This is a genomic window from Microbacterium sp. F1-18 (genome assembly GCF_052921305.1).
This window is the reverse complement of sequence record NZ_JBREVD010000002.1, coordinates 1-57,671: the sequence shown is the minus strand read 5'-3', so window position 1 is coordinate 57,671 and position 57,671 is coordinate 1. Positions and strand designations below refer to the sequence as shown.

41 protein-coding genes (1 of these 41 running past the window's edge) are annotated in these 57,671 nt (G+C 70.7%); 21 read left to right on the top strand and 20 right to left on the bottom strand.

Annotated features, from left to right (window positions below; genetic code table 11):
- Both ACU6RU_RS04460 and ACU6RU_RS04455 read right to left on the bottom strand, forming a co-directional pair.
- Positions 1-380 carry the beginning of a 4-(cytidine 5'-diphospho)-2-C-methyl-D-erythritol kinase gene (locus tag ACU6RU_RS04460; RefSeq protein WP_446726016.1) on the bottom strand. 562 nt of this gene lie to the left of the window's left edge, so only the first 380 of its 942 coding nucleotides appear in the window; the start codon lies at positions 378-380; its stop codon lies beyond the left edge, outside the window.
- Entirely contained in the window at positions 377-1,447 is a 1,071-nt protein-coding gene (locus ACU6RU_RS04455) for an aldo/keto reductase (protein ID WP_446726015.1), read from the bottom strand. Before ACU6RU_RS04455 ends, ACU6RU_RS04460 begins: the two co-directional genes overlap by 4 nt.
- 132 nt (positions 1,448-1,579) lie before the next feature.
- On the opposite strand from ACU6RU_RS04455, the gene ACU6RU_RS04450 reads away from it, so the two are divergent.
- The gene (locus ACU6RU_RS04450) at positions 1,580-3,169 is read left to right on the top strand and encodes a stealth conserved region 3 domain-containing protein (protein ID WP_446726306.1); all 1,590 of its coding nucleotides are present in this window, start codon (positions 1,580-1,582) and stop codon (positions 3,167-3,169) included.
- Here the strand turns inward: ACU6RU_RS04450 and ACU6RU_RS04445 are convergent.
- From ACU6RU_RS04445 to hemE, 10 genes are all read right to left on the bottom strand, one after another.
- On the bottom strand, positions 3,114-4,034 hold the full coding sequence (locus tag ACU6RU_RS04445) for a phosphodiesterase (protein ID WP_289329693.1): 921 nt from the start codon (positions 4,032-4,034) through the stop codon (positions 3,114-3,116). The two genes, ACU6RU_RS04450 and ACU6RU_RS04445, sit on opposite strands and share 56 nt — an antisense overlap.
- A 100-nt stretch (positions 4,035-4,134) precedes the next feature.
- Positions 4,135-4,980: a 16S rRNA (adenine(1518)-N(6)/adenine(1519)-N(6))-dimethyltransferase RsmA gene (gene rsmA, locus ACU6RU_RS04440; protein WP_120262400.1), complete on the bottom strand. Its 846-nt coding sequence runs from the start codon at positions 4,978-4,980 to the stop codon at positions 4,135-4,137.
- 57 nt (positions 4,981-5,037) lie between these two features.
- On the bottom strand, positions 5,038-6,357 hold the full coding sequence (gene hemL / locus ACU6RU_RS04435; protein WP_120262399.1) for a glutamate-1-semialdehyde 2,1-aminomutase: 1,320 nt from the start codon (positions 6,355-6,357) through the stop codon (positions 5,038-5,040).
- Positions 6,354-7,349, bottom strand: coding sequence for a porphobilinogen synthase (gene hemB, locus ACU6RU_RS04430; protein ID WP_289329694.1), 996 nt, complete (start codon positions 7,347-7,349; stop codon positions 6,354-6,356). The genes hemL and hemB overlap by 4 nt, the downstream gene beginning before the upstream one ends.
- Positions 7,346-8,116, bottom strand: coding sequence for a uroporphyrinogen-III synthase (locus ACU6RU_RS04425; RefSeq protein WP_446726014.1), 771 nt, complete (start codon positions 8,114-8,116; stop codon positions 7,346-7,348). Before ACU6RU_RS04425 ends, hemB begins: the two co-directional genes overlap by 4 nt.
- The gene (hemC, locus tag ACU6RU_RS04420; protein WP_289329695.1) at positions 8,113-9,093 is read right to left on the bottom strand and encodes a hydroxymethylbilane synthase; all 981 of its coding nucleotides are present in this window, start codon (positions 9,091-9,093) and stop codon (positions 8,113-8,115) included. Before hemC ends, ACU6RU_RS04425 begins: the two co-directional genes overlap by 4 nt.
- Positions 9,090-10,304, bottom strand: a complete 1,215-nt coding sequence (locus ACU6RU_RS04415; protein ID WP_289329696.1) for a ferrochelatase — start codon at positions 10,302-10,304, stop codon at positions 9,090-9,092. Before ACU6RU_RS04415 ends, hemC begins: the two co-directional genes overlap by 4 nt.
- Entirely contained in the window at positions 10,304-10,993 is a 690-nt protein-coding gene (hemQ, locus tag ACU6RU_RS04410) for a hydrogen peroxide-dependent heme synthase (RefSeq protein ID WP_120262395.1), read from the bottom strand. The genes ACU6RU_RS04415 and hemQ overlap by 1 nt, the downstream gene beginning before the upstream one ends.
- On the bottom strand, positions 10,990-12,408 hold the full coding sequence (locus ACU6RU_RS04405; protein ID WP_446726013.1) for a protoporphyrinogen/coproporphyrinogen oxidase: 1,419 nt from the start codon (positions 12,406-12,408) through the stop codon (positions 10,990-10,992). The genes hemQ and ACU6RU_RS04405 overlap by 4 nt, the downstream gene beginning before the upstream one ends.
- Positions 12,393-13,463, bottom strand: a complete 1,071-nt coding sequence (gene hemE / locus ACU6RU_RS04400) for a uroporphyrinogen decarboxylase (protein WP_259455327.1) — start codon at positions 13,461-13,463, stop codon at positions 12,393-12,395. Before hemE ends, ACU6RU_RS04405 begins: the two co-directional genes overlap by 16 nt.
- Positions 13,464-13,579: 116 nt before the next feature.
- Here hemE and ACU6RU_RS04395 point away from each other — a divergent pair, with 116 nt between their 5' ends.
- Both ACU6RU_RS04395 and ACU6RU_RS04390 read left to right on the top strand, forming a co-directional pair.
- Positions 13,580-14,896 (top strand): glutamyl-tRNA reductase, encoded by a 1,317-nt coding sequence (locus ACU6RU_RS04395; protein WP_446726012.1) that lies wholly within the window; start codon positions 13,580-13,582, stop codon positions 14,894-14,896.
- Positions 14,893-15,870: a LacI family DNA-binding transcriptional regulator gene (locus ACU6RU_RS04390; protein WP_446726011.1), complete on the top strand. Its 978-nt coding sequence runs from the start codon at positions 14,893-14,895 to the stop codon at positions 15,868-15,870. The genes ACU6RU_RS04395 and ACU6RU_RS04390 overlap by 4 nt, the downstream gene beginning before the upstream one ends.
- Before the next feature lie 4 nt (positions 15,871-15,874).
- Here the strand turns inward: ACU6RU_RS04390 and ACU6RU_RS04385 are convergent, their stop codons facing one another.
- The 3 genes from ACU6RU_RS04385 to ACU6RU_RS04375 are packed head-to-tail and all read right to left on the bottom strand — an operon-like array spanning position 15,875 to position 19,460.
- On the bottom strand, positions 15,875-16,813 hold the full coding sequence (locus tag ACU6RU_RS04385) for a TatD family hydrolase (protein ID WP_446726010.1): 939 nt from the start codon (positions 16,811-16,813) through the stop codon (positions 15,875-15,877).
- 2 nt (positions 16,814-16,815) lie between these two features.
- Positions 16,816-18,384: a methionine--tRNA ligase gene (gene metG, locus ACU6RU_RS04380; protein WP_446726009.1), complete on the bottom strand. Its 1,569-nt coding sequence runs from the start codon at positions 18,382-18,384 to the stop codon at positions 16,816-16,818.
- A gap of 59 nt (positions 18,385-18,443) precedes the next feature.
- Complete coding sequence (locus ACU6RU_RS04375) at positions 18,444-19,460, bottom strand: LacI family DNA-binding transcriptional regulator (protein ID WP_120262390.1); 1,017 nt, start codon at positions 19,458-19,460, stop codon at positions 18,444-18,446.
- Between the two features lie 198 nt (positions 19,461-19,658).
- On the opposite strand from ACU6RU_RS04375, the gene ACU6RU_RS04370 reads away from it, so the two are divergent.
- From ACU6RU_RS04370 to ACU6RU_RS04350, 5 genes are all read left to right on the top strand, one after another.
- Positions 19,659-21,680: a beta-galactosidase gene (locus ACU6RU_RS04370; protein WP_446726008.1), complete on the top strand. Its 2,022-nt coding sequence runs from the start codon at positions 19,659-19,661 to the stop codon at positions 21,678-21,680.
- A gap of 147 nt (positions 21,681-21,827) precedes the next feature.
- Positions 21,828-23,060: a sugar ABC transporter substrate-binding protein gene (locus ACU6RU_RS04365; protein ID WP_120262388.1), complete on the top strand. Its 1,233-nt coding sequence runs from the start codon at positions 21,828-21,830 to the stop codon at positions 23,058-23,060.
- Positions 23,061-23,121: 61 nt separating this feature from the next.
- Positions 23,122-24,750, top strand: coding sequence for an ABC transporter permease subunit (locus ACU6RU_RS04360; RefSeq protein ID WP_289329703.1), 1,629 nt, complete (start codon positions 23,122-23,124; stop codon positions 24,748-24,750).
- Positions 24,750-25,643 carry a sugar ABC transporter permease gene (locus tag ACU6RU_RS04355; RefSeq protein WP_120262386.1) on the top strand — a complete coding sequence of 298 codons (894 nt, stop codon included), beginning with the start codon at positions 24,750-24,752 and terminating at the stop codon, positions 25,641-25,643. Before ACU6RU_RS04360 ends, ACU6RU_RS04355 begins: the two co-directional genes overlap by 1 nt.
- A gap of 105 nt (positions 25,644-25,748) precedes the next feature.
- Positions 25,749-28,082, top strand: a complete 2,334-nt coding sequence (locus ACU6RU_RS04350) for a glycosyl hydrolase 53 family protein (protein ID WP_446726007.1) — start codon at positions 25,749-25,751, stop codon at positions 28,080-28,082.
- A gap of 91 nt (positions 28,083-28,173) precedes the next feature.
- Here ACU6RU_RS04350 and rsmI read toward each other — a convergent pair whose 3' ends face one another.
- Positions 28,174-28,998, bottom strand: a complete 825-nt coding sequence (gene rsmI / locus ACU6RU_RS04345; RefSeq protein WP_446726006.1) for a 16S rRNA (cytidine(1402)-2'-O)-methyltransferase — start codon at positions 28,996-28,998, stop codon at positions 28,174-28,176.
- A gap of 22 nt (positions 28,999-29,020) precedes the next feature.
- Between rsmI and ACU6RU_RS04340 the strand changes: the two genes are divergently transcribed.
- The 13 genes from ACU6RU_RS04340 to ACU6RU_RS04280 all read left to right on the top strand — a co-directional run bounded on the left by ACU6RU_RS04340 (position 29,021) and on the right by ACU6RU_RS04280 (position 53,150).
- Entirely contained in the window at positions 29,021-30,616 is a 1,596-nt protein-coding gene (locus ACU6RU_RS04340; RefSeq protein ID WP_289329706.1) for a dolichyl-phosphate-mannose--protein mannosyltransferase, read from the top strand.
- 33 nt (positions 30,617-30,649) lie between these two features.
- Positions 30,650-31,714, top strand: coding sequence for an FHA domain-containing protein (locus ACU6RU_RS04335; RefSeq protein WP_289329707.1), 1,065 nt, complete (start codon positions 30,650-30,652; stop codon positions 31,712-31,714).
- A 113-nt stretch (positions 31,715-31,827) separates the two neighbouring features.
- Positions 31,828-32,973, top strand: coding sequence for a serine/threonine-protein kinase (locus ACU6RU_RS04330; protein WP_446726005.1), 1,146 nt, complete (start codon positions 31,828-31,830; stop codon positions 32,971-32,973).
- Between the two features lies 1 nt (position 32,974).
- Positions 32,975-38,911: an Ig-like domain-containing protein gene (locus ACU6RU_RS04325; RefSeq protein WP_446726004.1), complete on the top strand. Its 5,937-nt coding sequence runs from the start codon at positions 32,975-32,977 to the stop codon at positions 38,909-38,911.
- A gap of 30 nt (positions 38,912-38,941) precedes the next feature.
- Positions 38,942-39,907, top strand: coding sequence for an AAA family ATPase (locus ACU6RU_RS04320; protein WP_120262379.1), 966 nt, complete (start codon positions 38,942-38,944; stop codon positions 39,905-39,907).
- The gene (locus ACU6RU_RS04315; RefSeq protein ID WP_446726003.1) at positions 39,904-41,259 is read left to right on the top strand and encodes a DUF58 domain-containing protein; all 1,356 of its coding nucleotides are present in this window, start codon (positions 39,904-39,906) and stop codon (positions 41,257-41,259) included. Before ACU6RU_RS04320 ends, ACU6RU_RS04315 begins: the two co-directional genes overlap by 4 nt.
- A complete protein-coding gene (locus ACU6RU_RS04310) occupies positions 41,256-43,760 on the top strand; it encodes a transglutaminase domain-containing protein (protein ID WP_446726002.1) in 2,505 nt (834 codons plus the stop codon). The genes ACU6RU_RS04315 and ACU6RU_RS04310 overlap by 4 nt, the downstream gene beginning before the upstream one ends.
- A 51-nt stretch (positions 43,761-43,811) precedes the next feature.
- On the top strand, positions 43,812-45,113 hold the full coding sequence (locus ACU6RU_RS04305; RefSeq protein ID WP_446726001.1) for an FHA domain-containing protein: 1,302 nt from the start codon (positions 43,812-43,814) through the stop codon (positions 45,111-45,113).
- Positions 45,113-45,967 carry a PP2C family protein-serine/threonine phosphatase gene (locus ACU6RU_RS04300; protein ID WP_289329714.1) on the top strand — a complete coding sequence of 285 codons (855 nt, stop codon included), beginning with the start codon at positions 45,113-45,115 and terminating at the stop codon, positions 45,965-45,967. Before ACU6RU_RS04305 ends, ACU6RU_RS04300 begins: the two co-directional genes overlap by 1 nt.
- Positions 45,960-47,423, top strand: coding sequence for a protein kinase domain-containing protein (locus ACU6RU_RS04295; protein ID WP_446726000.1), 1,464 nt, complete (start codon positions 45,960-45,962; stop codon positions 47,421-47,423). The genes ACU6RU_RS04300 and ACU6RU_RS04295 overlap by 8 nt, the downstream gene beginning before the upstream one ends.
- A 62-nt stretch (positions 47,424-47,485) precedes the next feature.
- Positions 47,486-48,202, top strand: coding sequence for a hypothetical protein (locus ACU6RU_RS04290; protein WP_120264265.1), 717 nt, complete (start codon positions 47,486-47,488; stop codon positions 48,200-48,202).
- Between the two features lie 32 nt (positions 48,203-48,234).
- Positions 48,235-52,188 carry an ATP-dependent RNA helicase HrpA gene (gene hrpA, locus ACU6RU_RS04285; RefSeq protein WP_446725999.1) on the top strand — a complete coding sequence of 1,318 codons (3,954 nt, stop codon included), beginning with the start codon at positions 48,235-48,237 and terminating at the stop codon, positions 52,186-52,188.
- A 20-nt stretch (positions 52,189-52,208) separates the two neighbouring features.
- Positions 52,209-53,150, top strand: a complete 942-nt coding sequence (locus tag ACU6RU_RS04280) for a quinone oxidoreductase family protein (protein WP_446725998.1) — start codon at positions 52,209-52,211, stop codon at positions 53,148-53,150.
- 98 nt (positions 53,151-53,248) lie between these two features.
- Here the strand turns inward: ACU6RU_RS04280 and mmsB are convergent, their stop codons facing one another.
- From mmsB to ACU6RU_RS04260, 4 genes are all read right to left on the bottom strand, one after another.
- Entirely contained in the window at positions 53,249-54,481 is a 1,233-nt protein-coding gene (mmsB, locus tag ACU6RU_RS04275) for a multiple monosaccharide ABC transporter permease (RefSeq protein ID WP_446725997.1), read from the bottom strand.
- A gap of 23 nt (positions 54,482-54,504) precedes the next feature.
- Positions 54,505-56,034 carry a multiple monosaccharide ABC transporter ATP-binding protein gene (gene mmsA, locus ACU6RU_RS04270; protein ID WP_023950245.1) on the bottom strand — a complete coding sequence of 510 codons (1,530 nt, stop codon included), beginning with the start codon at positions 56,032-56,034 and terminating at the stop codon, positions 54,505-54,507.
- Between the two features lie 97 nt (positions 56,035-56,131).
- Positions 56,132-57,262 (bottom strand): multiple monosaccharide ABC transporter substrate-binding protein, encoded by a 1,131-nt coding sequence (gene chvE, locus ACU6RU_RS04265; RefSeq protein ID WP_446725996.1) that lies wholly within the window; start codon positions 57,260-57,262, stop codon positions 56,132-56,134.
- 63 nt (positions 57,263-57,325) lie between these two features.
- Positions 57,326-57,671, bottom strand: a 346-nt coding sequence (locus tag ACU6RU_RS04260; RefSeq protein WP_446725995.1) for a class II aldolase/adducin family protein, incomplete at its 5' end; no start/stop codon positions are given.

Below are 57,671 nucleotides of genomic sequence, written 5' to 3'. Positions count from 1 at the left end.
AACGCGTCGCAAGCCACGAGGGCCGCCGCGGCATCCGCCGAGCCCCCGCCCATGCCGCCGGCGACCGGTACGGACTTGCAGATGTCCAGATGCACGCCACCCAGATAGCCGACCTCTCGCGCCACCATCCGCGCCGCGCGCAGCGCGAGGTTGCGATCGTCCAGGGGAACGCCGGGCACGGGTTCGCCGGCTTCGTCGACGACGCTCACGGTGAAGTCGTCGGCCGGGGTGGCCACCAGATCCTCGTACAGCGAGACGGCCTGGTACACCGAGGCGACATCGTGGTAACCGTCGTCCTGCACGGCACCCACGTCGAGGAACAGGTTGATCTTGCCGGGCGCCCGCACACGCACGCGGTCGGGAACGGCGCTGAGGCTCACGAGCCGTCCGGCCCGTCCCAGATCGAGCCGATGCGAGCAGCGATGTCGTCGATCCGCCGAAGCTCGTCGTCGGTGAGGTCGGGTCCGTCGAGAGCGGCGAGGTTCTCGTCGAGCTGAGCCGTGCGCGATGCTCCGATCAGGGCGGAGGCGACCACGGGGTCGCGCAGCGTCCAGCGGATGGCGAGCTGCGCGAGGGTCTGCCCGCGCTCGCGGGCGAGGTCGCCCAGCTCCCGCAGACCGGCGAGCGCGGAGGACGACAGCCGCCCGTCGTCGGGCAGCGAGAAGCGCTGCATCGAACGCTCCGACGTGCCGTCATCGAGGTACCGGCCCGTCAGCAGACCCTGCTGGAGGGGCATGAACCCGATGGCTCCCATCCCGTCGCGGCGCAGCTGGTCGGTGAGGCCGTCTTCGATCCAGCGGTTGAGGATGGAGTACGACGGCTGGTGGATCACCAGCGGCGTGCCGAGCTCGCGGGCCACGGCGGCGGCACGGGCGGAGTTCTCGGCCGAGTACGAGGAGATGCCGACGTAGAGCGTCTTGCCCTGCCGCACGAGCGCGTCGAGCGCTCCCACCGTCTCTTCGATCGGGGTCGTGTCGTCCTCACGGTGCGAGTAGAAGATGTCGACGTAGTCGATGCTCATCCGCTTCAGCGACTGCTCGGCGCTCGCGATGAGGTACTTCCGCGACCCGTGGTTGCCGTAGGGACCGTCCCACATGTCGTATCCCGCCTTGGACGAGATGATCAGCTCATCGCGGTAGGGAGCGAAATCCTCGCGCATCATGCGCCCGAAGTTCGTCTCTGCCGAACCGTAGGGCGGTCCGTAGTTGTTCGCGAGGTCGAAGTGGGTGATCCCGCGATCGAACGCATGCCGCAGCACCTCGCGCTGACGGTCGAAGGGGATGTTGTCTCCGAAGTTCCACCAGAGGCCCAGCGAGATCGGCGGCAGGAACAGCCCCGACGAGCCGACCTGGCGATATTCGCTGCTCTCGTAGCGGTCGGGGGCGGCGTTGTAGGGACGGTGCAGGTCTCCGCCGCGCGAAGCGGGGAAGCGGGGCGAGGCGGTCACGATCCGAGCCTATCGACAGCGCAGCCGGCCGCGTCTCGATCTGTGCAGGCTCTCCGAGGTGCGCGGAAACACCGATGTAACGGAGAATGTCTAGTCTGCCTACGAACACACCATTCCCCCGAGGAGGAAACCCTGGCCCTTTCCGCTCTGCCCCGCCGCGAGAACCCCTGGATCGATCTGCCCGCGCGACGCGACGACGTCGTCCTCGACGAGGGCATTCTGCGTCTCGTCCACGACGCCACGACGCCCGATGCCGCCCGCACCGCTGATCTGCTGCTGCTCGCCGACGCGCTCGACGCGGCCGGCATCCGCGCGCTGCTGATCCGTCACGATCTCCATACCCCCGCCCTCGCGGTCGACCTCGCAGACGCGGAGCGCACCGCGACGGCACTGCGCGCGCTCGGTCGGAACGAGCCGCTCTACCTCAAGGCGAAGGGCGCGGCGCCGGTCTTCGCCGCAGATGCGACCATCCCCGCCGCGGCGCCGCACGCCGTCCGCGCCTACCGTCCGCGCGTGAGCGCCACGGGAGGACGTCGATACGACCACGAGTACGGCGTACGGGTGGAGTTCTGGCGCTTCGGGGAGACCTCCGTCGAGGCGCCTCAGGCCAATGCCCTGATGCGTCGCATCACCCCCGCGCAGGACGTCGAGATCGTCACGGCGACGCGATACGGCCGGCAATGGCAGACCGTCGTGGGAATGCTCGACCCTCACCCCCGAGAAGTCACGCACGACATCGACATGGTGTTCTCCTGGGTCGACGGATCGGCCAGCGAGTTCCAACGGCAGCGTGCGGCGCAGCTCTCCGAGTACGTCGTCGGAGAAGGCGACGACGGTCCGGCTCGGTACCGCCACGTCGACGAGCTGCGATACGCGCTGCGAAGCGTCCACATGTACGCCCCCTGGGTCCGCCGCATCTTCATCGCCACCGACTCCCCCGCACCGGCGTGGCTCGCCGAGCACCCCAAGGTGACCATCGTGCGGAGCGAGGAGTTCTTCGCCGACCCCTCGACGCTCCCGACCCACAACTCGCACGCCGTCGAAGCACAGCTGCACCGCATCGACGGCCTCGCCGAGCATTTCCTGTACTCGAACGACGACATGTTCTTCGGCCGCCCGGTGCACCCCGAGCTGTTCTTCTCGCCCGGGGGCATCTCATCGTTCGTCGAGTGCGACGTGCGCATCGGCTCGGGCGACCCGCGCCTCGAACGCTCGGGCCACGACAACGGGTTGCGCGTCAATCGCGCCCTCCTGCAGGAGCGGTTCGGGCGCGTCATCGTGCGCGACCTCGAGCACTGCGCCGCACCGCTGCGCCGGAGCGTCATGAGCGAGCTCGAGCAGACCTTCCCCGAGGACTTCCGGCGCACCGCCGCATCCCGCTTCCGTGCCGCGACGGACATCTCGGTGACCAACTCGCTCTACCACTACTACGCGATGTTCACCGGCCGCGCGCTTCCCACCTCGGTGCCACGCACCCGGTACGTCCAGACGACGCTCGCGCGCTCGCTCGCAGGCATGGAACGTCTCGCGAAGCGTCGCGACATCGACATGTTCTGCCTGAACGACGGCGGCGAGACCGAGGTCCCCGAAGAGATCCGCGTGAGCTCACTGCGCGATGTGCTCGAGCGGATGTTCCCCATCCGCGCGCCGTGGGAGATCCCGGCCGTCAGCGAAGGACAGGTACGGGACGCGTCGGCGGCGCGCTCCGGCGTGAAGCGCTGACGGGAGCGATCCCGGCCTCGGCCAGGCGCCGCTGAGCTTCACCCGCGTCGGTGTACTCCAGCGTCGTCGGCGCGTCGATCGGCACGACCGAGTGGACGACCGTGTCGTCGTAGACGTGCACGAAGTTGAACGACTGGGCGCCGTCCTGCGGCCGGGTGCCGCCCACCGGAACCGTGAGGTCCTGGGCGTAGCAGGTCGATGAGGCCACCGAGACGGGGATGCCGGCGAAGGTCGCGAACGTCGAGTAGTGCAGGTGTCCGGCGATGATGGCGCGCACGTCCGACCCGGCGAGGACCGGGGCGAGCGAACGCTGGTCGCGCAGCTCGACGCTCGCGGCCAGCGGCAGCACGCTCGGCACCGGCGGATGGTGCATCGCGAGGATCGAGCCGAGCGGGGCGGGCGTCGACAGCACCTCCCGCAGCCACGCGAGCTGCGCGGGGCGCACCTCGCCGTGGTGTGCGCCGGGAACACTCGTGTCGAGGGTGATGAGCCGGAGACCGTCGATCTCGTCGACCCGATCGGCGGTCTCGGTGGTGCCGGACTCGCGCCACAGGGTCTCGCGGAACCCCGCACGGTCGTCGTGATTGCCCATCACCCAGAACACCCGGGTGCCGAGACGCTCGGCGAACGGCTCGACCAGGTCGCGCAGTTCGGCGTAAGCGCCGCGCTCGCCGAGGTCGACGAGGTCGCCGGTGAAGACGATCCCGTCAGGACGGAGGGCTGCCGTCTCGATCGCGTCGAGAGCGCGGCGCAGGTGCGCAGCCGCGTCGACGCGGTCGAAGAGTTGCGAGCCGGCGGCTCGCAGGTGGGTGTCGCTCAGGTGCAGCAGCACCCTCTCGGGTGCCGGGTACTCGGCGCTTCGCATCGTCTCTTCCGGGTCGGGTGATGCTCGCCGCGACGCTCGCGGCTCGCCCCGAATGTTACCGGCATGTTTCGGGAGAACCCGATGACGCGCTGATGATCATTCAGTGAACGGATGCCGCCAACCGCACGAAATCGTCGATCGTGAGCTGTTCGCCGCGCAGCGTCGGGTCGATCCCGGCGGCCTCGAGCGCCGCAGACGCCGATGCCGCGGTACCGCCGAACAGCGGCGAGACGGCCTGGCGGAGCATCTTGCGTCGCTGGCCGAAAGCCGCGTCGATGATCTGGAACGTGCGCCGGCGGAGGGCTTCGTCGCCGCGCGCGTCGGTGTCGCGTTCGAAGGCGACCAGCAGGCTGTCGACGTTCGGGACGGGCCAGAACACCTGCCGCGAGACCGTGCCGGCCAGACGCCATGACCCGTACCACGCGGCCTTCGCGCTCGGCGAGCCGTAGATCTTCGAGCCGGGCGCGGCGGCGAGGCGTTCGGCGACCTCGGCCTGCACCATGACGACGCCGCGCTGGAGGTAGGGGAAGGTCTCGAGGAAGTGCAGCAGCACGGGCACACTGACGTTGTACGGCAGGTTCGCGACCAGCACGGTCGGCTCGCCTGGCAGCTCGGTCACCCGCATGGCATCGGCGTCGACGACCGTGAGCGCGTCGTCGGCGACACCGTGTCTGGCGGCGGTGACCGGGAGGTGCGCGGCGAGGCGGTGATCGATCTCGACCGCCGTGACGCGGGCACCGGTTTCGAGGATCGCCAGGGTCAGCGACCCCAGGCCCGGCCCGATCTCGACGACGCGTTCGTCGGGCTGAACGCGTGCCGCGTGGACGATCTTGCGTACCGTGTTGGCGTCGACGACGAAGTTCTGCCCGAGCTTCTTCGTGGGAGTCACGTCGAGTTCGGCCGCGAGGGCGCGGATCTCGGCGGCACCGAGGAGGGTCACAGGCATGAGGACCAGCCTAGTTGGGCGGCGCCGCGTCGCCCCGCGGACGACGCGGCGCCCGGGTCAGCTGTCTGCGGACGCGGCGGCAGCTGCTCGTGCGGCGCCCGGCAGCGCCTCGAGGATGCGCCCGAGAGCGACGTCGTCGTGTGCCGCGGTGAGGAACCACGCCTCGAAGGCCGAGGGCGGAAGCGACACCCCCGCGTCGAGCATCGCGTGGAAGAAGGCGGCGTAGGCGCCGGCATCCTGACGCGTCGCCGTCTCGTAGTCGGGTACGCCGGCGACGACGGCGGCACCGAAGAAGACGCTGAAGAGCGTTCCGGCACGCTGGACGACGTGGGGCACGCCCGCGGCGTCGAGCGCCGCGGATGCCGCCACCGAGACGGTGTCAGCCGCGCGTGAGATGCGGTCGTACACCCCGGCGTCGGCGAGGCGGAGGGTGGCGAGACCCGCGGCGACCGCGACAGGGTTACCCGAGAGCGTGCCGGCCTGGTACACCGGGCCCAGGGGTGCGAGCAGGTCCATGATCTCGGCACGACCGGCGAGAGCGGCCACGGGGAGGCCCCCGCCGACCACCTTGCCGAAGGTCAGCAGGTCGGGCGCGATGTCCTCCCCCGCCTGGCGCAGGACGCCCCAGTAGCCCGACGGGCCGGAGCGGAATCCGGTGAGCACCTCGTCGCTGATGAGCAGCGCGCCGTGGCGGTTCGTCAGCTCGCGGAGGAACGTCGTGAAGCCCGGGGCGGGTGGGACGACACCCATGTTCGCGCCCGCGGCCTCGGTGATCACCGCGGCGATGTTCGCACCGTGCTCGGCGAAGACCGCCTCGAGGGCCGCCTCGTCGTTGTAGGGCACCACCAGCGTCTGCGCGGCGATCGGCGCCGGGACCCCGGCCGAGCCCGGGAGCGCGAGGGTCGCGAGTCCCGAGCCCGCCTGCGCGAGCAGTCCGTCGGAATGCCCGTGGTAGTGCCCCGAGAACTTCACCAGCAGATCACGCCCGGTGGCACCGCGGGCGAGCCGGATAGCGGTCATCGTCGCCTCCGTGCCGGTGGAGACGAGGCGGATCTTCTCGGCGATCGGCACGCGGCGGCGGATCTCCTCGGCCAGCTCCGTCTCGGCGGGGGTCGAGGCGCCGAACGACAGTCCGCGACGAGCGGCGTCGACGACGGCATCGATGACCCCGGGATGCGCGTGGCCCACCAGAGCGGGTCCCCAGCTCGCGACGAGGTCGACGTAGTCGCGCCCGTCCGCGTCGGTGACGTATGGTCCGCTCGCCGAGACGTAGAAGCGCGGTGTGCCGCCGACCGAGCCGAAGGCGCGGACCGGCGAGTTCACACCACCGGGGATGACGGCTCGGGCCCGATCGAACAGTTCGTCGTTGCGGCTCATGCGAAGTCCTTTCCGGCGCGGATCCAGTCGGCCACCTCACGGGCCCAGTAGGTGAGGATGACATCGGCGCCGGCCCGGCGGATGCCCACGAGGGATTCCGCGATCGTGCGCTCGCGATCGATCGCGCCGGCACGCGCGGCGAGCTCGATCATCGCGTACTCCCCCGACACCTGGTAAGCCCACACGGGCACGGTGGCGGCGTCGGCGACGCGCGCCAGCACGTCGAGGTAGGGGCCTGCGGGCTTGACCATGACGTAGTCGGCGCCCTCGGCGATGTCCTGCATGGCCTCGGCGACGCCCTCGCGGCCGTTGGCGGGGTCGAGCTGGTACGTGCGGCGGTCGCCCTGCAGGGTCGACTCGACGGCGTCGCGGAACGGTCCGTAGTACGCCGAGGCGTACTTCGCCGAATAGGCCAGGAGTGCGACGTCGGTGTGCCCGGCCGCGTCGAGCGCGCCACGGATGACCGCGACCTGACCGTCCATCATCCCCGAGAGCCCGAGCACTTCCGCGCCCGCCCGGGCCTGAGCCAGCGCCATCTGCGCGTAGACCTCGAGGGTGGCGTCGTTGTCGACCGAGCCGTCGGCGGCGAGCAGACCGCAGTGGCCGTGGTCGGTGAACTCGTCGAGGCAGAGGTCCGCCTGCACCGTGATGCGCCCCTGCGCGGCATCGCGCGCGACCCGGATGGCGCGGTTGAGGATGCCGTCCTCGGCGACCGCGCCCGATCCCTCGGCGTCGCGGACGGCGGGCACGCCGAACAGCATGATGCCGCCGACGCCCGCGTCCGCGGCATCCGTCACGACGCCGGCGATCGCCTCGAGCGGATGCTGCATGACGCCGGGCATGCTCGCGATCGGCAGCGCCTCGTCGATGCCCTCCTTCACGAAGACGGGCAGCACGAGCTGCGCGGCGACGAGGTGGTGCTCGGTCGAGAGCCGGCGCATCGCGGGAGTGCGACGCGTGCGGCGCAGGCGACGCTCGGGGAAGGTGCTCATGGGGAATCCTCTGGTGCGGGTCGCGCGTCGAGCTCTGCGATGAGGGCGTCGACGCTCTGCGAGTGTGCGGTGTGGTGCACGGTGTAGCCGAGCTTCTCGGCGTCACGCGTGGTTCCCGGGCCGATCGAGGCGATGAACACCTCGGGTCCGGGGATGCCGACCTGGCGGCGGAGCTCGCGGCCGACGCTGAGCGACGTCAGGAGCACGGTGTCGATCGCTCCGGTGCGCACCTCGTCGGCGATCTCGGGGGTCAGGTCGACCCCCACCGTCCGGTACGCGATGCAGACGTCGACCTCGTAGCCCTGGAGCTCGAGCTCGTCGCTAATGACAGCCATCGCGAGGTCGGAGCGGAGCACGAGGCAGCGTCCCGTCGATCGCGGTGAGCGACCGGCGCACCACTGCGCGATCATGTTCGTCGCCGACGAAGTGCCGACGGGAACTAACTCGACCTCGAAGCCCGCGTCGGCGACGGCGCGCGCGGTCGGTCGCCCGACCGCGGCGATGCGGGTGCCGATCGGAATGCTCACGCGCTGCGCGACCAGCTGCTCGACGGTGGCGGCGCTCGTGATGAACACCCAGGCGTACTCGCCCGCCGCCAAGCGGGCGAACGCGGCGTCACGGGCTGCGAGGTCGCGCGGGGGCCGCGACTCGATGAGCGGGGCGATCACACCCGTCGCGCCGCGTCGCTCGACCTCGTCGCGCACGCGGTCACCCCACGCTCCGCCGCGAGGGATCAGGATGCGCCGTCCGCGCAGACCGCCGGTCATCGGCTCGTCCCCGGCAGATCGGCGATGTCCGCAGCACCGCCGTCCAGCAGTTCGGCCACGACGTCGGCGGCCACCGACTCGCGCGCGTCGTCCGAGGTCAGGTCGGCGTGCAGAGCACGCTGCGCGCGCACCGTGCGCTCGCCATCGGGGGCGTAGACCTCGGCGACGAAGACGGATTCGGCCGCCAGCCCGGTGACGGAGATGCCGACCGGGGCGGCGCATCCGGCCTCCAGGCGGCGCAGGACCGCACGCTCGAGAAGGGCCCGCGACGACGATTCGACGTCGTCGACCCGGGCGACGGAACGCCCGATGGGTCCGTCGACATCGGCGGTGCGGATCTCGACCGCCAGGGCCCCCTGCCCGGCCGAGGTCGGCCAGCGGTCGAGGGGGAAGACCTCGCCGATGGCCGCGTCGCGCTCGATCCGCCGCAGCCCCGCCTCGGCGAGGACGATCGCGTCGTACTCGCCGTCGCGCATCTTGCGCAGACGCGTGTCGATGTTGCCGCGGATGTCGCGGACCCGCAGGTCGGGCCGGCGACGCAGCACCTGGGCGACGCGTCGGGGCGAACCGGTGCCGACGACCGCGCCCTCGGGCAGCCCATCGAGGGTCGCCTCGGCGATGGGACCGCACAGGACGTCCCGCTGCGGCGCCCGCGGCGGGACGGCGCCGATCGTCAGCCCCGGATACGGCGCGGTGGGCAGATCCTTCATCGAGTGCACGACGAGGTCGCAGTCGCCGCGGAGGAGCGCCTCACGCAGCGCCGTGGCGAAGACCCCGGTTCCGCCCATCTGGGCGAGCGAGCCGGTCAGGACGTCGCCGTCCGTCGTGATCTCGACGAGTTCGACGGCGATTCCGGTCGCCGCCGTGATCGCGTCGGCGACATGCCGCGACTGGGTCGTCGCGAGCAGGCTCGCGCGCGTTCCCAGGCGCAGGACCGGCTCGGTCGACCTGTCGACGTCGGGTGCGGCGGCTGTCACGGCGCCACCCCCGCGAGCGCAGGCTGGAAGCCCAGCCGCTTGTTCTCGCAGCATCCCGGCCGGCACACGTCGTACCACGGGCCCAACGACGTCACCGCAGGGCGCTCCTCGACCGGCGTTCCGTTCAGTCGCTCTTCCACGAGGTCGACCAGACCCGCGACGTAGGCCGGGTGCGTGCTCGGCGAGGCGGTGCGAACGGCGAACAGACCGTGCTCCTCGGCCGTCTCCATCGCCTCGGTGTCGAGGTCCCACAGCACTTCCATGTGGTCGCTGACGAATCCGAGCGGCACGATGAGCACGGCCTTGCGGCCGGCGGCAGGAAGCTCCGCGATCGCGTCGTTGATGTCGGGCTCGAGCCACGGCACGGACGGCGGGCCGGAGCGGCTCTGGAACACCAGCTGCCAGGGGCTCGTCGTGCCGAGCTCGGCCACGATCGCCTCGGCCACCGCGGTGTGCTGCGCGACATATGCGCCTCCGGGGCCGAAGCCGCGCTCGGGCGGGCCGGAACGGTCGGCGTCGGAGTTGGGGATCGAGTGCGTCGAGAAGAGGATCTCGATGTCGGCGTCGGCGATGCCGCGCTCGCGCACCTTCGCCAGACCCTCGCGGATCCCGTCGACGAACGGGGCGACGAACCCGGGGTGGTCGAAGAACTGCCGCACCTTGTCGATCTCGATCTCGCCCGCCAGGCTCGTCGCCTCCATCGCGTCGGCCAGGTCTTCGCGATACTGGCGGCACGACGAGTACGAGCTGTAGGCGCTGGTCGCGATCGCGATGACGCGCCGGTGTCCATCGGCGTGCAGCTCGCGCAGCGCGTCGTCGACGTACGGCATCCAGTTGCGGTTGCCCCAGTAGACCGGAAGCCCGAGCCCGCGCGCGGCGATCTCCGCCTCGAGCGCGGCCTTCAGCTCGCGGTTGTGCTGGTTGATGGGCGAGACTCCGCCGAAGTGACGGTAGTGGTGGGCGACCTCCTCGAGGCGCTCATCCGGGATACCGCGCCCCGCGGTGACGTTGCGGAGGAACGGCAGGACGTCGTCCTGCCCCTCCGGCCCACCGAAACCGAGCAGCAGCAGCGCGTCGTACGACGTGGGCTCGCTCACGTGCGGCGCTCCCCCGCATGAGGCGGGGCCCGCCGCGGGGACCGCGCAGCCCGGGGCGCACGGCGGCGCGCTCTGCGCGCGCGGCGGCTTGGGTCGGAACTCGTTCGCGCTCATCAGGACAGCACCTCCGCCAGTTCGGACACCTCGACGCGTCGGCCGGTGTAGAAGGGGACCTCTTCGCGGACGTGTCGCCGCGCATCGGTGGCGCGCAGATCGCGCATGAGGTCGACGAGGCTGATCAGCTCGTCGCTCTCGAGGGGCAGCAGCCACTCGTAGTCGCTGAGGGCGAAGGTCGAGACCGTGTTCGCGATGACGTCCGAGAACTTCGCACCGCGACGGCCGTGCTGGGCGAGCATCGCCGAGCGCTCTTCCTCGGGAAGCAGGTACCACTCGTAGCTGCGCACGAACGGGTAGAGGCACAGCCACTCGCGGGCGTGCTCGCCGCGGAGATAGCCGGGGACGTGACGCTTGTTGAACTCCGCCTCGCGGTGCACGCCCATCGCGCTCCACTCGAGGTCGAAGGCGGCCAGCGCCGCTGTGCGGCGCAGCTCGCGCAGTGCGCGCTGCAACGCCGCCGGGTCGTCGTCGGAGCCGGGAGCGGTGTGCAGCCAGACCATCAGGTCGGCGCCTGCCCGCATGCCGGTGACGTCGTACAGACCGCGCACCGTCACACCGGCGCCGGGCAGTCCGCCCACGACGCGCTCGAGCTCGGCGAGGTCGGCATCGGTGGGAGCCTGCGGGCGCGGGCGGGGGCCGGCGAGGATCGCGAAGAGCGTGTAACCGAGTGGAACCTGTTCGGTCATCGGAAGTCCTTTCGAACGGAGGAATCGGCGAGAAGTTCGTGCGCGAGAGCGCGGGCATGCGGGATGACGGATGCGAGACCCGTTCCGGCGGCGACGGCTCCGGTGACGTGGATGCCGCGGGCCGCGGCATCCATCACCGTCGCGGTCCACGCGTCGGACTCGGCCGGGACCACGGCGTCGCGCCATCGGGTCGTGATGACCTCACCGATGTCGTCACGGTCGACGCGCGCACCGGTGAGGTGCGAGATCTCGCGTGCCACGGCCCCAGCGGAGTCGAGACCCGTGGTGTCGTCGGCGCGCGCCGACAGGCGGACGAGGTGGGTCCCCTCCGGCAGTGCTTCTCGCGCCCAGGCCCATTTCGCGTCGATGTGGGTGAGTGCCTTGGCGGCGGTGCGCGCGTCGGGCGCGACGATGACGCCCGATCCGACGGGTTCTGCTGCGAGGTCGGGCGCGGTGACGGCCGCGGTGAGCAGGCGGACGGCTGGCTGGATCGGCGCGGTCGCCGCCGCGTCGATCGCGCCGCTGTCCTGCCCGAGCAGGGTCGCCGCGCCACGCGGGCCGGTCGCGATCACGACCACGCCGGCGCGGATGGTCGCGCCGTCGGCGAGCGTCACCGTCGCGCCGGACACGCGTTCGGCGACGAGGTGCGCCACGGCCGCACCGGTGCGGATCACCGCGCCGCGCTCGACGGCGAGAGCCGCGACCGCATCGGCGAGCCGCCACATGCCGCCCGAGATCCCGCCGACCGCGGTGCCACCGGGAGCGTTCGGGGCGACCTCCGCCGCTGCGGCGAGCAACGAGCCGGTGCGCTCGAACGCCGCCCACATCTTCGGGTGGAGCCGCGGCAGCGGAACCGCCGCGGCCGGCTGCGAGTAGATGCTGCGGCACAGCGGATCGACCAGGTCGCGGACGAGCCCCGCGCCGAGGCGCTCCTCGACGACATCCGCGAGCGACGCGGTCGGGTCGATCGGCGCGTCGAGCATCTCGGCCGCGGCCCGCTCGGCCGCGCGGGCGCCGATGATCGCGACGACGTCGGGGGCGAGAGGGTCGGCAGGGATGCCGATGACCGTTCGTCGCGGCAGCGGCAGTCGACTCCAGCGGGGGCCGGGCAGTCCGACGCCGTGCTGCGAGACCAGATGGGCCGGACCCGACCGTGGCGCGACGACCTCGAGCGGCAGCGCGTAGTCGGCGATGAGTCGCGGCACCGCGTCGGTGCGCTTGGCGAACGACTCCGCGCCCAGGTCGACGTCGATGCCGGCGATGCGTCCGCGGCGCAGCATCCCGCCGATCTGGTCATCGGACTCGACGACCATGACCCGCGCACCCGCGGTGACGGCCTCGAGCGCGACGACGAGTCCGGCGATACCGGCCCCGACGACGATGACGTCGGTCTCGACGGTCACGCCGATCGCCACCCGTGGACGGTGCGCACGACCGAGCTGATGGCGTCGGGGTCGGCTTCCATCGGCACCCCGTGGCCGAGGTTGAACACGTGGGCGCGCGCTGCGCGCCCGGCCTCGAGGATGCGGACGATCGCGGCATCGCGCACCTCTGCGGGGGCGAACAGCAGCGCGGGATCGAGGTTGCCCTGCAGCGTGAGGTCGCCGCCCACCCGACGGGCCGCTTCATCCAGTGGCACGCGGTAGTCGACGCCGAGGGCGTCGATGCCGATCGACGCCATGTCGCGCAGGATCTCCCCCGTGCCGACACCGAAGTGGACGAGCGGGATGTGATCGATGCCGGCACCCGCCGGGACCGGAAGGGCGCGCACCGCCTCGAGCGAGGCAGCCGATGCCGGCAGCGCTGCGGCTCGATAGTCCTCGGGGGGCAGACCCCCCGCCCACGAGTCGAACAGTTGAGCCGCGCTGGCGCCGGACTCGACCTGCAATGCGAGGAACTCGCCGGTCACCCGGGCAAGCCACTCCGTGAGGGCGCGCCACGCGGCCGGATCTTCATGGATCAGGCGACGGGCAGCCAAGTGATCCTTCGACGGCCCTCCCTCGACGAGGTAGGCGGCGAGGGTGAACGGGGCTCCGGCGAAGCCGATGAGCGGCAGCGGTTCGCCGCGCGACTCCGACTCCTCGGCCAGCATCCCCGTGGTCAGCTCGACGGCGCGGGCGATGGCCTCGCCGCGCTCGCGAACGAGACGCGGGTCGATCTCGACCGCGCGGGCGATGTCGGCCGCCGTCCGGAGCGGGCGCGCGAAAACCGGTCCGCGTCCGGCCGCGATCTCGACCTCGATGCCGAGGATCGCCAGCGGAACGATGATGTCGCTGAAGAAGATGGCGGCGTCGACGCCGTGACGGCGCACCGGTTGCAGCGTGATCTCGCTCGCCAGCTCGGGGGTCAGGCATGCGTCGAGCATCGATCCCTGCGACCGCAGCGCGCGGTACTCGGGCAGTGACCGGCCGGCCTGGCGCATGAACCAGACGGGGGTCTTCTCGACGCGTTCGCCGAGCAGGGTGCGCACGAGCCGGCTCGAGCCGGTGGCGTGCGTGACGAGAGGGTGGGCGGATGCCGGAATGATGATCTCCTCGAATGAGTTAATCGATATACTAGTCACGATTCCAGGGGGTTTTTCCGCACGTGCTCGTCGCTCTCACCGCGCATCAGCGCTCCACACCGCTCGCTTCACTCGAGCGACTCTCCGTCATCGGCGACGAAGTCGGCACCCGGTTGACAGAGGCTCATGAAGCCATCCAGGGCGCCGTGGTCCTTGCGACCTGCAACCGCTTCGAGGCCTACTTCGACCTGCGCGACGACGCCGACTTCCCCTCGACGATCCCGGCGATGGATGCGGCCATGGAAGAGATCGCGAAGCTGAGCGACCTGCCCTATCGGACCGTCCGCGAGACCGTGGACTTCGCGCACGGCAACAAGGTCGCCCACCACCTGTTCTCCGTCGCATCGGGCCTCGACTCGGTCGCCGTGGGCGAAGACGAGATCGCGGGCCAGGTGCGTCGAGCCCTCGACGACGCGCGGCGCGGCGGGCTGACCACCGCGCCCCTCGAACACCTCTTCCAGCGCGCGACGGAGACCTCGCGCGCCGTGAAGAACAGCACGCGCATCGGCGAGTCGGGCCGCTCTCTCGTTCGGCTCGCGCTCGAGCTCGCGTCCTCCCGCGTGGCCGACTGGTCGACGGTGCGGGTGCTGCTGGTGGGCACGGGCCGGTACGCCGCAGCATCCCTCGCCGCCCTGCGCGACAAGGGCGCCGTCGACGTGCGTGTGCACTCGCGATCGGGACGCAGCCGGTTCGCGCAACGCGAGCACCTCGTCGCCATCGACGCCGAGCACTACGCCGACGAAGCAGCGGCCGCCGACGTCATCGTCACCTGCACCACGACCACCGACACCTACGCCCTGACCGCGTCCGACCACGCCGCCCGACGCGCCGGCGCCGATCGCACGCAGCTGATCATCGACCTGGGCCTGCCACGCAACGTCGACCCGGCGCTGCGCGACGTTCCCGACATCGAGCTGCTCGACCTCGAGACGATCCGCGTCCACGCCCCCATCGACGAGTTCGCCACCCTCGACGAGGCGCGCGAGATCGTCGCCGGCGCTGCCGCCCGCCATGCCGCGGCCCGGCGCGTGCACGAAGTCGCACCCTCGGTCGTCGCGATGCGGGGATACATCACCGGCATCCTCGACGATGAGCTCGAACGCTCCCGTCTGCGCGGCGAGTCGCCCCAGGTCGAGGCGGCATTGCGGCACTTCTCCGGCGTGCTGCTGCACCGTCTCATCGCGCAGGGGCACACCCTGGCGTCGTCGGGCTCGGGCGCCGCCTGGGCAGACGCCGTAGCAACGGTCTTCCCCACGGCGACCGACGCCCCCGCATCCGCCGGCTCCGCTCCGACCGAGACCGCGCCGGGCGGGATCGAAGCGGGAGTCGGTCGGTCATGACCCGGCAGGTGACCCTGAAAGACATCGCGCTGCGCGCGGGTGTCTCGACGGCCGCCATCAGCCAGGCCCTCAACGACCGCGGAAGCCTGCGCCCCGAGACCCGCGAGCGCATCAAGGCGATCGCCGCCGAGCTCGGCTACCAGCCCAACAAGTACGCCGCGGCGCTGCGCAGCGGCCGCACGATGTCGGTCGGCTTCGTCGTTCCGCAGGATGCCGAGCTCGATCTGTCGAAGCGCGGTGCGCTGCACCGCAGCAGGCACATCGGCGCACTCGTCAGCGCTGCGGCCGACCAGGGATTCACCGTCACGATGCTTCCCGCAGCACGGCCCGATCTGCTCCGCGGCGCACAGATCGACGTCGTCTACTTCGCCGAGGTGGCCGCCGATGACCTGCTGCTGCGCGAGGCCATCGCTCGCGGCATCCCCGTCGCCACGAACGACCTCTATGTCGACACCGAGCTGTCGATCACCGTGCGCACCGGGTACGACGAGGCCGTGCGCTCCGCCCTCGCCCTGCTCGAAGCCGGCGGAGCCCGGCGCATCGGGTTCCTCGTCGACGATGCGGGCTCACCCCGCGACGAGATCGGCGAGACGGCGTACCGCGCGTGGAGCACCGTTCGCGGTCGGGAGCCTCTCGTCGCATACCTCGACGCCGAGCACGGCGCGCTCCCCCGCCGGGTCGGCGAGCTGCGCGACGCGGGCGCCGACGCGATCTTCTCGTTCGCCGAGGAAGGCCCGGCGATCTACCTGCAGCTCGAGGAGATGGACTTCGTCATTCCGCGCGACATCCAGTTCGTCGCACTGTGCACGAGCGACTGCGCCGTGAACACCCGGCTGGGCGTCACGCACGTCTGCGTGCACCCGGAGCTCGCTCCCGCCGCGATGTTCCAGGCCCTCAGCGGCATCCGCGATGCCGCGTCACCCGATGTCGTCGATCTTCCCTGGGAGATCGTCCGCGGCTCCTCGACGCGCTGAGGCGTCAGAACTCGCCGTAGACCTCGAGGGTGTTCGCCGCGATCTGGGCCGACAGCTCATCGACATCGATTCCGAGCTCCGCGGCCATGAACCGCAGCGTCACCGGGATCAGGTAGGGCGCGTTCGGGCGCCCGCGATGCGGGGCCGGCGTGAGGAAGGGAGCGTCGGTCTCGACGAGGATGCGCTCGCGCGGCGTGACCGCGAGGGCGTCGCGCAGGTTCTGGGCGTTCTTGAACGTCACGTTCCCGGCGAAGCTGAGCCAGTAGCCGCGGTCCGTCGCGACGCGCGCCATCTCGGCGTCGCCGGAAAAGCAGTGGAACACGGTGCGCTCGGGAGCCCCCACCCGCTGCAGCGTCTCGAGGACGGCGTCATGAGCGTCGCGGTCGTGGATCTGCATCGCGACGCCGTGCTTCTTCGCCAGCGCGATGTGCGCCTCGAAACTCTCGAACTGCGCCGGCAGCCCGTCCTCCTCGGTACGGAAGAAGTCGAGGCCCGTCTCGCCGATCGCCCGCACGCGGGGCTGCGCGGCGAGCTCGTCGATGACGCCGATCGCCTCGTCGAGTCGCCCGGCCGCGGCGTACAGCGGCGCCTCGTTCGGGTGGATGGCGACGGCGGCGAGGACGCGCGGGTGCGACGCCGCCGCCCACGCCGACCACCGCGACGAGTCGATGTCTCCGCCAGCCTGGACGACGCCGATCACGCCGACGGATGCCGCGAGTTCGAGCTGCTCCCCGAGCGAGCGGGGCTCGTCGCCGTCCTCGATCTCGAGGTGGGTGTGGTTGTCGTAGACCGGTACCGCGAGCGGTTCGGGCGCCCCCGGCCAGCGCACATCCCGCGCCGCCTGCGAACGCTGCCGCACATACTTCGACACGTCATCCGTCGACTCGCCCCGAAGTGACGGTGTCGGGGTGGCCGGATCGGCGCTTTCTGGCGAGTCGACCATGCTTACGCAGGCTGCTCGACGCGCGGGAACAGCGGGGCGAGGCCGTTGACCGTCGTGCCGGCGCGCAGCACACCCCACGTGCCCGCCTCGCGCAGCGGCTGGTCCTCGATGCGGGCGTCGATACCGAGCGCCTCCCACAGCTTGCGCGTCGACTCGGGCATCACCGGCGACAGCAGCACCGCGAGCGCTCGCAGCCCCTCGGCCGCGGTGTACAGCACCGTGCCCAGTCGTGCCCGCTTGGCGTCGTCCTTCGCGAGAGCCCACGGCTCGTTCTCGGTGATGTAGCCGTTCAGCGCGTCGACGATCGTCCAGATGGCACCGATCGCCTCGTCGGGCCGGAACCGTTCCATCGCGGCATCCGCGGCGGTGGCGGCGTCCGCAACGACCCGTTGGATCGCGAGATCGCCCTCGGCGTACTCGGCCGGCGCGGGCACGATCGCCTCGTAGTAACGCTCGATCATCGCGATCGTGCGCGACGCGAGGTTGCCGAATCCGTTGGCGAGCTCGGCCTGGTATCGCGCGGACAGGTCCTCCCACGAGAACGAACCGTCCTGACCGAATGCGATCGCCGACAGGAAGTAGAACCGGTACGCGTCCGACCCGAACACGTCGGTGATCTCGGTCGGCGCGATGCCGGTGAGCTTCGACTTCGACATCTTCTCGCCGCCGACGAGCAGCCAGCCGTGCGCGAACACGCCGCGCGGCACGTCGAGGCCCGCGGCCATCAGCATCGCGGGCCAGATCACCGCGTGGAACCGCAGGATGTCCTTGCCCACCACGTGGTAGGCGGGCCAGCGGCGCGCGAACTCGTCCGGGTCGGTGCCGTAACCGATCGCGGTGGCGTAGTTCAGCAGCGCATCGACCCACACGTAGATCACGTGCGACGGGTCCCACGGCACCGTGATGCCCCAGTCGAAGGCCGACCGCGAGATCGAGAGGTCCTTCAGCCCCGACTTCACGAACGAGACGACCTCGTTGCGCGCCGACTCCGGACGCACGAAGTCGGGCTCGTTCTTGTACAGCTCCAACAGGCGGTCCTGGAACTCGCTGAGCTTGAAGAAGTAGTTCTTCTCCTGCAGCAGCTCGAGCGGCTTCGAGTGGATGGCGCAGACCTTGAGCCCTTCGAAGGCGCCGGTGCCGTCGGCGATCTCGGCCTCGGGCTTGAACTCCTCGCATCCCACGCAGTACAGCGCGGCGTACTCGCCGGCGTAGATGTACCCGCGGTCGAAGAGCGTCTGGACGAAGACCTTCACGCGCTCCTCGTGACGCTCCTGCGTCGTGCGGATGAAGTCGTCGTTGGCGACGTCGAGCGTGCGCAGGAGCGGGAACCACGACTCTTCGACGAGCTTGTCGACCCACTCCTGGGGAGTGACGTTGTTCGCCGCAGCGGCACGGAGCATCTTCTGACCGTGCTCGTCGGTGCCCGTCAGCATCCACGTGTCGTCGCCGGCTTGGCGGTGCCAGCGCGCGAGCGTGTCCACCGCCACCGTCGTGTAGCCGTGCCCGATGTGGGGCAGGTCGCTCGGGTAGTAGATCGGCGTGGTGATGTAGAAACTGCGGCCGTTGCTCACCCCGAGATTCTAGTTCGAGTGGGCGGACCGCCGGTGCCGTGTGTCGACGCGGCGGGGCGTCAGGCCGTCTCGCGCACGATGAGGGATGTCGGCAGCACGAGGGGTTCCGGCTCCGCCCCGGCGATCACCTGCAGCACCATGTCGACCATGGCCGAGCTGATCTCGTTCCACGGCTGCCGCATCGTCGTCAGCGGCGGGTCGTGCGTCGCCGCGAGTCCCGAATCGTCGAAGCCGGCGACGGCGATGTCGTCGGGCACGCGACGCCCGGTGCGACGGATGGCGGCGATCGCACCGACGGCCATGACGTCGGATGCCGCGAAGACGGCATCGATGTCGGGCGCCCGCTCGAGCAGCCGTGTCATCGCCGCCGCGCCTGCGTCACTCGAATAGACGTCCTGCTCGACGAGTTCGGGGTCGAACAGGTCACCCATCTCGTCGCGGAAGCCCTGCAGGCGGTACCGGCCGCCCGGGGTGTCGTCGGGACCGGTGATCACCGCGATGCGACGGTGACCGCGCGAGAGAAGGTGACGCGTCATGGTGCGCGCGGACTCCTGCTCGTCGACCGAGACGGTGGGGACGTGCGCCCGATCGCCGAGGGGGACACCGGTGCACACCGTGGGCACCCCCGCGGAGATCAGCGAGGCGAGCAGCGGGTTCGACTCGTGGGACGAGATGAGCAGCACGCCGTCGACGTGCCCCGCGCGCACGTACCGCTCGACGTTGGCCCGCTCCGCCGCGGTGTCGGCGATCATCAGAACCAGGGTCATCGACCGTTGCGCGAGGGCCTCGGTCGCACCCCGCAGGAGCAGGGCGAAGGTCGGGTCGGCGAAGAGCAGGTGCTGCGGCTCGGTCAGCAGGAAGGCGAGCGAGTTCGAGCGTCCCGTCGCCAGGCTGCGCGCGGCGTGGTTGGCGGTGTATCCGGTCTCGCGGATCGCACGGTCGACGGCTTCCCGCGCCTCGGGCGAGACCCAGTGTCCGCCGTTGATGACGCGCGACACGGTGCCGTGCGAGACGCCGGCCGCCGCCGCGACGTCGCGGATGGTCGGTTTGCGCGACGCGCCGATGGAGCCGTTCACGTCGGCGAGCCTACTCCGCGAGGCACGCCGGGGCCGGCACGCCTCGCGATGAGACGCCGCGTCTGGCACAAGAGCTGGGACCGGTCACAGTTCGATAACGACGCGTGTCCGGGATGGCGGGCTCGCTTACAGTTATCGCACACCCTGTGACCGGTCACAGTACGACCGGCGCATTCGAGAGACACGAGGACGCGTTTCATGCCTGCGAGCGTTTGGCCGGCCATCGACGGGATCGCCTACGGCGGCGACTACAACCCGGAGCAGTGGCCCCGCGAGATCTGGCGTGAAGACGTCCGCCTCATGCGCGAGGCGGGCGTGAACCTCGTCAGCGTCGGCATCTTCTCGTGGGCGCTCATCGAGACGAGCGAGGGCGTGTTCGACTTCGAGTGGCTCGACGAGATCATCGGCCTGCTCCACGAGAACGGCATCGCCGTCGACCTCGGCACCCCGACGGCGTCGCCGCCGGCCTGGTTCTTCGCCGCCCACCCCGACGCCCGCGCCGTCAACCGCGACGGCGTGGTCATGGGCTTCGGCTCGCGCGGCATGGCCTCGCACTCCGCTCCCGCGTACCGCGAGGCCGCGGTGCGCATCGCCTCGACGCTCGCCGAGCGCTACGCCGACCACCCGGCGGTCGTGATGTGGCACGTGCACAACGAGTACGGCGTACCCGTCGGCGAGGACTACTCCGAGCATGCGCAGCGCGCGTGGCGCACCTGGCTGCAGGAGAAGTACGGGTCGCTCGACGCCCTCAACGCTGCGTGGGGCACCGCGTTCTGGGGCCAGCACTACGGCGTCTGGGACCACGTGGGCGTCCCGGCCGCCGCGCCGTCGGTCGTGAACCCGGCGCAGCGCCTCGACTTCGCCCGCTTCACCGACGCGCAGCTGCGCGCGTGCTTCATCGCCGAGCGCGACGCCATCCGGCGCTTCTCGTCTCTCCCGGTCACGACGAACTTCATGGCCAACCAGCACCACGGCTGCGACCTGTGGGCCTGGGCGCGCGAGGTCGACATCGTCTCGGACGACCACTACCTCTGGGCCGCGGACGTCGAAGGCGAGATCGGTCTGGCCATCGCCGCGGACCTCTCCCGCTCGGTCGGGGGCGGCAAGCCCTGGATCCTCATGGAGCACTCGACCTCGGCGGTCAACTGGCAGCCGCGGAACATCGCCAAGCGGCCGGGCGAGATGGCGCGCAACTCGCTCGCCCACCTCGGCCGCGGTGCGGATGGCATCCTCTTCTTCCAGTGGCGGGCCGGCCGCTCGGGGGCCGAGAAGTTCCACTCGGCGATGCTGCCGCACGCCGGCTCCGAGTCGCGTGTGTTCCGCGAGGTCGTCGACCTGGGCGCCAGGCTGAACCGCCTCTCCGAGGTGCGCGGTTCGCGTGTGCACGCCGACGTCGCGATCCTGTGGGACTTCGAGTCGTTCTGGGCGCAGGACCTGGAATGGCGTCCCTCCGAGGACGTCTCGCACGACGAACGCATCCGGGCGTTCTACGAGCGACTGTGGCGCGACAACATCACGGTCGACTTCGCCCTGCCCGGGCACGATCTCTCCGGCTACAAGCTCGTCATCGCGCCCGCGCAGTACCTCCTGCGCCAGGCCGACGCCGACAACCTCAACCGGTACGTCGAAGCCGGCGGCACGCTCGTGGTCTCGTTCTTCTCGGCCGTCGTCGATGAGAACGACGCGGTGCACCCGGGAGGCTTCGCCGCTCCGCTCGAGCCGTCTCTCGGCATCCGCGTCGAGGAGCACCTGCCCCTGCGCGCCGGGACCGCCACGACGATCGAGTTCGGCGGCGCGTCGCACACGGCAGACGTCTGGCATGAGCACCTCGTGGTCTCCGACGCCGAGGCCCGCGCGACCTACGTCGACGGACCGGGCGCGGGGATGCCGGCCGTGACGCGCAAGCGGCACGGCGCCGGCACGGGCTGGTACGTCAGCACGCGACCGGATGCCGCCGGCCTCGCCGCCATCATGGCCGAGGTCTACGCCGACGCGGGCATCGTCCCGCTCGGCGCACCCGCCGGACTCGAGATCATCCGCCGCGCGGGCGAGACCGACGACTACGTCATCGCGATCAACCACGCGGAGACGGACGCAGAGCTCGCCCTGGACGGCGTCGACCTGATGACAGGACACGCCACCCGGGGCACGCTGGAGGTGAGCGCGGGCGACGTCGCCGTCATCCGTGCTCCGCGCACAGCACACGGGAGCGGTCGATGACCGTCCCCGAGACCGAGAGACAGACGACGTCTCGCGGCAGGCACTGAGAGAAGAAGCCGACGCCATCCGGCGACGGCATCCACACCGGTCGTGACGGAGCGACCTCGCGAGAGGCCCTTCCGATCGACCACATCGGAAGGAAGATCCATGCGCAAGATCGGGACCGGCATCGTCGCCATCGCGGCGACCACCGTCCTGCTCGCCGGTTGCTCCGGCGGCAGCACCCCCAGCGAGAGCGGCAACGCCGACGAAGGTTCCGGCGGCTCGCTCGTCGTCTGGACCGACGCCAACCGCGCACCCGCCATCGAGGCGGCTGCGAAGGCGTTCGAAGAGGAGACCGGCACCAAGATCGAGCTGGTCCAGAAGAACTTCGAAGACATCCGCAACGACTTCATCAACCAGGTCCCGACCGGCGAGGGCCCCGACATCACCGTCGGCGCCCACGACTTCCTCGGCTCGTTCGTCTCGGCCGGTGTCGTCGACACGATCGACCTCGGCGACAAGGCCGACCAGATCGAGAAGGTCGCCGTCGACGCGTTCACCTACGACGGCCAGCTCTACGGCTTCCCCTACGCGCTCGAGACGATCGCGCTGGTGCAGAACACCGACCTCGTCGGCGAAGAGGCGCCGTCGTCCTTCGACGACATGATCGCCCGCGCCCAGGCGGCCGGCGCGGAGCGTCCGTTCGTCATCAACACCGCGGGCCAGAAGGGCGACGCCTACACGATGTACGGGTTCCAGACGTCGTTCGGCGCTCCCGTGTTCGTGCAGGACGCCACCGGCTCGTACACGACCGAGGTCGGCATGGGCGGCGAGGGCGGCGAGGCGTTCGCCACCTGGCTCGGCGCGCACGGCGAGGCCGGCTCGGGCGAGATCTCGACCACGATCGACTACGACACCAACAACGAGCTCTTCGCCGCCGGCACCGCCGCGTACACGGTGCAGGGACCGTGGGCCATCGAGACGCTCACCGCCAACGGCGTGAACGTCAAGGTCAACCCCATCCCGTCGGCCGGTGGCGAGACCGCTGCACCGTTCGTCGGAGTCCAGGGCTTCTACATCAGCTCGGAGAGCACGAACAAGCTGCTGGCCCAGGAGTTCCTGACCACCTACCTCGCGACCGACGACGCGCAGCGCGCGCTCTACGAGGCCGACCCGCGTCTGCCCGCCTGGAAGACGCTCGCCGCGGAGGTCTCGTCCGACCCCGTCGTGGCCGGCTTCCTGGCCTCCGCCGCTAATGGCGTGCCCCAGCCCTCGATCCCCGAGATGGGCTCGGTCTGGGACCTCTGGAACGCGGCACAGGTGCAGATCATCAAGGGCGGCGACCCCGTCAGCACCTGGAACACCATGGTGACCGACGTCCAGGCCACGATCGGCTGATCCCCTCCGGGGGCGGAGCATTCAGCTCCGCCCCCGGACCTCTCTCGTGAAGGAGATGCACATGTCGGTCCCCCAGGGAACCGTGAGCGAGAGCGCACCGCCGCCTCGCTCCCCCGATCGGTCGCAGCAGCCCGAACCGCACGGCCGACGCTGGTCGGGCATCGGCTGGGGCTTCATCGTGAAGCTCGTGCTGATGGCGATCGTCAATGCCTTCGGCCTGATGGGGGTGTTCGCCGCCGTCCAAGCCGAGTCGTGGCTCATCGCGACCGCCGCGGCCGTCCTGCTCCTCGCCGCCGACGTCGTCTACTTCACCAAGCGCGCACTGCCGCTGAAGTACCTGCTGCCGGGCTTGGCGTTCCTGCTCGTCTTCCAGGTCTTCATCTTCGGCTACACCGCGTACATCGCCTTCACCAACTACGGTGCCGGCCACGTGGGCTCGCAGGAGCAGGCGGTGGCTGCCGCCCTCGCCCAGGGCGAGCGCCGCATCGACACCTCGCCGTCGTACCCGCTCTCGGTCGTCGAGCAGGGTGGCGAGTACGGCTTCGCGATCGTCGACGACGGTGAGATCAAGGCCGGCGCCATCGACCGGCCGCTCGAGGTCGTGGGCGAGACGTCGGGCGCAGGCGCTCCCACCGATGTCCCCGGCTGGAACGTCGTGCCGCGCGGCACCTTCCTCGGCGACCCCGCCCTTCAGGAGCAGATCGTCGAGCTTCGGGTACCCGTCTCCGACGACCCCAACGACGGCTCGATCCGAACGCGCGACGGCTCCACCGGTGCGGTGTACCTGTCGACGCTGACCTGGGATGCCGACGCGCAGACCATCACCGACACGGCATCCGGCGCCGTGTACACCGCGACCGCCGACGGACGATTCGTCTCCCCTGACGGAGCGGCCCTCCCGACCGGCTGGGTCGTGAACGTCGGGTTCGACAACTTCCTGCGCCTCGCCACCGACCCCGGGCTCCTCGAGCCGCTCGCCCTCGTCACGCTCTGGACATTCGTCTGGGCGGCGCTGTCGGTGATCATCCCGTTCGCGATGGGCCTCGTCGTGGCGCTCATCTTCAACGATCCTCGGGTGAAGGGCCGCAAGGTCCTCCGGACCCTGTTCATCCTCCCCTACGCCTTCCCGGCGTTCATGTCGGCCCTGTTGTTCCGCGGCATGTTCAACGCCGAGTTCGGAGTCATCAACGAGTTCTTCTTCGGGGGCGCCAACATCGACTGGCTCGGCGACCCCTGGCTGGCTCGCATCGCCGTTCTCTTCGTCAACGTCTGGCTGACGTACCCGTACTACTTCCTGGTGTGCACGGGCGCCCTGCAGGCGCTGCCGTCCGACAGCCTCGAGGCCGCATCGATCGACGGCGCCGGGAGGTTCCGGCAGTTCCGCGCGATCGTCCTGCCGCTCGTGCTGGTGTCGACGGCTCCCCTGCTGATCTCGTCATTCGCGTTCAGCTTCAACAACTTCACCGTCATCTACATGTTCAACAGCGGCGGGCCGGCGATCCCCGGTGCGCCGTACGCGCTCGGCTCCACCGACATCCTGATCTCCGCGATCTGGCGCATCTCGGGAGTCTCGGGCGGCGCTGCCGACTACGGCCTGGCCAGCGCCCTGTCGATCCTCGTGTTCGTCGTGATCGGCGTGATCTCCGCCCTGGCGTTCCGCCAGACCCGCAAGCTGGAGGAGTACCAGTGATGTCTGCAACCACCACCGTCGCCACCACGCCCAGCCGCGTCGGGGCCCGGCGTCGCCGCTGGCTGCTCGAGGTGGGCTGGAAGTACCTCGTCGCGCTCGTCATCCTCTTCTACGCGATGTTCCCGCTGCTCTACGTCGTCTCGGCCGCGCTCAACCCGCGCGGCAGCCTCGCCGCGAGCAACCAGCTGTTCGGGGTCTTCGATGTCGCGAACTTCGCTTCGCTCGGCGGCACGTCGTACTGGACCTGGTACGGCAACACGCTGATCGTGAGCGGCGCGTCCGCGGTGGGCGCCGTGCTGATGGGAGCCGCAGCGGCCTACGCGTTCTCGCGGTTCCGCTTCCGCGGTCGCCGCGCGGGCCTGACGTCGCTCCTCATCATCCAGATGTTCCCGCAGGCGCTCGCGTTCGTCGCGATCTTCCTGATGCTGCTCGCTCTCGGCGAGGTGTTCCCCGCCCTCGGCCTGAACTCGAAGATCGCCCTCATCTGCGTCTACCTCGGCGGTGCGCTGGGTGTGAACACGTTCCTCATGTACGGCTTCTTCAACACGATCCCGATGGAGCTCGACGAGTCGGCGAAGATCGACGGCGCGACGCACGCCCAGGTGTTCTGGCGGATCATCATGCCGCTCGTGACCCCGATCCTCGCGGTCGTGGCGCTGCTGGCGTTCATCGCGTCGTTCGGCGACTACATCATCTCGAAGATCGTGCTGGTGTCGCAGGACAACTGGACGCTCGCCGTCGGGATGTTCCAGTGGGTCTCGAACCAGCTCGCCAGCAACTGGGGCCTGTTCGCAGCCGGCGCCGTGCTCGCGTCGATTCCCGTGCTGGCGCTGTTCCTCGGCCTGCAGCGGTACATCATCGGCGGACTCACGGCCGGCTCCGTGAAGGGCTGACGCGCGAGAACGCACCCTCTCGCCGAAACCACACCGTCCCCGGCACGTCCTCGCCGGGACCGTACGCTTTCGCGCGCCCGCGCGCCGACCTCGAAGGAGAGGCTCATGCACCGAACCATCCCACGGCTGACCGCGGCCGTCACGGCGGCGGTCCTGTCGCTGGGGGCGCTCGCGCTCCCGGCGTCGGCGGCCGACGACCCGGCGGGCCCGGTCCCCAGCACGATCACCGTGCCGCGGGTCGAGAACCTGCCGGCCGACTTCATCGGAGGCGTCGACGTGTCGTCGATGCTGTCGCTCGAAGAATCCGACGTCGTCTTCCGCGACGCCGACGGCGAACCCGGCGACCTGTTCGCGATCCTGCGGGATGCCGGGGTCAGCGACATCCGCATCCGCGTCTGGAACGACCCCTTCGACGCCGACGGCAACGGATACGGGGGCGGCGACGTCGATGTCACCCGGGCGGTCGACATCGGCCGACGGGCGACGGCGGCGGGTCTCGGAGTCCTGGTCGACTTCCACTACTCCGATTTCTGGGCCGATCCCGCCAAGCAGCAGGCGCCGAAAGCCTGGGCGGGGATGACCGTCGACGAGAAGGCCGCCGCGACCGGCACGTTCACGCGCGACGCGCTCACACGATTCCGCGACGCCGGCGTCGACGTGCGGATGGTGCAGGTCGGGAACGAGACCAACGGCGGCATCGCCGGCGTCTCCGGGTGGAACGACATGGCGCGGATCTTCAGCGCCGGGTCGGCCGCGATCCGCGACGTCATGCCGGAGGCGCTCGTCGTGCTGCACTTCACCAACCCCGAACGCCCCGGTTTCTACGCGGGCGTCGCCCGCGAGCTCGAGGTGCGGGATGTCGACTACGACGTGTTCGCGTCGTCGTACTACCCGTTCTGGCACGGCACGCCCGAGAACCTGACCGCGGTGCTGTCGCAGATCGCCGAGACGTACGACAAGAAGGTGCTCGTGGCCGAGACGTCGTGGGCGTACACGCTCGATGACGGCGACGGGCACCCGAACGTCGTGAAGACACCCGAAGACGCGACGCGCTACCCCGTGAGCGTGCAGGGCCAGGCCACCGCCGTCCGCGACGTCGTCCAGGCCGTGGCGAATGTGGGCGACGCGGGCCTGGGCGTCTTCTACTGGGAGCCGGCGTGGCTTCCGGTGGGTCCGCCCGAGGAGCTCGAGTCCAACCGCGTGCTCTGGGAGCGCGACGGGTCGGGCTGGGCGTCGAGCTACGCCGGCGGCTACGAGCCGCACGATGCGGGCCAGTGGTTCGGTGGATCCGCGTGGGACAACCAGGCCCTGTTCGACCACGACGGCAACCCGCTCGCGTCGCTGAACGTGTTCTCGTACGTGCGCACCGGCGCGATCGCCCCTCGGACGGTCAGCGACGTGCAGCGTGTAGCCCTCACCGTCGCGGACGGCGACCCGGTCACCCTTCCTGACACCGTCACCGTGTCGTACACCGACGGGACCAGTGAGCAGCAGAACGTCGTCTGGACCCCCGGAACGGATGCCGTCGACGGCGTCGGCGTCTACACGTTCTCGGGCATCACGTCCGCAGGCCACGCCACGACCGCGACGGTCTCGGTCATGGCCCGCAACCTGATTCTGAACGGCGGCTTCGAAGACCCCGATGTCTCGATGTGGCGCTCGGAGGGACGCGGTCTCACGGTGCGCGCGACGGACGACCCGCGCTCGGGCACATATTCGGCGCACTTCTGGGCCGACGCCGCGTATTCGTTCACCCTCGAGCAGGAGGTCGTCGTTCCCGAGGCGGGGTGGTACACCGCATCCGCCGCGGCGCAGGGCGGGGCAGCCGGCACCGACGGGCGCCTGCGGCTGAGCCTCGCTGACGCCCGCACCGCCGCTCGCGCGACGGCGACAGAGGCCGACTTCGCTCTCACCGGCTGGCGCGTGTGGTCCACCCCGACCACCGAGGCCGTGTTCGCATCCGCGGGCGGCACCCTCACCGTCCGGATCACGGGCGATCTGCCTGCTGGGGCCTGGGGAACGCTCGATGACGTCTCGCTCGTCCGGGCCGCACCGGCGGCGGACTTCTCGGCCCTGACGGCAGCGACCGTCCGCGCTGGATCGCTCGACCGATCGCTCTACACGGCGACATCCCTGGCATCGGTCGACGCCGCGCTGGAGTCCGCGCTTTCGATCCTGGCGGCACCGTCGACGTCGCAGACGGACGTCGACGCGGCGACGACGACGCTTCGAGCAGCGATCGACGCGCTCGTCACCGTGGCGCCCGCTCCCGTGGCATCCGCACCAGTGATGCCCGCACCGGCAGCCTCCCCCGCATCCGCGGATGCCGGCCCGCTCGCCGCGACCGGCGGCGCACTCCCTCTCGCGGCGCTCGCCATCGCCACGCTGCTGCTGCTCGTCGGCGTCCCTCTCGCCGCCCGCCGCCGGCGCGAAGGCTGATCGCCGAGAACGCACCGTCCGCGCGAGAGCGTGCCCTCACCGGTACGTTCTCGCGGCGGCGGTGCGTTCTCGCGGGGACGGCGTTCTCGCGTCAGGGGCGCGTGCGCGCCGCGAGCGCAGCCTGGTACAGATCGCGTGACGACAGACCGGTCGCGCCGGCCACCTCGGCGGCCGCGTCTTTGAGCCGGATGCCGTCGGCCACGAGCCGCTGCACCTGAGCGAGCGCATCGTCGGGGTCGATCTCGCGCGTCCCGGCACCCTCGACCACGATCACGATCTCGCCGCGGACTCCGTCGGCAGCCCAGGCGGCGAGCTCATCGAGCGTCCCCCGGGCGACCTCTTCGTGCAGCTTCGTGAGCTCACGGCAGACAGCCGCCCGCCGTTCCCCTCCGAACGCGTCGGCCATCGCACGGAGCACCTCGGCGATCCGCGACGGCGCTTCGAAGAAGACGAGCGTGCGCTGCTCGCCGGCCAATTGGTCGAACAGCCGGCGCCGCTCCCCCGGCTTGCGCGGCGGGAACCCCTCGAACGCGAACCGATCGGTCGGAAGCCCCGAGATGGCGAGCGCGGCCAGCACCGCGCTCGGCCCGGGGAGGACGGTCACGGTCACTCCGGCTGCGGCGGCCGCGGCCACGAGTCCGAACCCGGGGTCACTGACCGTCGGCATCCCGGCGTCACTGAGGACGAGGACGTCCTCGGTGCGCGCACGCTCGACAAGCTCGGCGGCCCGCTGCTTCTCGTTGTGATCGTGCAGCGCGATCAGGCGCGGGCGATTCGTGACGCCGAGCGCTTGCAGCAGCCGCTGCGTGGTGCGCGTGTCCTCGGCGGCGATCGTCGTCGCCTGCTCGAGGGCCGTGACCAGCCGCGTCGTGGCGTCGCCGAGGTTGCCGATGGGCGTCGCGGCGAGGATGATCACCGCCCCAGCATAGGCTGGCGGCGTGACGACGACCGCTGAGCCGCTGCTCCCCGAGACTCGTCGGCCGACCCTTCTCGACCGGTGGCACGAGCGCTTCTTCGGCGACCCGCTCTTCGCCCGACGGGCGGCCTGGATCGCACCCCTCGTCATCACGCTGATCGCCGCCGTCCTGCGGATGTGGAACCTCGGGCACCCCCACGCCGTGGTCTTCGACGAGACCTACTACGTCAAGGACGCCTGGAGCCAATGGGTGCTCGGCTACGCCGCGACCTGGCCCGACGGCGCCGACGAACGCTTCCTCGCCGGCGAGACCGACATCTTCACCACGACGGGCAGCTTCGTCGTGCATCCTCCGCTCGGCAAGTACCTCATCGGGCTTCCCATGGCGCTGTTCGGCGCCGACTCGACTTTCGCCTGGCGTCTCGGCACGGCGCTCGCGGGCACGGCGTGCGTGCTCGTGCTGTACCTCCTCGCGCGCAGCCTCACCGGCTCGATCGTCTTCGCCTCGCTCGCGTCCGGTCTGCTCGCGATCGACGGCCTCGGCATCGTGATGAGTCGCGTCGCCCTGCTCGACATCTTCCTGACGCTGTTCACGCTGCTGGCGTTCTGGTTCGTCGTGCTGGATCGCAACCGCTCCCGGGTCGTGCTCGCCGAGCGCATCGCGGCGCGGTGGGACGACATCGGCGCACCCGCCTGGGGTCCGGTGCTCTGGAACCGTCCGTGGGTGATCGCCGCGGGCGCGGCCGCCGGCGCTGCGACCGCGGTGAAGTGGTCGGGGGTGTGGGTGCTGGCGGCGATCGGCATCTACCTGGTGGTGAGCGATGCCCTGGCGCGCCGCAGCGCCGGCATCCTGTACTGGCCGGCCGACGCGACCGCCCGTCAGGGAGCGGTGTCGTTCGTGCTGCTCGTTCCGGTGGCGCTCGCGGTCTACCTCGCGTCGTGGACCGGCTGGTTCGTCACCGACGGCGGGTACGACCGGCATGCGGCGGACGCGAACCCGGCGACCGGCTTCTGGTCATGGGTGCCGCTGCCGCTGCAGAGCCTCTGGCGCTATCACGAGTCGATGTACGGCTCGACGGCCGCGATGTCGACTCCTCACGCCTACGCGAGCCCCGCAGCGCAATGGCCGCTGCTGCTCCGACCGACGTCGATGTACGCGGGCAGCACTCCCGGCGGCACGGGATCGTGCACCGATGCGAACGGCTGCTGGGAGATCCTCTACAGCATGCCGAACCCGATCATCTGGTGGGCGGGCGTGGCGAGCGTGCTGTACCTCGTCTACCTGTTCTTCCGCACCCGCGACGGCGCCTACGGCATCGTGCTGACCGGTGTGATCGCGACGTACTCGCCGTGGCTGCTCTTTCCCGAGCGCACGATCTTCCAGTTCTACACCGTGCTCATCCAGCCGTTCCTGCTGCTCGCGCTCGTGTTCGTCATCCGATCCGCTGTGCGCTCGGCGCGGCGCGACCGGGGAACCACGCGCGGCGTCGAGCGCATCGTGCTGGTGTTCCTCGGGGTCGTCCTGGTCCTCGCTGCGTTCTGGTTCCCGTTGTGGTCGGCGATCTCGGTTCCCTACGAGTTCTATCGGCTGCACAACTGGCTCCCCGGCTGGGTCTGACGCACGCCCGACGCCGCCCCGTAGGCTAGGCGCGTGTTCCGCTACCCGACGCCCGACGACGCCCATGGTGCGGGCTTCGCGATGGTCACCGACCGGTTCGCCCTGCTTCTCGGCCCGGGCGCCGGTGAAGCGCTCGCCGCCGCCGTGTGGGAGGCGATGACGGCGCGGGATGCCGCGTTCGAAGACGTGCTCTCCGTGATCGCGGCGGTCGGCATCGGGTCGCTCCCCGACCTCGCTCTGGTCGAGCTCGTCGATGCTGGATCGAGTGCGGTCTCCGTCGCCGTCCGAGGCGGCGCCACGATCGATCTGCACGGCCCGCAGCGCAGCAGCTACGCGGGCACCGGGGTCGGCACGTGGGTCGAGGGGTCCGCTCAGCACGTCGCCGGCATCTCGCTCGGCCTCGGCGCCGCACCCGGTCCCTCGGTGCTCCCGATCGGCCGGGGCGTCGTGCGCACGGACGCCCTGGAGTGGGGCGCGGCAGCCCCCGCCGCGGTCGCCTCGCCCGCCGTCGAGGTGGCGACGGTGGCCTCCCCCGCCATCGAGGCGCCGGAGGACGCCGCCCCTCTCGAGACGGTCGCCGTGGACCGGCGGACGCTGACACCGTCCTTCGGCCCGCGCCGCAGTTCCCAGCCCGTGGCAGGCCCGGCGGCATCGCCGGCGCCTGTGCCTGCGCCCGTGCCGACGCCCCCGCAACCCGAGATGGACGACAGCACCGTCCTCGGGTCGCGTCGCGGGGCCGCCCCGGTCGCCGAGGCGCCCGCGTCGCGCCGATACGTCCTCCGCCTCGAGCCGGGCGGGGAGTATCCGCTCGATCACCCCATCGTGCTCGGGCGGGCGCCGCGGGCCGCGCAGCATCCCGGAGCGCGGATCATCGCGGTGCCCTCGCCGCGCAAGGAGGTCTCCGGCACGCATGTGGAGGTCAGGCTCGAGGACGACGTGCTCGTCGTCCGCGACCTCGGCTCGACGAACGGCACCATCGTGCGCGATGCATCCGGAGACGTAGGACTGCTGCGCAGCGGCGCCACCTCGCGTGTCTCGCCGGGTGCCGTGCTCGATCTGGGCGACGGCGTACTCGCGTCATTCGAGTCGCCTTCGTGAACACGCGTCAAGCGATTTCCCGGCCCGACCGTGGTGTGTTAGAAAAATCTCACCGGATTCGGATTCCGGGGGACGCCGTCGTCGCGCCCCCGTTGACAGGGGGTGCATGACTCGTGGCGTCGAGACTGCCCTCCGCGCCGCCCGGTCTTGCGGGATTCACCTACGTCCGTCCGCTGGGTACCGGCGGCTTCGCCGACGTCTTCCTCTTCGAGCAGAACCTCCCCCGTCGCCCCGTCGCCGTGAAGGTCCTGCTGGAGGACATCGTCGACGAGAGCCTGCTGCGGATGTTCAACGCCGAGGCGGATGTCATGGCGCGCCTCAGCTCGCACCCCTCCATCCTGACGATCTACGAAGCGTCGATCTCCTCTGACGGGCGGCCCTACATCGTGATGGAGTACTGCCCCACGTCCCTCACCAACCGGTACCGCCGCGAAGTGATCCCGGTGGCAGAGGTGCTGCAGCTCGGCGTCAAGATCGGATCGGCACTCGAGACGGCCCACCGATCCGGGCTGCTCCACCGGGACATCAAGCCCTCCAACATCCTCATCACGACCTTCGGCACCCCGGTGCTCTCGGACTTCGGCATCGCCGCGGCCATCTCGGGTCGCTCGGACGGCGACGAGGTGTTCGCGATGTCGGTGCCCTGGAGCGCACCGGAGATCATCGACGAGCGCGTTTCCGGCTCGGTCGCGGCCGAGGTGTGGGGGCTCGGCGCGACGCTGTACTCGCTCCTGGCCGGTCGCAGCCCGTTCGAGCGCGCCGGCAGCGGTCAGAACAGCCGCGACCAGCTGAAATCGCGCATCCGGAAAGCGTCGTACACGCCCATCGGTCGCGCCGACGTGCCCGATCGCCTCGAGCAGGCGCTCGCGCGGGCGATGAGCCGGGACCCGGGTGCACGGCATGCGACGGCCGCCGAGCTCGCCCATGACCTGCAGCTCGTCCAGCACGAGCTCGGGCTCCCGCACACCCCGATGGAAGTCGCCGTCGACGAGTGGGCAGCGGCGGGCGCCAGCGTCGATTTCGCCGACGACCGCGCGCGCGGGCCGGTGCGGCCATCGGTGGCATACGAGTCGCGTCGACCGGCGCGAGCCGCCCGCGTCGTCGATCGCCGTCCCGACGAAGGCACGATCCTCGCGGGAGCCGAGCCGATGCGCCGTCTCGGAACCGCTGCACGGGTCGCCCTGATCGCCGGCGGCGCCCTGCTGGTCGCCGGCGCAGGCGCCGTGACGACACTCCTCATCGTCGGCGGAGGGTTCTGAGATGGCGCGGCGTGAGAACACGCGCCCCCGCGTGCGGCGCACGACCTGGGTCGCCGCAGGCGCCGTGACGGCGGTGCTCGCGGTCACGGCGACACTCGCGGTCGTCTGGCCCGGCTACGACGCGCAGCAGACGCCGCCCGACGACCCCACCGTGTGGGCGCTCCAGAACGGGACCGGCAGCGGCTACGCCCGTGTCAACCTCGAGCTCGGCGAGATCGACACCGTCAAGCAGGTCGACAACGGCAGCGCGCTCGCGCAGACCACCGACCGCCTGTTCGTCTACAGCGACGGTTCGTCGCAGTTCTCCGACGTCGACATGGGACGGCCCGCCGACCTCACGGACGACGCCGAGGACGCCTTCACCCCCACCCCTCCGGGCACCGCCGACATCGCCGTGACCGGTGACGCGATCGCCTACCGCACCGAGGCGGGCGCGGTGTTCGGCTCGAGCCTGTCGGGCGGCGGTGAGGGAATCCCGATCGATCCGTACGCCGACGCCGAGGTACCCGAGGGTGAGGAGAGGCCGCGGTTCGTGGCCACGGCCGTCGCGGTCGACGCCACCGGCGTCGTGTACGCCTACTCGGCCGCCGAAGACCGGGTGGTCCGGGCAGACTCGCGCACGGGCAGCATCCTCGGCGAGGACGACGCACCGGCTGATCTCGAGACGGTGCAGCTGAGTGTCGTCGGAACCCGCTGGGTGCTCCTCGACGAAGCGACCGGCGACGTCTGGCTGCGCGGACGCGACGAACCGGTGACGACCGACCTCGCCGCCGGAGCGCGGCTCCAGGATGCCGCTCCCGGCGGCGACCGCGCGTACATCGCCGATTCCGACGGCGTCGTGGCCGTCGACATTTCCGGCGCGACAGCATCGCGGGCGCTGGATCGCCCCGGTGCCGGCACCGCCGCCAAGCCCGCCGTTCTGGGTTCGACCGTCTACGCCGCATGGCTCGGCGACGGCGAGTCGGCCGGATCTCTGTGGTCGAGCGCCGAGCCCGACGCCGTGACCGACCTGGACTACCGCGGCGCCGACATCGGCGACAACGTCGATCCGGCCTTCATCGGAAACGGCACGAGGCTCGCGCTGAACGACCGTCGTTCGGGCTGGGTGTGGAACGTTCCCGACGGCGCGCTCGTGGCGTCGTCGCAGCAGTGGGACCTCGACCGTCAGGTCGAGGTCGAGCAGCAGGATGATGCGACCTCCGAGCGCGTCGTGGATCCGAAGCCGCCCGTGGCGGTCGACGACGCGTTCGGGGTCCGAGCGGGTTCGGTAACGCTCCTGCCCGTACTGCTGAACGACCACGATCCGAACGAGGACGTGCTGAGCATCGACCCGGCCTCGCTCGAGAACCTCGATCCCGCGTTCGGGACGGCGTCCATCACGGGTGCCCAGCAGCAGCTGACCGTCGCGGTTTCTCCGGATGCCGCAGGCACGGCGACCCTGCGCTACCGCGTGACCGACGGCACCGCCGCCGACGGTCTGCTCTCGGACGTTGCGACGGTGACTCTCACGGTCGTCCCCGACGGCCAGAACACCGCGCCGGTGTGGTGCGGTGTCGAGGGATGCCTCGCCTCGTGGCCCTCGCTCACGGTCGCGCCCGGCGCCACGGTCTCTACGGAGCTCCTGGAAGGCTGGGTCGACCCGGAGGGCGACCCGGTGTTCCTCGCCGGGGCGACCAACGACACCGGGGTCGGAACCGTGACGACGTCACCCGAGGGGACGCTGACCTACCAGCACCCCGACCCGAACGCGACCGAGGGGCTGGCCGTGACGATCACGGTGACGGTCTCCGACGCGCGCGGGGCGACGGTCACGCAGCCGCTCACGATCACCGTGACCCCGACGCCCGAACTCACCGCCGAATCGTTCGCGGTGACCGGCGTCGTCGGGGAACCGTTGGACGTGTCGGTCGCCCCCTACGTCACCGGCGCGGCTGGCCCCGTCACCCTCAGCGGCGTCGTTCCCCTCGACGAGGCCCAGACCACCGCGGCGGCGAACCCCGCGGCCCTCAGCATGGTCGTCACCGCCTCGGCACCCGGGTCGTTCCTCGTGCAGTACACCGTCCGTGACTCGCTGACGGAGGCGACAGCCACCCTGCGGGTGACGATGCTCGCGCCCGAGTCTGCGGGCATCACGACGCCGCCCCTCACCGCTTTCGTGCGACCCAATGAAGATGCGACGATCGACGTCGCGTCGGCGGTGTCGAATCCGGCCGGCTCGGTTCTGCTCCTGAGCGACATCCGCCCCGAGAGCGATCCGTTCGCCTCGCTCGGCGTCGACCTCGTCGGCCAGAGCCTGCTGCGCGTGAGCGGCACGACCGACTCGGGCGAGCCCGGGCGGCTGGGCGTCGTTCGGTACACCGTTTCTGACGGCACCGGCAGCGCGGCCGCGACGGCCCAGGGCGAGCTGACGGTCGTCCTGCTGCCGTCGGCGACCGCCGAGCCCCCGATCGCCGTCGACGACGCGGTGACCGTACGAGCCGGCACGCAGATCGATATCCCCGTGCTCGACAACGACACCGCCCCCTCCGGTGCGCTCATCGCGATCGACCCGTCATCGATCGTGAACGAGACCGGAGGCGGCCTCGCCTTCGCCACCAGCCGTCTGCTCCGCTACCTCGCCCCCGAACAGGCGGGCACCTACGCCCTGACGTACACGATCTTCCGCCTGGGCTTCCCCGAGGTCAGGGACACTGCGCGGGTGACCGTGACCGTCGTGGGGGACGAGTCGAATCAGGCGCCCCTTCCCCGCACGCTCGTGGGACGGGTGCTGAGCGGCCAGTCGGTGAGCATCCCGCTCGACGGCTACGCGGTCGATCCCGACGGCGACCCGGTCGTGCTCGACCGCATCGTCGCACAGCCCGAGCAGGGGTCGGCCAGCATCTCGGCCGACGGCTCGGCGATCGTCTACACGAGCCCCGACGGGTTCAGCGGACAGGTCAGGTTCCGCTACGCCGTCCGCGACCCCAGCGGCGCGACCGGCACGGCGGATGTTCGCGTGGGCGTCATCGACACGCAGACCGATCCGAGTCCGGTCACCTACAGCGACTACCTGCAGGTGCAGGTCGGCGCCGAGAGCACAGCGGTCGTCCGCCCCACCGACAACGACATCGACCCGGCCGGAAGCAAGCTCGAACTGATCGACGTCGCTCCCAATGCCCAGGAGGGCTCGAGCGAGTACGACACGCTGCGAGAGCTCATCGGGACAGTCGAGAACGGCGCCGTGACACTTCGCGCCGGTGAGGTGCTCGGCACCTTCTCGTACACCTACACCGTGCGCAACGAGCGGGGCGACACCGCGATCGGACTCATCGTCGTCAAGACCGTCCGCGAGCCGGTGCCCGACTACCCGGTCGTGCGCGACACGGTGCTCACGCTCGAGAACCGAGAGGACTTCCCGCGGGGCATCGACGTGCTCGACGGCCAGGTGTCGTGGAACACCGGTGACGTCTCCGGCCTCCGTCTGTCGTTGTGGGGCGAGCCCACCGACCTGGACGTCGACGGCTGGAAGATCTCGGGCGAGCTGCCGGAGCGGTCGCGCCTGATCCCCTTCGAGGTCACGGGCACCGCCTTCGACGGCACCGACGTGACCTCGTACGGGTTCCTGCGCGTGCCCGGCGAGGCCGACGTGCGCCTCGCCCTGCGCGAGGGCTTCCCGCCCCTGCAGGTGCGCGAGAAGGAGAGCGTCGAGATCGACCTCGCCGACGCGGTACGCGTCCCCCGCGGCGCGACCCTCGTCATCGACGACGGCATCCGTGCGGGAGGCGCTCGTGGCGAGGCCGTCTGCAGCCTGGTGTCGGGCACCACGATCCGCTACACCGCCGGCGCGGGTGCGCCGTGGACCGACAGCTGCATCGTGCCCGCGCGACTGAGCACGCAGGACATCGCGACCTTCCTGACGCTCCGGGTGATCGTCGAGGCGGAGATCCCGCAGCCGAGCCTGCGGAGCGCGTCGCTCACGGTGAGCCCGGGAGCGACCCAGACCTACGACCTGGCGCAGATGGTCCAATGGGCCGGCCGCGCCGACTGGGAGTCGGTGCGCTACGCCGGTTCGTACGGAGGCGACCAGTTCACCGTCACGGTCGAGGGCACCACGGCGACCGTGACGGCAGCGGATGCCGCCCGCCCGGGCCGCCAGGAACCGGTCGCGATCTCGCTTCCGAGCCATTCCGACACCGCTCCCGCCAACCTGCTCCTGACGGTCGGCCCGGCGCCCTCAACGCTGCCCAAGGGTGGCTCCGCCGTGCAGACCTGCTCGCAGTCGGGTGGCGCGACCTCGTGCACGATCGAGGTGATCGGCGGCGCCGGAGAGGTCAACCCGCTGCCCGGAACGCCGCTGCGGCTCGTCGGCGCGAGCGGTCCCGGCAACTGCACCGGCGTGTCGTTCTCGCGCGCGAGCGACACCGCGGTGCGTGCGACGTGGAGCTCCGATGCTCCCGGCGCCGCCGAGTGCACCGGAAGCTTCACCGTCGAAGACGCACAGGGCCGCCAGTCCAGCGGCGCACGCAACGGGCAGGTCATCCTCGATCTGCAGGGTCTTCCGGCCAATCCCTCGCGGATGGAGTGGACCGCGTACACCGGTGACTCCGTCAGCCTGCGTGTCACCTCCGACGGCGGTTCGTACCCCGCGGTCCAGGGCTATCGGATCACCGCCGACGGTCGCGAGGTCGCCACCTGCCCGGCGTCCGGATCGTGCTCACCGATCTCCGCCCCGGTCGGCGAGAAGATCACGTACGAGGCGCGCGCCTACAGCTCCGTCGGCGAATCGCGCTCGACCGTTCGCGCGCAGGCCTGGGCCTACCGCCCGCCGGCACAGCCCGCGGGATCGTCGTTCGAGCCGGCACCCAACGGCCGTGACGGCGGTCGCGCGACGATCACGGTGACGGGACTCGACGCCACGACCGGCAGTGTGCGGCTGAGCGGCGGCCGGCAGGGATCGGACACGCGTCCGGTCGTCGGCGGCACCGCGACCTTCACGAACTACGACGTGGGCTCGAACTCCGCGACCACGCTCACCGCGACGCCGCTGACGACCTTCGACCTGCCGCCGATCGCGGCGGGCTCGAGCGAGGGACAGTCACGCGCGGTGACAGCGCATGGCGTCGGCGCTCCGGGCCTGAGCCTGACCGAGACCAACACGTCGAACTCGATGCGCGTGACGGCGGCGGTGACGCCGAACGGTGATGGCACCCAGACCCTCATCGGGTTCAGCGACGTCTCTGCTGACGCGTGCGTCCCGTCCGGCTCGGCTACCAGCCAGCAGTTCGAGGCGCAGGCATTCAAGCGCAAGACGGTGTGGGCGTGCGCCGAGCACACGTTCAACGGCAAGCAGGGCTTCGGGGTCACCCGAGCCGAGATCTCAGCCCGCCCGGTCGGCAACGTCGAGGCGCCGACGGGGATGACCTTCCGGGTGTCGTCGACGGCGAGCGGGAACGCGCAGAGCGGCTACACCTACGCCCTCCAGGGCACGCACAGCGACCCCGGCGCCAAGCCCTTCGACGATGCCCGACTCGTCTACTACGTCAACGGCAACCGGCGCGACTCGTTCGCACCCGAGTACAACCGTCCCGACGATCAGTGGACGGCGCGGTGGTGCGACAGCTTCCTCGGTTTCGACAGCAACTGCTCGGACCCGATCGCCATCTCGCCCGCTTCCGGGAGCGCGTCCACGCCTGTCTCGGTCGCGATCCAGAATCTGCCGTCATGCCGAAGCACCGACACGTCTGCTCCCAGCTGGGACCCGCGCTGGCCGAACCTCACGTACGAGGTCACGTCGCAGATCGGCGGTGCCGCGGAAGCGATCACGCACGTGGACTACACCGTGACCTGGGCGGGCAAGCTGTCGCCGCTCGAACCCATCACCGTGCGCCAGAACTGCGAGCAGGTCACCCCGCCTCCGGCGGAGCCGAGCGCCCCCGCCGAAACGAACACGACCCCCTGACCCCGCCGCACGGCGAAGCGAGAGGACCCCATGAGCATCACACCGGAGCAGACCGCCTGGTTCCAGGAGACGTTCGCGACGCTCGTCGACAACGTCGAGAAGGTCGTCCTCGGCAAGCGGCACGTCATCGAGCTCGCGTTCACCGCGATGGTCTCCGAGGGCCACCTGCTGCTCGAGGACTACCCGGGCACCGGCAAGACCTCGCTCGCGCGCGCCATGGGGCAGACCGTGCAGGGGACGAGCAGCCGCATCCAGTTCACCCCCGACCTGCTGCCCGGTGACGTCACCGGCATCACGGTCTACGACCAGAGCCGCGGCGAGTTCGAGTTCCACCAGGGACCGATCTTCGCCAACATCGTCCTCGCCGACGAGATCAACCGTGCCTCGCCGAAGACCCAGTCGGCGTTGCTGGAGGTCATGGAGGAGGGCCAGGTCACCGTCGACGGTGTGAGCCGGCGCGTCGGCGTGCCCTTCCTCGTCGTCGCGACGCAGAACCCCGTCGAGCAGGCGGGCACCTACCGGCTGCCCGAGGCGCAGCTCGACCGCTTCCTGATGAAGACGACGCTGGGATACCCCGATCACGCCGCGACCGTGCGCATCCTCGAGGGCGCGGCCGAGTCCCGCCGCGAGGTCTCCCCCGTCATCACGCCCCAGGGCGTCGTGAGCATGGCCGACATCGCTCGCGGCGTCTACCTCGACGCGCTCGTCCTCGACTACATCGCGCGCCTGATCGAGGCGACGCGCCTGGCCACCGAGGTCCGCCTCGGCGTGAGCGTCCGCGGCGCGATCGCGCTGACGAAGGCGGCGAAGACGTGGGCCATCGCGCATGGTCGCAGCTACGTCACGCCCGACGATGTGAAGGCGCTGGCCGAGCCGGTGCTCGCCCACCGTCTCATCCTCGACCCCGAGGCGGAGTTCGACGGCGTGACGGCGGGGGCGGTCATCGGACAGGTCCTCCTCGACACGGTGCCGCCCAGCCAGAGAGAGACCGTGTGAGCTTCGACACCGAGTCCCGCCTGACCCGAACCTCCTTCTCGGAGGGCACGGGTTTCGCGCGCACGCGTTTCGGCACGACCGGCCGCACCACCGTGCTCGCGGTGCGCGGCCTGCAGTCGTGGCGGCGTCTGCGTCGCGCGGCACGGGCGACGGCGCGGTGGATCTCCGAAACGGTCACGGTGGCCGGGTGGCTCATGGTGATCACCGCGGTCCTCGGACTCGGCATCGGACTGCCGCTCGGCCTCATGGAGCTCGCCGCGGCCGGCGTGGTCGCCCTCGTGCTGCTGGCCCTGTCGGTGCCGTTCCTCTTCAGCGCGCGCGCCTACCAGGTCGACCTACGGCTCGAGCACGACCGGGTCGTCGCCGGCACGCAGGTCGAGGGGACCCTCGTCGTGACCAATGTCGGCACCGCGCCCGCCCTTCCGGGCCGTATCGACGTCCCCGTGGGCGACGGCATCGTCGACGTGCACGTGCCGTTGCTGCGCCATGGGCACACCCACACCGAGCAGGTCGTGGTGCCCACGCACCGGCGCGGCATCATCACCGTCGGCCCCGCGCGCACCGTGCGAGGCGACCCCTTGGGCATCCTCAAGCGCGAGGGCACGTGGGATGACGTGCACACGCTGTACATACACCCCGTCACCACGACCCTGCGCAGTACGACGACCGGGTACATCCGCGATCTCGAGGGAAGCGCCTCGCGCACCGTCGTCGATGCCGACTTCTCCTTCCACGCGATCCGCCCCTACATCGCCGGCGACTCGCAGCGCCAGATCCACTGGAAGTCGACCGCGAAGACCGGCACCCTCATGGTGCGCCAGTACGAGGAGACGCGGCGCAGCCGCATGGTCATCGCCCTCGCGGTCGGCGACGACGAGTACGCCTCCGACGACGAGTTCGAGCTGGCCGTCAGCGCCGCCGCCTCGCTCGGCATCCGCGGCATCCGCGACGGCCGCGACGTCGACGTCGTGGTCGGGGGCGAGGTGCCGGAGTTCGCTCGCCGCCGCATCCGCACCATCCGCGAGCTCACCACCATCACGACCCGCACGCTCCTCGACGACCTCGCCGGAATCGACCGCATCGAGCACGTCAGCCCGCTGCGCGACGCCGCATCGCTCGCCGCGGAGAGCCACCCCGACGTCTCGATCGCGTTCCTCGTCTGCGGCTCGACGCTCACCGCCGCGCAGCTGCAGTCCGCCGCGCTCGCCTTCCCCGCCGACGTCGGGGTCATCGCGGTCACCTGCTCGCTCGAGGCCGAACCCGGGTTCAGGTCGCTCGGGGCCATGTCGGTGCTCTCGATCGGCCTGCTCGACGACCTCCGCCAGCTGCTGTCGCGGGCGGCCCAGTCATGAGCACACCCGCGCGCCGCGACCTGCGCGCTCGACGCGCCGCACGCACGCCGTGGCGTTTTCTCGTCGTACAGGCCGCGGTGCTGCTGCTCGTGGTCGCCGTGGGCGCCCTCGCCGCCTGGCCGATCTACCGGGGCCCGGCGTTCGTCGTCCTCGTCATCGTCACCACGATCGCGGCAACGGCCATCGCCGTGGCCGGCCTGCGGTGGCGCCTGAACGGCTGGTGGGTCGCGCTCGTCACGATCGGCGCCTACCTCGTGCTCGGTCTGCCCCTCGCCGCTCCCGGATCACTGGGTTCCGTGCCGCAGGCGCTGCAGGCGCTTCGTGGCGTCGTGACGGCCCCGGTCACCGGGTGGAAAGACCTCCTGACCCTCGAGCTGCCCCTCGGCAGCTATCAGGCGACGCTCGCGCCGGCGCTTCTGGTCTTCCTCGCGGCCACGGTGCTCGCACTGTCTATCGCGTGGCGGGGCGGTCGCTGGTGGCCCCTCGCGGTCATCGCTGCGCTCATCCCCACGGTCTTCGGTATCGCCTTCGGCTCCACGGCCCCGATGCCCGCCCCCGCCCTCGGTCCGCTGACGCTCAGCCGCGAAGCGCTCGTGGGAATGGCGGCCCTGGTCGCGGCGATCGTCGCGATCGTGTGGCGGACGACGGCGGATCGCCGACGCGCGATCGCGACCGCCACGGCCGCGACGGGCGTGCGCAGCGGAAGCCGCCCTCTCCGCGGACTGGCCGGGCGCGCCGCGACCGCTGCGGGGATGGTCGCGATCGGCCTGGTCGGCGCGACGTTCGTCGCCCCCTGGGCGCTCGCGGGATCGCCGCGCGAGGTCCTCCGGGCCGATGTCGATCCTCGCCTCGAGCTCGCCGCCGAGCTCAGCCCGCTCGGGCAGTACCGCACGTGGTTCGGCGACGACCGGTTCGATCAGCCGATGTTCCGCGTCGCGGCCCCCGAGGGCGTCGACCGGGTGCGGCTGGCGACTCTGCCGTTCTACGACGGTCGGGTCGCCCGGGTCGTCGACGCGACCGCAGCATCCGGTGATCCGCGATCGTCCTTCACCCGCGTCCCGTCGGCTCTCCCCGCGAATGCCGGGTCGGTGACCGGTTCGGCGCGCATCGCCGTCGAGGGCTGGGACGGCGTCTGGATGCCGACGGTGGGATCGGTCACCTCGATCGACTTCGACGGCGCGGATGCCGCGACTCTCGCCGACGGCTTCTACTACAACGCGGAAACCTCCGCGGGCGTGCAGCTGGCTGAGCCGCGGCTGCGGACCGGCGCCGAGTACCGGCAGGGCGCTGCCTACCCCGAGGCCGTCCCGGCGCTCGGGTCGCTCGAGCCCGCCCGGTCGGCTCCGACGCTCGGGGAAGACATCGTGCCCGAGAGCCTCGTGCGGTGGGTGGACGAACACGCGAACGGTTCGGGCGGCGCCGGTCTCGAGCAGCTCGTCGAGCTGCTGCGCGCGCGGGGGTTCCTCAGCCACGCCCTCACGATCGACGCGGCGGCGCCCCCGTCGTGGACCGCCGACCTGGGCGATTACGCGTTCCAGCCGAGCCGCGCCGGGCACTCCACCGACCGCATCGATCAACTCTTCACCGATCTGCTCGCCCGTGAGGATGAGGTCGGCGGAGACGATGACGCCGCGCTCGTGGCCGCCGTCGGCGACGACGAGCAGTTCGCCGTGGCCGCGATGATGATCGCAGACCGGCTCGGCTTCGACGCGCGGATCGTCGTGGGCATGCGCCTGGAGTCGGCCGACGACACCCTCTCGACCTGCGACGACGGCGTCTGCACGGCCGGAGACATCTCGGCATGGCTCGAGGTGCGCGGTGCCGGACCGGAGTGGGTGCCCGTCGACGTCACGCCCCAGCACGCCGTCTTCCCCTCCCCTGACACCCAGCAGCGGCAGGACCCGAAGATCCCCACCGACGTGCGGCAGGAGCAGGCGGAGGTGGTGCAGCCCGCCGACGCCAATCCGAGCGACGGCGGTCGGAGCCCCGGCGATGACACCGCGACGTCGCAGGACCTCTCGGCGCTGTGGACGACGCTCCGCATCGGCGGGATCTCGCTGCTCGTCCTCCTGCTCCTTTTCGGACCGTTCGCGCTCATCGTGCTGGTGAAGCTCGCGCGCCGGCGGGGACGCCGTGCCAGTGCCGACCCCGTCGAGCGATTCACCGGCGGCTGGCAGGAGTTCGTCGACGCGGCCGTCGACCACGGTCTCCCCGGGCCGGGATCGCGGACCCGCCACGAGCTCGTCACCGCCTACGGCGGGTCAGCCGGCGCAGCCGAACTGGCCACGCTCGCCGACCGCTCGGTGTTCGACGTCGCGCCGCCCGATCAGGACGATGCCGACCGCTTCTGGCGCATCGTCGAATCCGAACGTTCCCGGCTCGACGACGGGCTCGGATTCTGGGCACGGCTCCGCGCGCGGGTGTCGTTGCGCTCCCTGGTACGACGCGAGCGTCGTGTCGCCCGGGCGCAACGACTGCCGCGTGACCGACGGGATCGATAAGGTGGCACGCGGCACGCGCGGGACGCACCGCGCTCGAGGGCAGGAGAACAGGTGAGGGCACACGGCTTCACGATCGACGTTGCAACGGCGGTCTTTGCGCTCGGCGGCGCGAACGGCGGTCCCACAGGCGCCTTCGCGGCGCTCGGAGTCGTCCAAGTGGTGCTCGGCATCGGCATCTACGTGTGGACGGCGTTCGCGCTGACCGCCGTGTTCCGCAAGACGGGGATCGACCCGTGGCGGGCCTGGGTGCCCGTGCTGAACATCTGGGAGCTCTTCGTCCTGGCCGGCATGCGCGGCTGGTGGGCTGCGGTGCTGGCGGGAGGCGCCGTCCTGGTGACGATCATCACGGGCGTCGTCGCCGGCCTCTTCGCCGGGATCGCCCTGAACGCGGGCTTCGGCGGCGACGCCGGTAGCGCGGCGGGTGCGCTCGCTGCGGCGGCGATCGTCCCCGCGCTCATCTGGCTCGCATTCCTCGCGTTCGCCCTGGTGATCCACATCCGGATGCTGCGCGCCCTGTGTCGCGGATTCGGCCTGAGCACCGGCTACGTCGTGCTGGGCGCGCTGCTGTTCCCCGTGTGGGCGAGCGTCGTCGGGTGGGGCTCGGCGCGGTGGCTCGGCCGCGAGGCGCCGACGGAGCCGGCCCCGTTCCGCTCTCCCCCGCCCGCCGGCACGGGTGTCCCGACCTCGCCCGTCGCGGCGTCGCTCGCGACACCGGCGCCCGCAGCGGTACCCGCGCCCCCGCTGTTCGCCCCGTCGCCCTCCGCGGCCGGCGCACCCGCAGCGCCGGCCGCGCCCCCCGCTTCCGAGCCGATCAGCGCGAGCCCCTGGGCACCGCCGCCCCCGCCCGCCGAGACCGGCCCGGCCGCGCCGGCGACACCCGCGGCTCCGCAGTCGTGGTCCGCCGCGACCAGTTCTCCGATGGCGCCGCCGTCGGCACAGCCCGCAGTGCCCGTCGCTGCGACACCGAGCGTCGCCGGTACGGCCCCGGTCGCCGAGGAGGCGGACCTCGACGACCACACCGTCCTCGCGGCCCGTCGGGGTCCTCAGACTGCGCTCCGGTTGCCGAACGGATCGACCGTCGTCCTGTCGGCCACCGCCGTCGTCCTCGGCCGCAACCCGCTCGCGCCCGACGAAGCCCCCGATGCCCAGGTCGTCGCGGTCGACGACGTCACACGTACCGTCTCGAAGACCCACGCCCTGCTGCGGCACACCGGCACGGGATGGACCATCACCGACCTGGCCTCCACCAACGGCGTCTTCGTCGGCCCCGACGACGTCGAGGCGTCCGGGCCCACGCCGGTCTCGGGTGTCTTCCACCTCGGCGACGCCGAGCTCCAGCTCACCGAGGCCTGATGACCACCGCCACACCTCCGATCGACGTCCACGTCACCAGCGGCAGTCGCACCGACACCGGGCGCCGCCGGTCGGTGAACGAGGACGCGCTGCTGGCCGAGTACCCGGTCTTCGTCGTGGCCGACGGGATGGGTGGACACGACGCGGGAGACCGCGCGTCGGCCGCCGTCATCGAGGTCTTCCGGCCGCTCGTGGGCCGCGACGACCTGCGTCCCGAGGAGGTCGCCGACGCCGTCGAGCGAGCTCATTCTGCTGTCGCCGTCGTCGCCGCCGGCACCTCCCGCGGCGCAGGTTCCACCCTGTCGGGGGTGGTTGCGGTCCAGCAGGGCGGCGTGCGGCGCTGGCTCATCGTCAACGTCGGCGACTCACGCGTGTACCGTCTGCTCGCCGAGCGCCTGGAACAGCTGACGATCGACCACTCCGTCGCCCAGGAGCTGGTCGATGCCGGCCAGCTGACGCGCGATCAGATGGCCACCTACGAAGGTCGCAACGTCATCACCCGCGCCATCGGCGGCGAGCGCAGCCGCGCCGATTTCTGGCTCATCCCGATCGTCACCGGCGAGCGCATCGTCGTCTGCTCCGACGGACTGACCGGCGAACTCTCCGACGAGGCGCTCCGCGCGGGCCTGATGATGGGCGGCTCGCCCGCGCAGACGGCCGAATCGCTCGTCGCCCAGGCGCTCGCTCACGGAGGCCGCGACAACATCAGCACGATCGTGCTCGACGTCATCGCCGGCGGCATCAGTCCTCGGCTCGAAGACACCACCGGGGGCATCATGAACAGCGAGTCCGTCACCGCGACGGTCGAGGTCGCCACAGCGCGCTCGCGACGTCGCCGAACGGATCATGGCTGAGCTGCGCCGCAGGTCGCGGCATCCGTTGCCGACTCCGCGTGAGATCGACGGCCGTCGTCCCGAGCGGATGCTGGCGTCCGGCGATCGGGCCGAGGTGCACCTGTACCGGGATGCCGCCGGCCGCGATCCGATCGCGGTGAAGGTGTTCCGCGATGTGCTCGACCATGGCGAGCGCGAGGTGTTCGCCGCTGCCGCCGCGCGATTGGTCGCCCTCTCGACGCACCCCAGCGTGACGACGGTACACTCCGCCGGGACGACGGACGAAGGCCGTCCGTACCTCGTGATGGAGTACTGCTCACGCGCCGACCTCGCCGAAACGGCGTCCCGTTCGCCGATGAGCGTGCCCGAGGCACTGCGGCTGCTGGTCCGCTTGTGCGGCGCCGTCGAGACCGCCCACCGCAGCGGCATCACTCACGGCCGCGTCGGCATCGAGAACGTGCTGATGACCGACTACGGCTGGCCGGCGATGATCGGCTTCGACACCGACGCCCTGCTGCGCGGCGACGTGTCCGGCGCGACGCCTGCCGCACGAGCGGCTGATGTCCACGGCCTGGCCGTGGCGGCGACCGAGCTGCTGACGGGGCGCCCGATCGCCGAGACGACCTCGGCTCTCGTCGGTGCGGATGCCGTGCCCGCGGAGTTGGAGACGCTCGTGCTCGCCACCCTCGAGGCCACCGCGGCGGGCGATGGGCCGTCAGCCGCGGAGTTCGGCCTCGCCCTCCAGCGCATCGAGGCCGATCGGCACCTCCCCATCACGCACCTCGACGTCCGGGAACCGGATGCCGCCGCGACGGCGGAAGTTCCGGCGCCGGACGAGGACGAGCGCACGGTCCTGTCGACCCGCCACAGCGCACCCGACGACGACCACACCGTCCTCTCGACCCGCCACAGCGCATCCGACGACGACCACACCGTCCTCTCGACCCGCCACACCGCACCCGACGACGACCACACCGTCCTCTCGACCCGCCACACCGCACCCGACGACGACCACACCGTCCTCTCGACCCGCCACACCGCACCCGACGACGACCACACCGTCCTGTCGACCCGCCACACCGCACCCGACGACGACCACACCCGTTTGGCTGCGCGGTCGCTTCCCATCGCGGACGAGGCCCCGACGCCGGCAGAGCTTTCCACGACCGGCCCCGACGTCGAGCCGACCGCCTTCGTGCGGCGGCAGCGACGTGACGACCTGGTACGGGGGCGGGTCGACACGGCACGGCAGGCGATCGGTCCCGACGTCGACGGCGAGCGCTATCGGGTGCGCGACACGCCTGCACTCGCCGAGGTCTCGCGCGTCCGCGTCGATGCGCCGGTCAGACAGTCCACGACGACGCCCGTGCCGCGACGGCGCGGTAGGGGCACCGTCATCGCGGTCATCGGCGTCGGGGCGATCGTCCTCGGGGCCGCCGCGACGGCCATCGTGATGATCATCGGAGGAGGAGCATGACAGCCATCGAGCACGAGACCGACGAGCACGAGCGCGAGGAGGTGGGCCCGGCCTCGGGCGAGATCACCGAGAGCGTCGCGATCGAGTTCTGCGGCGAGTGGTTCCGGCCCGTCGCGGGCACCACCTACGCGATCGGGCGCGACGCCGACCTCATCATCGACACGAACCCGTACCTGCACCGCCGGCTGCTCGCCATCGACGCCGAGCACGGCCTGTGGTGGCTGTCGAACACCGGTCAGTCGATCTCCGTCAGTCTCGCCACCCCCGACGGCGCCTATCAGGCCGTCCTCGGCCCGGGGGCTCGGGTTCCGCTGGTCTTCCCCGCCCTGGTGGTGATGTTCACCGCCGGTGCCTACACCTACGAGCTGACGGTGCACACCGACGGGTCACGGTTCACCGTGCGCGACAGCTTCCCCCGCACCACCGACGAGCACGTCGGCACGACCACGGTCGGTGCGGTGGCGCTGACCTCGAGCCAGCGTCTGCTGCTCGTCGCGATGTGCGAGCCGATCCTGCGGGGAGGCATGGTCGGCTCGAGCCAGGTGCCCACCTCGGCGGCGGCGGCCGAACGCCTCGGCTGGCCGCTGACGACGTTCAACCGCAAGCTCGACAACGTGTGCGACAAGCTCGACCGCGAGGGTGTCCGCGGTCTCCGCGGCGGCGTGGGCAAGCTCGCCACCAACCGCCGTGCGCGACTCGTCGAGCATGCCGTGCTCTCCCGCCTCGTGACCGCCGCTGATCTGCCGCTCCTCGACGAGGTCCGCAGCGAACAGGCCTGAACCCGCGCCGTGGCGCCGTACGATGGAGGGCTGTGTCTTCGCCCGCCCCTGTGATCACGTTCCCACCCGAGCTGCCCGTCAGCGCGGCCCGGGACGAGATCGCGCGCGCCATCCGCGACCACCAGGTCGTCATCGTCGCGGGGGCCACCGGCTCGGGTAAGACGACCCAGCTGCCGAAGATCTGCCTCGAACTCGGACGCACGAGCATCGCGCACACGCAGCCGCGTCGGATCGCCGCACGGACGGTCGCGGAGCGCATCGCCGCCGAGATGGAAGTGCCGCTCGGCGGGGCCGTCGGCTACAAGGTGCGGTTCACCGACCAGGTATCCGCCGACACCCGGGTGGCGCTGGTCACCGACGGTATCCTCCTCAACGAGATCCACCGCGACCGGATGCTGCGCCGGTACGACACGATCATCATCGACGAGGCGCACGAGCGATCGTTGAACATCGACTTCCTGCTCGGGTATCTGCGCCGCATCCTCCCCCGTCGGCCCGACCTGAAGGTCATCGTGACCTCGGCGACGATCGACCCCGAGAGCTTCGCCGCGCATTTCGCCGACGCTCAGGGCGCGCCCGCGCCCATCATCGAGGTCTCGGGTCGCACCTATCCCGTCGAGGTGCGCTACCGCCCCCATGACGACGCCGGCGATGACGAGTCCGCTACGGATGATGTCGACGGCCTGGTCGCGGCGCTGCGCGAGCTCGACCGTGAGCCCGACGGCGACGTCCTCGTCTTCCTCCCCGGTGAGGCGGAGATCCGCGACGCGATGGATGCCGTGCGCTCCGCCTACGCGAGAGACGCGCGTCCGACCGAAGTGCTGCCCCTGTATGGTCGCCTCTCGGCTGCCGAGCAGCACCGCGTCTTCGAGCCCTCACGGGTCGCCGGTGTGCGGCGCCGCGTGATCCTCGCCACCAACGTCGCCGAGACGAGTCTCACCGTGCCCGGCATCCGGTACGTCATCGACGCCGGGACGGCACGGATCTCGCGCTACAGCAATCGCTCGAAGATCCAGCGCCTGCCCATTGAGGCCGTGTCGCAGGCATCCGCCCAGCAACGAGCCGGCCGTGCGGGCCGAACCTCCCCCGGTATCGCCGTTCGGCTCTACGCCGAGGACGACTTCAGCTCGCGCCCCGAGTTCACCGAGCCGGAGATCCTGCGCACCTCGCTCGCATCGGTGGTGCTGCAGATGCTCGCGCTCGGGTTCGGCGACATCGCCGACTTCCCGTTCCTCACCCCGCCGGACTCGCGTGGCGTGAAGGCCGCGTTCGACCTGCTCGTGGAACTGCGCGCGGTGCGCCGCGACGACAAGGGCGCCTGGCGCCTGACGGAGACCGGCCGTGAGATCTCGCGCCTGCCGATCGACCCGCGATTCGCCCGCATGCTCGTCGAGGCTCGCGCACTCGACGTGACCCGCGACGTGCTTGCGATCGTGGCCGGCATGTCGATCCAGGACGTACGTGAGCGCCCGGAGGAACGGCGCGAGGAAGCCGACCGGCTGCACGCCCGCTTCACCGATCCGACGAGCGACTTCCTGACGCTGCTGAACCTGTGGAACCACCTGCAGGACCAACAGCGCGAACTCGGCTCCAGCGCGTTCCGCCGCGCGTGCCGCGCCGAGTACCTGAACTACGTCCGGGTGCGCGAGTGGTTCGACGTCCACCGTCAGCTCAGCACGCTGGCTCGCGGAGACCGCGACCGTCGCCGTCGCGAGAGCGACGAACGCCCCGTCGTCGCGGGGGCCGCGCATCCCGACCGCGTGCACCGTGCGATCCTGGCGGGCCTCCTGTCGCAGATCGGCGTCCTCGACACCCGGAGCACCTCGAACGCGCGTGCCACGGGTGGTCGGGGCGGTGGGAGCAAGCCGCAGCGCCCCCGCGCCGAGTACCGCGGCGCTCGGGGCGCGAAGTTCGCGATCTTCCCCGGCTCGGGTCTGCGTAAAGCGTCGCCGGACGCCGTGATGGCCGCCGAGCTCGTCGAGACCTCGCGTCTGTACGCCCGCACGGTGGCGGCGATCGACCCGGCGTGGGCCGAGGAGCTCGCCGGAGACCTGGCGCACCGGTCGATGAGCGACCCGCACTGGTCGAAGGATGCCGGCGCCGCGGTCGCCGCCGAGAAGGTCACCCTCTTCGGCGTCGAGATCGTCCCCCGCCGGCGCGTGCAGCTGGCCGGGCGTGACCGCGAGCTCGCCCGCGAGCTGTTCCTGCGGCACGCGCTCGTCGAGGGCGACTGGAACTCCACGCACCTCGACAAGCGGCTCACCGCCTTCGAGAGACGCAACCTCGAGCTGAGGCGACGCCTCGAGAAGATCGAGGAACGCGAACGGCGACGCGACATCCTGGTCGGCGACGAAGCGGTGTTCGCGTTCTACGACGCCCGCATCCCCCGCGACGTGTTCGACGTCCGCTCGTTCGAAGCCTGGTGGCGCGACGCCACGGCCCGCACGCCGCGCCTGCTCGACATGACCGAGAGCGACCTCGCCGGTGATGCATCCGGTAGTGACGAGCGCGCCTTCCCGGCGCGCTGGCGCCAGGGCGATCAGGTGCTCTCACTCGCCTACCGCTTCGAGCCCGGCGCCTCGGACGACGGCGTCAGCGTGGTCGTCCCGCTCGCGCTCCTCGCGTCGCTCCGACCCGACGGGTTCGACTGGCAGGTGCCGGGTCTGCGCGACGAGCTGATCGCCGGGCTCCTTCGCGCGCTGCCCAAGGCCATCCGGCGGCACGTCGTACCCGCGGCCGACTGGGCGTCGCGCTTCGCCGAAGAGCTGGCCGCAGACGGACCCGAGTCGCGAGACGGGCTGCCCGCACGCACCCTGCGCGACGCGCTCGCCGCCCGCATCCAACGTGTCGCCAATCAGCCGGTCACGTCGGCCGACTTCGATCTCGAGCGCGTGCCCGCGCACCTGTCGATGTCGTTCCGCGCCGTCGACGAGCGCGGGCGTCCGCTCGGCTCATCTCGCGACCTGGCCGAGCTGCAGCAGCGGCTCGCGAACCGCAGCCGGGCGTCGGTGGCTCGCTCGCTCGCGAAGGCCGCCCCGCGCCCCGGCTCGCAACCCGCCGCAGCGGCGCCGGCCGCCGCGCTCGGCGCCGCATCCGGCAGTGACCAGCGAGCCGGAATCGCCGAGCAGAGCGGCCTGACCGACTGGACGTTCGGCGACCTCCCCGAGCTCGTCGACACGAGGGTCGCCGGCGGCGTCGTGCGGGGCTACCCCGCCCTCGTCGATGAGGGAACGGCCGTCACCCTGCGAATCGAGGCGACCCCCGATCGAGCGGAGCGCCTGACACGCGCGGGCGTCCGGCGGCTCGTGCTGCTGTCGGTCCCGTCTCCGGCGACGTACGTGCTCGACCACCTCACCGCGTCCGAGAAGCTCGCGCTCGCGGCCTCTCCCTACCCGTCGGCGAAGGCGCTCATCGAGGACGCGCGCGTCGCCGTCGCGGACGCGGTCATCGACCGCACGGCGGCATCCGTCCGCACGCCGGCGCAGTTCCAGGCGGTGCGGGATGCGTTCTCGGCGGCTGTCGTCGACGAGCTGTTCCAGACCGTCTCGCTGAGCGCACGCATCCTGACCCTTCAGCGAGACGTCGAGCGGGCGATCCGCAAAGAGAACTCGATGGTGCTGCTCGCCGCCCTCGGCGATGTGAAGCAGCAGCTGGCCGGCCTGGTCTTCCCCGGATTCCTCTCGCAGACCGGTACCGCGCGGCTCGCGCATCTGCCCCGATACCTCCAGGGCGCGCTCGAGCGGGTGACCTCGCTGAGCGACAACCCCGGCCGCGATCGGCAGCGTCTCACCGAGTTCGAGCGTGCCGCGACGCTCTACACCGAAGCCGGCGGCACGATCCCCCCTGCCCACGATGCTCCCCCGAACCTGCGGCACGCGCGGTGGCTTCTGGAGGAGTACCGGGTCAGCCTCTTCGCGCAGCGTCTCGGCACGGCCGAGCCCGTGTCGATCCAGCGCATCACCAAGATGCTCGCCGGCAAGGGCTGATCTGTCGGTAGCGTGGCCCCATGGCCCACGCAGTGACGTACTCCGAATTCGGCGGACCCGAGGTCCTCACCCTCAGCGAGATCGAGGTCCCCGCACCGGGCCCGGGTCAGGTGCGCGTTCGCGTGACCGCGGCCGGGGTCAACCCGATCGATCACAAGCTGCGCGCGGGTCTGCGGCCCTCCGCCACCATCTCGAAGCCCCGGCGCATCGGCAACGACGGCGCGGGCGTGGTCACCGAGGTCGGCGCGGATGTCGACGGCTTCCGTGTCGGCGACGAGGTCGTCGTGTTCGGGGCGAGCGGTGTCTATGCGACCGAGATCGTCGTCACGCCCGACAAGCTCACGCCTCTCCCCGCCGGCGTCTCCCCTGCGGTCGGCGCGGCCCTGGGCATCCCGGTCGCGACGGCGTATCAGTCGCTCCGATCGCTCGACGTCGGCCCGGCCGACACCCTGCTGCTGCACGCCGGCAGTGGATCGGTCGGTCAAGCGGCCATCCAGTTCGCCCGGCTTCGAGGTGCATCCGTCATCGCCACCGCGAGCGAGGCCCGGGCCGATCGCGTGCGCGAGCTCGGCGCCACACCCGTCGGGTACGGCGACGGACTCGCCGACCGTGTCCGGGCCGCTGCACCGCAAGGCGTGACGGTGGCGCTCGACTGCGCGGGCACCGACGAAGCGCTCGACGTCTCACTCGAGCTGGTCGCCGACCGCTCCCGCATCGCCACGATCGTGCGGGGAGCGGATGCCGCGGGGCTCGGCATCCGCGCGTTCTCGGGCGGAAGCCCCGAGCCGCTCACCGAACAGCAGGTTGCCTGGCGTGCCGAGGCGATCCCCGTGGTCGCGGCGCTGCTCGCCGCCGGCGCCTTCCGCGTCGAGCTCGGACCCGAGCTGCCCCTCGCCGAGGCAGCGGAGGCGCACCGGCTGGTCGCTGCCCACACCCCCGGCAAGATCACGCTCCTGCCCTGACCGGCCGCCACCCGACCACGGCGAAGCGGCGCCCGCACCGGCGATCCCATCGGGATGCCGACGCGAGCGCCGCTTGGTCGCTCAGCCTCGGGGCGTCGTCAGTTGCCCGAGCGCCGCTTGTTGTAGACGTCGAAGGCGACGGCGAGCAGCAGCACGAGACCCTTCACGGCCTGCTGCCACTCGATGCCGATGCCCATGATCGACATGCCGTTGTTGAGCACACCGATGATCAGACCACCGATGATCGCGCCGCCGATGGTGCCGACACCACCCTGCACGGCCGCCCCGCCGATGAACGCCGCCGAGATCGCCTCGAGTTCGAAGCCGTCACCGGCCTTGGGACCTGCGAGGTTGAGTCGCGCGGTGAAGATGAGACCGGCGAGGGCCGCGAGCACGCCCATATTGACGAAGAGCCAGAAGTCGGCGCGACGGGTCTTGATGCCCGAGAGCTCGGCCGCGTGGCGGTTTCCGCCGATCGCGTAGATGTGACGACCGAACACGGTGCGGTTCATGACGATGCCGTAGACCAGCACCAGCACCGCCAGCACGATCAGGGTCACCGGAATGCCCTTGTAGGAGGCCAGCGCCCACGTGAACCAGCCGATCACGACGGCGATCAGGGCGAGCTTCGCGATGAACCAGACGAGCGGCTCGACGTCTTGCGAGTACTTCTGGCGTCCGGCGCGGGTGCGCCACTGCTGCACGACCAGGGCGACGATACCCAGCGCGCCGATCAGAAGCGTGAAGAGGTCTGGATCGGATTCACCGAAGATGCCCGCCAAGAAGCCGTTGCCGAGGGCACGGTACTCGGTGGGGAACGAGCCGATGTTCGCGTTGCCGAGCACGACGAGGGCGAGGCCGCGGAAGATGAGCATGCCCGCGAGCGTCACGATGAACGCGGGTATGCCCACGTAGGCGACCCAGAAACCCTGCCAGGCTCCCACCAGCGCGCCGATCAGCAGGGAGAGGACGATGGCGAGCCACCACGGCATGCCCATCTTGACCGCGAACACGCCCGACACGGCGCCGATGAAGGCGGCGACCGATCCGACGGAGAGGTCGATGTGGCCGGCGATGATGATCATCACCATGCCGATGGCCAGCACGAGGATGTAGCCGTTCTGCACGACCAGGTTCGACAGGTTCTGCGGGCGCAGCAGGATGCCGTTGGTGAGGATGGCGAAGAGGGCCACCACCGCGATCAACGCGATGAAGATGCCGTTCTTGCCGAGGTCGGCGAGGATGTGTCCGAGCCACCGCGTGAAGCGGTTCTCGTTCGGGTTGATCCCGCCGCCGGCGGCGGTCTCGGGAGCGATCGTGTTCTGAGACATTCGAGGATCTCCTGCGGCCCCGCTCAGCGGGGCTTCTCCATGGTCATGAGTTTGAGGACCGACTCGGGGGTCGCGTCGGCGATGGGCAGCTCACCGGTGATCCGCCCCTCGGAGAGGGCGTACACGCGGTCGGAGATGCCGAGCAGCTCGGGCAGCTCGGACGAGATCACGATGATCCCCTTCCCCGCTGCGGCGAGCTTGTTGATGATCGTGTAGATCTCGTACTTCGCCCCCACATCGATGCCGCGCGTGGGCTCGTCGAGGATGAGCACCTCGGGATCCGAGTAGATCCACTTCGACAGCACGACCTTCTGCTGGTTGCCGCCGGAGAGCTTTCCGGTCTTGGCGAGCACGGTCGGCGCCTTGATGTTCATGCTCTTGCGGTACTGGTTCGCGACCGAGAACTCCTCGTTGTCGTCGACCAGACCGGCCTTCTCGAGCTTCTTCAGCGACGCCATCGAGATGTTGCGCTTGATGTCCTCGATGAGGTTCAGGCCGTAGGTCTTGCGGTCCTCGGTGGCGTACGCGAGTCCGTTGGCGATGGCTTCGGAGACGGTGCGCGTGCGGATCTCCTTGCCGCGCATGAAGACCTTGCCCGAGATGCGGGTGCCGTAGCTGTGACCGAACAGGCTCATCGCGAACTCGGTGCGGCCGGCGCCCATGAGACCGGCGATGCCGACGATCTCGCCCGCGCGGACGGTCACCGACACGTCATCGACGACGACGCGGGTCGGGTCCTGAGGGTGGTGCGCGGTCCAGTTCTCGACCCGCAGCAGCTCGTCGCCGATCTGCGGCTCGTGATCGGGATAGCGGTGCTCGAGGTCGCGGCCCACCATGTCTTTGATGATGCGGTCCTCGGTGACGTCGTTCTTCGAGATCGTCTCGATCGTCTTGCCGTCGCGGATGACCGTGACGGTGTCGGCGACCTTCTTGATCTCGTTCAGCTTGTGGCTGATGATGATCGACGTGATGCCCTGCTCGCGCAGGCTCAGGATGAGATCGAGCAGGTGGTCGGAGTCCTCGTCGTTGAGCGCGGCGGTCGGCTCGTCGAGGATGAGGAGCTTGACCTCCTTCGAGAGGGCCTTGGCGATCTCGACGAGCTGCTGCTTGCCGACGCCGATCTGGTTGACCTTCGTCGTCGGGTTCTCCTTGAGCCCGACGCGACGCAGCAGCTCGGCCGCGGCGAAGTTGGTCTTGTTCCAGTCGATGAGGCCGCCGACGCCCTTCCTCTCGTTGTTGAGGAAGATGTTCTCGGCGATCGACAGGTACGGGCTGAGCGCCAACTCCTGGTGGATGATGACGATGCCGCGCGCCTCGCTGTCGCGCAGATTCTTGAACTCGACGGTGTCGCCCGCGTAGACGATCTCGCCGTCGTAGGTGCCGTGCGGGTAGACCCCCGACAGCACCTTCATGAGGGTCGACTTACCCGCGCCGTTCTCACCGCAGATCGCATGGATCTCGCCGCGCTGGACGGCGAGATTGACATTCGAGAGCGCCTTGACGCCGGGGAAGGTCTTGGTGATCCCGCGCATCTCGAGGATGGTTTCGCTCACGTCTCCGACTTCCTTGTGGGGTGGATGGTTTCTCGGGTGCGGCGGCGGGAGCTGTTCGCTCCCGCCGCCGTTTCCGAGGATCGGCGGATGCCGTGGCTCAGAGACCGAGCTCCTCGGCGGTCCAGTAGCCGGTGTCGACGAGCGACGACTCCACGTTGTCCTTCACGACGGGAACCGGTGCCAGCAGGAACGAGGGCACGACCTTCACGTCGTTGTCGTAGGTCTCGGTGTCGTTGACCTCGGGCTCCTCGCCCTTCAGGGCAGCGGCAGCCATGTTCGCGGCGACCTTCGCGAGCTCGCGGGTGTCCTTGAAGATGGTGGCGTACTGCTCACCGGCGAGGATGGCCTTGACCGAGTCGACCTCGGCGTCCTGGCCCGAGATGATCGGCCATTCGGCGCCGAGCGAGTAGCCCGCGCCCTCGAGGGCGGAGATGATGCCTCGCGAGATGCCGTCGTAGGGCGAGAGGACCGCGTCGACCTGCGTGCCGTCGGAGTAGTTCGCCGTGAGGATGTCCTCCATGCGGCTCTGGGCGGTCTCGCCGTCCCAGCGCAGCGTGGCGGCCTGCTCGATGTCGGTCTGGCCCGACTTCACGACGAGGGTGCCGTCGTCGATCAGGGGCTCGAGGACCTCCATCGCACCGTCCCAGAAGAAGAAGGCGTTGTTGTCGTCGAGCGAGCCGGCGAACAGCTCGATGTTGAAGGGGCCGGCGGGAGCGCCGTCGAGCGGCTTGCCCTCGAGGTCGGTCAGCCCGAGTCCGTTCAGGACGGTCCAGGCCTGCTGACGGCCGACGAGCGCGTTGTCGAACGTCGCGTAGTAGTCGACGTTCTCGGTGCCCTTGATCAGGCGGTCGTAGGCGATGACGGGGATGTCGGCGTCGGCCGCGTTCTGCAGCGCCTCGGTCAGCGTCGTGCCGTCGATCGAAGCCACGATGAGCGCCTCGGCGCCCTTGGTGATCATGTTCTCGATCTGCGAGACCTGGGTCGGGATGTCGTCCTCGGCGTACTGCAGGTCGACCTGGTAGCCCTGGTCCTCCAGCGCCTTCTTGACGGCGTCGCCGTCCTGGATCCAACGCTCCGAGCTCTTGGTGGGCATCGCGACGCCGATGAGGCCGCCGTCTCCGCCGCCCTCACCGCCGCCGGCGCCGCCGCCGCCGGTGTTGGAGCATGCCGAGAGCGCCAGGGCGCCGACGGCGAGCGTCGCTGCTGCGTACAGGAACTTCTTGTTCACTGTGTGTCCTTTCCAGTGACTTCAGTGTCTTGCGGGAAATGGTGACCGCGCCCCGGTGCGGGGCTACCGGCGGTCGTCGGTGGTCTGTCCGTAAACGTTCTGATACCGGTCGTACAACGCATCGATCGCGTCCTGCGGGATCGGGATCACCTCACCCGCCTGCCGGGCGATATGGACCGTGCGAGCCACGTCCTCCACCATCACCGCAGCCTTGACCGCATCCTTCGCACTCGACCCGATCGTGAACGGGCCATGATTCTGCATCAACACCGCCCGAGAACGATGCCCCCGAAGCGTGTCCACGATCCCCCGACCGATCGAGTCATCACCGATGATCGCGAACGGCCCCACCGGGATCGGCCCCCCGAACTCATCAGCCATCGCCGTGATCACACACGGGATCTCCTCA

What these genes read in the sequence shown, in the direction of transcription:
- ACU6RU_RS04445 (WP_289329693.1), bottom strand. Translation starts at nt 4,034, where the DNA reads ATGCGAAGCGCCGAGTACCCGGCACCCGAGAGGGTGCTGCTGCACCTG.
- rsmA (WP_120262400.1), bottom strand. Translation starts at nt 4,980, where the DNA reads ATGCCTGTGACCCTCCTCGGTGCCGCCGAGATCCGCGCCCTCGCGGCC.
- hemL (WP_120262399.1), bottom strand. Translation starts at nt 6,357, where the DNA reads ATGAGCCGCAACGACGAACTGTTCGATCGGGCCCGAGCCGTCATCCCC.
- hemB (WP_289329694.1), bottom strand. Translation starts at nt 7,349, where the DNA reads ATGAGCACCTTCCCCGAGCGTCGCCTGCGCCGCACGCGTCGCACTCCC.
- ACU6RU_RS04425 (WP_446726014.1), bottom strand. Translation starts at nt 8,116, where the DNA reads ATGACCGGCGGTCTGCGCGGACGGCGCATCCTGATCCCTCGCGGCGGA.
- ACU6RU_RS04415 (WP_289329696.1), bottom strand. Translation starts at nt 10,304, where the DNA reads ATGAGCGCGAACGAGTTCCGACCCAAGCCGCCGCGCGCGCAGAGCGCG.
- hemQ (WP_120262395.1), bottom strand. Translation starts at nt 10,993, where the DNA reads ATGACCGAACAGGTTCCACTCGGTTACACGCTCTTCGCGATCCTCGCC.
- ACU6RU_RS04390 (WP_446726011.1), top strand. Translation starts at nt 14,893, where the DNA reads ATGACCCGGCAGGTGACCCTGAAAGACATCGCGCTGCGCGCGGGTGTC.
- ACU6RU_RS04385 (WP_446726010.1), bottom strand. Translation starts at nt 16,813, where the DNA reads ATGGTCGACTCGCCAGAAAGCGCCGATCCGGCCACCCCGACACCGTCA.
- ACU6RU_RS04370 (WP_446726008.1), top strand. Translation starts at nt 19,659, where the DNA reads ATGCCTGCGAGCGTTTGGCCGGCCATCGACGGGATCGCCTACGGCGGC.
- ACU6RU_RS04365 (WP_120262388.1), top strand. Translation starts at nt 21,828, where the DNA reads ATGCGCAAGATCGGGACCGGCATCGTCGCCATCGCGGCGACCACCGTC.
- ACU6RU_RS04360 (WP_289329703.1), top strand. Translation starts at nt 23,122, where the DNA reads ATGTCGGTCCCCCAGGGAACCGTGAGCGAGAGCGCACCGCCGCCTCGC.
- ACU6RU_RS04355 (WP_120262386.1), top strand. Translation starts at nt 24,750, where the DNA reads ATGTCTGCAACCACCACCGTCGCCACCACGCCCAGCCGCGTCGGGGCC.
- ACU6RU_RS04350 (WP_446726007.1), top strand. Translation starts at nt 25,749, where the DNA reads ATGCACCGAACCATCCCACGGCTGACCGCGGCCGTCACGGCGGCGGTC.
- ACU6RU_RS04325 (WP_446726004.1), top strand. Translation starts at nt 32,975, where the DNA reads ATGGCGCGGCGTGAGAACACGCGCCCCCGCGTGCGGCGCACGACCTGG.
- ACU6RU_RS04320 (WP_120262379.1), top strand. Translation starts at nt 38,942, where the DNA reads ATGAGCATCACACCGGAGCAGACCGCCTGGTTCCAGGAGACGTTCGCG.
- ACU6RU_RS04310 (WP_446726002.1), top strand. Translation starts at nt 41,256, where the DNA reads ATGAGCACACCCGCGCGCCGCGACCTGCGCGCTCGACGCGCCGCACGC.
- ACU6RU_RS04300 (WP_289329714.1), top strand. Translation starts at nt 45,113, where the DNA reads ATGACCACCGCCACACCTCCGATCGACGTCCACGTCACCAGCGGCAGT.
- ACU6RU_RS04295 (WP_446726000.1), top strand. Translation starts at nt 45,960, where the DNA reads ATGGCTGAGCTGCGCCGCAGGTCGCGGCATCCGTTGCCGACTCCGCGT.
- ACU6RU_RS04280 (WP_446725998.1), top strand. Translation starts at nt 52,209, where the DNA reads ATGGCCCACGCAGTGACGTACTCCGAATTCGGCGGACCCGAGGTCCTC.
- mmsB (WP_446725997.1), bottom strand. Translation starts at nt 54,481, where the DNA reads ATGTCTCAGAACACGATCGCTCCCGAGACCGCCGCCGGCGGCGGGATC.